This window comes from Streptomyces sp. NBC_00259, assembly GCF_036181745.1.
Taxonomy (GTDB): Bacteria; Actinomycetota; Actinomycetes; order Streptomycetales; family Streptomycetaceae; genus Streptomyces; species Streptomyces pratisoli.
The window spans coordinates 341,974-397,449 of sequence record NZ_CP108080.1; the positions used below are offsets into that span (position 1 = coordinate 341,974).

At 72.8% G+C, this 55,476-nt stretch carries 54 protein-coding genes, 3 pseudogenes and 1 riboswitch (2 of these 58 cut by a window edge); of the genes and pseudogenes, 33 read left to right on the forward strand and 24 right to left on the reverse strand.

The features are described 5' to 3' along the window. The 3 genes in view from OG766_RS01645 to OG766_RS01655 are tightly spaced (each overlapping or abutting the next) and all read right to left on the reverse strand, a layout consistent with a single transcriptional unit that may run on beyond the window. Positions 1-1,139: the 5' portion of an FAD-dependent oxidoreductase gene (locus tag OG766_RS01645; protein WP_328724355.1), read on the reverse strand. The gene continues 697 nt to the left of window position 1, outside the view; the window shows 1,139 of its 1,836 coding nt (coding positions 1-1,139); its start codon is at positions 1,137-1,139; its stop codon lies beyond the left edge, outside the window. After that, complete coding sequence (locus OG766_RS01650) at positions 1,136-2,635, reverse strand: hypothetical protein (protein WP_328724356.1); 1,500 nt, start codon at positions 2,633-2,635, stop codon at positions 1,136-1,138. Before OG766_RS01650 ends, OG766_RS01645 begins: the two co-directional genes overlap by 4 nt. Further along, complete coding sequence (locus tag OG766_RS01655) at positions 2,632-3,318, reverse strand: FadR/GntR family transcriptional regulator (RefSeq protein ID WP_266377366.1); 687 nt, start codon at positions 3,316-3,318, stop codon at positions 2,632-2,634. Before OG766_RS01655 ends, OG766_RS01650 begins: the two co-directional genes overlap by 4 nt. A gap of 123 nt (positions 3,319-3,441) precedes the next feature. Here OG766_RS01655 and OG766_RS01660 point away from each other — a divergent pair, with 123 nt between their 5' ends. The 13 genes from OG766_RS01660 to OG766_RS01720 all read left to right on the forward strand — a co-directional run bounded on the left by OG766_RS01660 (position 3,442) and on the right by OG766_RS01720 (position 15,613). After that, positions 3,442-4,323 carry an alpha/beta fold hydrolase gene (locus OG766_RS01660; RefSeq protein ID WP_328724357.1) on the forward strand — a complete coding sequence of 294 codons (882 nt, stop codon included), beginning with the start codon at positions 3,442-3,444 and terminating at the stop codon, positions 4,321-4,323. Positions 4,324-4,453: 130 nt separating this feature from the next. Next, a complete protein-coding gene (locus OG766_RS01665; protein WP_266377361.1) occupies positions 4,454-5,551 on the forward strand; it encodes a baeRF3 domain-containing protein in 1,098 nt (365 codons plus the stop codon). A 61-nt stretch (positions 5,552-5,612) separates the two neighbouring features. After that, entirely contained in the window at positions 5,613-6,239 is a 627-nt protein-coding gene (locus tag OG766_RS01670) for a hypothetical protein (RefSeq protein WP_266377359.1), read from the forward strand. Between the two features lie 177 nt (positions 6,240-6,416). Continuing rightward, on the forward strand, positions 6,417-7,871 hold the full coding sequence (locus OG766_RS01675; RefSeq protein ID WP_328724358.1) for an MFS transporter: 1,455 nt from the start codon (positions 6,417-6,419) through the stop codon (positions 7,869-7,871). 102 nt (positions 7,872-7,973) lie between these two features. Next, positions 7,974-8,966: a dihydroxyacetone kinase subunit DhaK gene (gene dhaK / locus OG766_RS01680; RefSeq protein ID WP_328724359.1), complete on the forward strand. Its 993-nt coding sequence runs from the start codon at positions 7,974-7,976 to the stop codon at positions 8,964-8,966. Positions 8,967-8,989: 23 nt separating this feature from the next. Further along, positions 8,990-9,586: a dihydroxyacetone kinase subunit DhaL gene (gene dhaL / locus OG766_RS01685; protein ID WP_266377349.1), complete on the forward strand. Its 597-nt coding sequence runs from the start codon at positions 8,990-8,992 to the stop codon at positions 9,584-9,586. Further along, complete coding sequence (locus OG766_RS01690; protein WP_266377346.1) at positions 9,583-9,993, forward strand: PTS-dependent dihydroxyacetone kinase phosphotransferase subunit DhaM; 411 nt, start codon at positions 9,583-9,585, stop codon at positions 9,991-9,993. Before dhaL ends, OG766_RS01690 begins: the two co-directional genes overlap by 4 nt. A gap of 17 nt (positions 9,994-10,010) precedes the next feature. Further along, positions 10,011-10,230: riboswitch (cobalamin riboswitch) on the forward strand. 29 nt (positions 10,231-10,259) lie between these two features. After that, the gene (locus tag OG766_RS01695) at positions 10,260-10,952 is read left to right on the forward strand and encodes an energy-coupling factor ABC transporter permease (protein WP_266377344.1); all 693 of its coding nucleotides are present in this window, start codon (positions 10,260-10,262) and stop codon (positions 10,950-10,952) included. Beyond that, positions 10,949-11,314, forward strand: a complete 366-nt coding sequence (locus OG766_RS01700) for an energy-coupling factor ABC transporter substrate-binding protein (RefSeq protein ID WP_266377340.1) — start codon at positions 10,949-10,951, stop codon at positions 11,312-11,314. Before OG766_RS01695 ends, OG766_RS01700 begins: the two co-directional genes overlap by 4 nt. A 6-nt stretch (positions 11,315-11,320) precedes the next feature. Beyond that, the gene (gene cbiQ, locus OG766_RS01705; protein WP_266377337.1) at positions 11,321-12,070 is read left to right on the forward strand and encodes a cobalt ECF transporter T component CbiQ; all 750 of its coding nucleotides are present in this window, start codon (positions 11,321-11,323) and stop codon (positions 12,068-12,070) included. Then, positions 12,067-12,903: an energy-coupling factor ABC transporter ATP-binding protein gene (locus tag OG766_RS01710; RefSeq protein ID WP_266377334.1), complete on the forward strand. Its 837-nt coding sequence runs from the start codon at positions 12,067-12,069 to the stop codon at positions 12,901-12,903. The genes cbiQ and OG766_RS01710 overlap by 4 nt, the downstream gene beginning before the upstream one ends. 98 nt (positions 12,904-13,001) lie before the next feature. After that, positions 13,002-15,035, forward strand: a complete 2,034-nt coding sequence (locus OG766_RS01715) for an NADPH-dependent 2,4-dienoyl-CoA reductase (RefSeq protein WP_328724360.1) — start codon at positions 13,002-13,004, stop codon at positions 15,033-15,035. Positions 15,036-15,064: 29 nt separating this feature from the next. Next, on the forward strand, positions 15,065-15,613 hold the full coding sequence (locus OG766_RS01720) for a PadR family transcriptional regulator (protein WP_266377328.1): 549 nt from the start codon (positions 15,065-15,067) through the stop codon (positions 15,611-15,613). Positions 15,614-15,652: 39 nt separating this feature from the next. Here OG766_RS01720 and OG766_RS01725 read toward each other — a convergent pair whose 3' ends face one another. The 4 genes from OG766_RS01725 to OG766_RS01740 all read right to left on the reverse strand — a co-directional run bounded on the left by OG766_RS01725 (position 15,653) and on the right by OG766_RS01740 (position 19,823). After that, positions 15,653-16,096, reverse strand: a complete 444-nt coding sequence (locus tag OG766_RS01725) for a hypothetical protein (protein WP_266377325.1) — start codon at positions 16,094-16,096, stop codon at positions 15,653-15,655. Between the two features lie 60 nt (positions 16,097-16,156). Further along, the gene (locus OG766_RS01730) at positions 16,157-17,041 is read right to left on the reverse strand and encodes an ABC transporter substrate-binding protein (RefSeq protein WP_328724361.1); all 885 of its coding nucleotides are present in this window, start codon (positions 17,039-17,041) and stop codon (positions 16,157-16,159) included. Between the two features lie 168 nt (positions 17,042-17,209). Then, complete coding sequence (locus tag OG766_RS01735) at positions 17,210-18,733, reverse strand: amino acid permease (RefSeq protein WP_266377319.1); 1,524 nt, start codon at positions 18,731-18,733, stop codon at positions 17,210-17,212. Positions 18,734-18,827: 94 nt separating this feature from the next. Then, positions 18,828-19,823: a hypothetical protein gene (locus OG766_RS01740; protein ID WP_328724362.1), complete on the reverse strand. Its 996-nt coding sequence runs from the start codon at positions 19,821-19,823 to the stop codon at positions 18,828-18,830. Between the two features lie 394 nt (positions 19,824-20,217). On the opposite strand from OG766_RS01740, the gene OG766_RS01745 reads away from it, so the two are divergent. The 6 genes and pseudogenes from OG766_RS01745 (at position 20,218) to OG766_RS01770 (ending at position 26,475) form a co-directional block, all read left to right on the forward strand. Then, a complete protein-coding gene (locus tag OG766_RS01745; protein WP_328724363.1) occupies positions 20,218-21,711 on the forward strand; it encodes an FGGY family carbohydrate kinase in 1,494 nt (497 codons plus the stop codon). After that, positions 21,708-23,105, forward strand: a complete 1,398-nt coding sequence (locus OG766_RS01750) for an FAD-dependent oxidoreductase (protein ID WP_328724364.1) — start codon at positions 21,708-21,710, stop codon at positions 23,103-23,105. The genes OG766_RS01745 and OG766_RS01750 overlap by 4 nt, the downstream gene beginning before the upstream one ends. Then, positions 23,102-24,325 (forward strand): NAD(P)/FAD-dependent oxidoreductase, encoded by a 1,224-nt coding sequence (locus OG766_RS01755; RefSeq protein WP_328724365.1) that lies wholly within the window; start codon positions 23,102-23,104, stop codon positions 24,323-24,325. The genes OG766_RS01750 and OG766_RS01755 overlap by 4 nt, the downstream gene beginning before the upstream one ends. Before the next feature lie 208 nt (positions 24,326-24,533). Then, positions 24,534-24,952 (forward strand): annotated as a pseudogene (locus tag OG766_RS01760) (nuclear transport factor 2 family protein). Further along, positions 24,949-25,800, forward strand: a complete 852-nt coding sequence (locus OG766_RS01765; protein ID WP_328724366.1) for an NmrA family NAD(P)-binding protein — start codon at positions 24,949-24,951, stop codon at positions 25,798-25,800. Before OG766_RS01760 ends, OG766_RS01765 begins: the two are co-directional and overlap by 4 nt. 66 nt (positions 25,801-25,866) lie before the next feature. Next, complete coding sequence (locus OG766_RS01770; protein WP_266377295.1) at positions 25,867-26,475, forward strand: TetR/AcrR family transcriptional regulator; 609 nt, start codon at positions 25,867-25,869, stop codon at positions 26,473-26,475. Positions 26,476-26,494: 19 nt separating this feature from the next. Here the strand turns inward: OG766_RS01770 and OG766_RS01775 are convergent, their stop codons facing one another. After that, positions 26,495-27,886 carry an NADP-dependent succinic semialdehyde dehydrogenase gene (locus OG766_RS01775; RefSeq protein ID WP_266377291.1) on the reverse strand — a complete coding sequence of 464 codons (1,392 nt, stop codon included), beginning with the start codon at positions 27,884-27,886 and terminating at the stop codon, positions 26,495-26,497. A gap of 182 nt (positions 27,887-28,068) precedes the next feature. Here OG766_RS01775 and OG766_RS01780 point away from each other — a divergent pair, with 182 nt between their 5' ends. The 7 genes from OG766_RS01780 (at position 28,069) to OG766_RS01810 (ending at position 32,633) form a co-directional block, all read left to right on the forward strand. After that, positions 28,069-28,815, forward strand: coding sequence for a hypothetical protein (locus tag OG766_RS01780; protein ID WP_266377289.1), 747 nt, complete (start codon positions 28,069-28,071; stop codon positions 28,813-28,815). 124 nt (positions 28,816-28,939) lie between these two features. Next, positions 28,940-29,413: an NUDIX domain-containing protein gene (locus tag OG766_RS01785; RefSeq protein WP_266377286.1), complete on the forward strand. Its 474-nt coding sequence runs from the start codon at positions 28,940-28,942 to the stop codon at positions 29,411-29,413. Between the two features lie 36 nt (positions 29,414-29,449). Then, the gene (locus tag OG766_RS01790) at positions 29,450-30,127 is read left to right on the forward strand and encodes a glycoside hydrolase family 75 protein (RefSeq protein ID WP_266377284.1); all 678 of its coding nucleotides are present in this window, start codon (positions 29,450-29,452) and stop codon (positions 30,125-30,127) included. Positions 30,128-30,139: 12 nt separating this feature from the next. Beyond that, complete coding sequence (locus OG766_RS01795; protein WP_328724367.1) at positions 30,140-31,183, forward strand: PHP domain-containing protein; 1,044 nt, start codon at positions 30,140-30,142, stop codon at positions 31,181-31,183. A gap of 68 nt (positions 31,184-31,251) precedes the next feature. After that, a complete protein-coding gene (locus OG766_RS01800; protein ID WP_266377278.1) occupies positions 31,252-31,674 on the forward strand; it encodes a hypothetical protein in 423 nt (140 codons plus the stop codon). 93 nt (positions 31,675-31,767) lie between these two features. After that, positions 31,768-32,112 carry an ArsR/SmtB family transcription factor gene (locus OG766_RS01805; protein WP_266377275.1) on the forward strand — a complete coding sequence of 115 codons (345 nt, stop codon included), beginning with the start codon at positions 31,768-31,770 and terminating at the stop codon, positions 32,110-32,112. After that, the gene (locus OG766_RS01810) at positions 32,109-32,633 is read left to right on the forward strand and encodes an SRPBCC family protein (protein ID WP_266377272.1); all 525 of its coding nucleotides are present in this window, start codon (positions 32,109-32,111) and stop codon (positions 32,631-32,633) included. Before OG766_RS01805 ends, OG766_RS01810 begins: the two co-directional genes overlap by 4 nt. A 46-nt stretch (positions 32,634-32,679) precedes the next feature. Here OG766_RS01810 and OG766_RS01815 read toward each other — a convergent pair whose 3' ends face one another. The 6 genes from OG766_RS01815 to OG766_RS01840 are packed head-to-tail and all read right to left on the reverse strand — an operon-like array spanning position 32,680 to position 38,085. After that, on the reverse strand, positions 32,680-33,885 hold the full coding sequence (locus OG766_RS01815) for a cytochrome P450 family protein (protein ID WP_266378384.1): 1,206 nt from the start codon (positions 33,883-33,885) through the stop codon (positions 32,680-32,682). 26 nt (positions 33,886-33,911) lie between these two features. Further along, on the reverse strand, positions 33,912-35,246 hold the full coding sequence (locus tag OG766_RS01820) for a cytochrome P450 (protein ID WP_328724368.1): 1,335 nt from the start codon (positions 35,244-35,246) through the stop codon (positions 33,912-33,914). Further along, on the reverse strand, positions 35,243-35,923 hold the full coding sequence (locus OG766_RS01825) for a GTP-binding protein (protein ID WP_328724369.1): 681 nt from the start codon (positions 35,921-35,923) through the stop codon (positions 35,243-35,245). The genes OG766_RS01820 and OG766_RS01825 overlap by 4 nt, the downstream gene beginning before the upstream one ends. Further along, positions 35,901-36,263, reverse strand: a complete 363-nt coding sequence (locus tag OG766_RS01830) for a DUF742 domain-containing protein (RefSeq protein ID WP_328724370.1) — start codon at positions 36,261-36,263, stop codon at positions 35,901-35,903. Before OG766_RS01830 ends, OG766_RS01825 begins: the two co-directional genes overlap by 23 nt. Continuing rightward, a complete protein-coding gene (locus tag OG766_RS01835; protein WP_328724371.1) occupies positions 36,260-36,706 on the reverse strand; it encodes a roadblock/LC7 domain-containing protein in 447 nt (148 codons plus the stop codon). The genes OG766_RS01830 and OG766_RS01835 overlap by 4 nt, the downstream gene beginning before the upstream one ends. Continuing rightward, on the reverse strand, positions 36,703-38,085 hold the full coding sequence (locus tag OG766_RS01840) for an ATP-binding protein (protein ID WP_266378383.1): 1,383 nt from the start codon (positions 38,083-38,085) through the stop codon (positions 36,703-36,705). Before OG766_RS01840 ends, OG766_RS01835 begins: the two co-directional genes overlap by 4 nt. A gap of 263 nt (positions 38,086-38,348) precedes the next feature. Here OG766_RS01840 and OG766_RS01845 point away from each other — a divergent pair, with 263 nt between their 5' ends. Both OG766_RS01845 and secD read left to right on the forward strand, forming a co-directional pair. Next, a complete protein-coding gene (locus OG766_RS01845; protein WP_328724372.1) occupies positions 38,349-38,807 on the forward strand; it encodes a hypothetical protein in 459 nt (152 codons plus the stop codon). Positions 38,808-38,837: 30 nt separating this feature from the next. Then, positions 38,838-41,038: pseudogene (gene secD, locus OG766_RS01850) on the forward strand (protein translocase subunit SecD). Positions 41,039-41,202: 164 nt separating this feature from the next. Here secD and OG766_RS01855 read toward each other — a convergent pair. The 4 genes and pseudogenes from OG766_RS01855 to OG766_RS01865 form a co-directional block, all read right to left on the reverse strand. Then, a complete protein-coding gene (locus OG766_RS01855; protein WP_328724373.1) occupies positions 41,203-41,967 on the reverse strand; it encodes a hypothetical protein in 765 nt (254 codons plus the stop codon). A 194-nt stretch (positions 41,968-42,161) separates the two neighbouring features. Continuing rightward, positions 42,162-42,463, reverse strand: a pseudogene (locus OG766_RS36665) (GTP-binding protein); the annotation flags it as partial. A 48-nt stretch (positions 42,464-42,511) separates the two neighbouring features. Next, positions 42,512-43,387, reverse strand: coding sequence for a class II fructose-bisphosphate aldolase (locus tag OG766_RS01860; RefSeq protein ID WP_266377243.1), 876 nt, complete (start codon positions 43,385-43,387; stop codon positions 42,512-42,514). 3 nt (positions 43,388-43,390) lie between these two features. Then, entirely contained in the window at positions 43,391-44,275 is an 885-nt protein-coding gene (locus OG766_RS01865) for an SIS domain-containing protein (RefSeq protein ID WP_328724374.1), read from the reverse strand. Between the two features lie 129 nt (positions 44,276-44,404). On the opposite strand from OG766_RS01865, the gene OG766_RS01870 reads away from it, so the two are divergent. Continuing rightward, a complete protein-coding gene (locus OG766_RS01870; RefSeq protein ID WP_266377237.1) occupies positions 44,405-45,184 on the forward strand; it encodes a DeoR/GlpR family DNA-binding transcription regulator in 780 nt (259 codons plus the stop codon). A gap of 117 nt (positions 45,185-45,301) precedes the next feature. After that, positions 45,302-45,664, forward strand: a complete 363-nt coding sequence (locus tag OG766_RS01875) for a DUF952 domain-containing protein (protein WP_266377234.1) — start codon at positions 45,302-45,304, stop codon at positions 45,662-45,664. 34 nt (positions 45,665-45,698) lie between these two features. On the opposite strand, the gene OG766_RS01880 is transcribed toward OG766_RS01875, so the two are convergent. Continuing rightward, a complete protein-coding gene (locus tag OG766_RS01880) occupies positions 45,699-46,691 on the reverse strand; it encodes an MASE1 domain-containing protein (protein ID WP_443045592.1) in 993 nt (330 codons plus the stop codon). Between the two features lie 93 nt (positions 46,692-46,784). After that, positions 46,785-47,630 carry a PP2C family protein-serine/threonine phosphatase gene (locus OG766_RS01885; protein WP_328724375.1) on the reverse strand — a complete coding sequence of 282 codons (846 nt, stop codon included), beginning with the start codon at positions 47,628-47,630 and terminating at the stop codon, positions 46,785-46,787. A 154-nt stretch (positions 47,631-47,784) separates the two neighbouring features. Between OG766_RS01885 and OG766_RS01890 the strand changes: the two genes are divergently transcribed. Together OG766_RS01890 and OG766_RS01895 are read left to right on the forward strand one after the other, a co-directional pair. Next, positions 47,785-48,213: a nuclear transport factor 2 family protein gene (locus tag OG766_RS01890; RefSeq protein ID WP_328724376.1), complete on the forward strand. Its 429-nt coding sequence runs from the start codon at positions 47,785-47,787 to the stop codon at positions 48,211-48,213. A gap of 78 nt (positions 48,214-48,291) precedes the next feature. After that, positions 48,292-49,188 (forward strand): NAD(P)-dependent oxidoreductase, encoded by an 897-nt coding sequence (locus tag OG766_RS01895; protein ID WP_266377226.1) that lies wholly within the window; start codon positions 48,292-48,294, stop codon positions 49,186-49,188. A 106-nt stretch (positions 49,189-49,294) separates the two neighbouring features. Here the strand turns inward: OG766_RS01895 and OG766_RS01900 are convergent, their stop codons facing one another. Continuing rightward, positions 49,295-50,182, reverse strand: a complete 888-nt coding sequence (locus OG766_RS01900; protein ID WP_328724377.1) for a YhjD/YihY/BrkB family envelope integrity protein — start codon at positions 50,180-50,182, stop codon at positions 49,295-49,297. A 195-nt stretch (positions 50,183-50,377) separates the two neighbouring features. Between OG766_RS01900 and OG766_RS01905 the strand changes: the two genes are divergently transcribed. After that, positions 50,378-53,116, forward strand: a complete 2,739-nt coding sequence (locus OG766_RS01905; RefSeq protein WP_328727412.1) for a SpoIIE family protein phosphatase — start codon at positions 50,378-50,380, stop codon at positions 53,114-53,116. Positions 53,117-53,138: 22 nt separating this feature from the next. Here the strand turns inward: OG766_RS01905 and OG766_RS01910 are convergent, their stop codons facing one another. The 3 genes from OG766_RS01910 to hypE form a co-directional block, all read right to left on the reverse strand. Continuing rightward, on the reverse strand, positions 53,139-53,384 hold the full coding sequence (locus tag OG766_RS01910) for a DUF6296 family protein (protein WP_266377221.1): 246 nt from the start codon (positions 53,382-53,384) through the stop codon (positions 53,139-53,141). A gap of 122 nt (positions 53,385-53,506) precedes the next feature. Beyond that, positions 53,507-54,796, reverse strand: a complete 1,290-nt coding sequence (locus tag OG766_RS01915) for an ATP-binding protein (protein ID WP_328724378.1) — start codon at positions 54,794-54,796, stop codon at positions 53,507-53,509. Positions 54,797-55,024: 228 nt separating this feature from the next. Continuing rightward, a protein-coding gene (hypE, locus tag OG766_RS01920; RefSeq protein WP_328724379.1) for a hydrogenase expression/formation protein HypE crosses the window boundary here: on the reverse strand, positions 55,025-55,476 show its final stretch. 628 nt of this gene lie beyond the right edge of the window; 452 of the gene's 1,080 nt are visible here — the last part of the coding sequence; its start codon lies off the right edge, out of view — the gene reads right to left on this strand; it ends in the stop codon at positions 55,025-55,027.

Genomic DNA, 55,476 nt, shown 5'->3' on the forward strand with positions numbered 1-55,476 from the left:
GAGCGGCGCAGCAGCGGAGGCGACTGCAGGGCGCCCGCGGCGACGACGACGAGCGGGGCGAGGATCTCGAACTCGCCGCCGTCCTCGCGTCGTACGCGTACGCCGGCCGCGCGCGGCCCTCCGGGCCGGTCCCCGTCCACGAGGATCCGCCGCACCTCGGCTCCGGTGACGATCCGGGCGCCCGCGGCACAGGCGTCGGGCAGCACGGACAGCTGCACGCTCTGCTTGGCCCCGGTCGGGCAGCCGACGACGCACTGGCAGGAGCCCTTGCAGCCGGGCGCGTTGCGCCGCAGCGGCGCCGCCTCCCAGCCGAGCCGTTCGGCGCCGTCGAGCGCGATCCGGCCGTTGTTGCCGAGGACGTCCAGGGGCTGGGTGGCGACCTTCAGCGTGCGCTCGGTCTCGTCGAGGTACGGTCCCAGGCGTTCGGCGAGGTGGAACCCGAACTCCTTGGTCCAGCGCGCGAGGACATGCTCCGGGGTGCGGTAGCACGTACCCGAGTTGACGACGGTGGTGCCGCCGACGGCGCGGCCGACGGGCAGCAGCAGCGGCGGACGGCCGAGGGCGACGGTGGCTCCGCCGTCCCGGTACAGGTCGGCGAACCGGTCGAGCGGGGTGCGCCGGCCGAACGACGCCGTGGAGTGGTGCTGCCCTTCCTCGAGGACGACGACGGTGAGCCCGGCGCGGGCCAGGGTCCGCGCCGCCATGGAACCGCCCGCGCCGGAGCCGATGACCACGGCGTCGGCGGTGGAGCGGTCCGGCCAGCTGTCGGCGGGTGTGCAGTCGAGCGGGGGGTCCTCGCGCGTCAACGGCGGTACGGACAGGCCCTGCTGGAGCATCCGTTCCGTCCCGGCGGCGAGCAGGACGGGCACTTTGAGCACATCGAGCAGCGGGAGGAGCGCGGGCCGCGCGCCGAGTGAGCCGAGGACGGACTCCCGCTCGGCGGGCGTGAGGGCGGCGAGCCCCCGGCCGGTGCGGGCGAGAGCGTACGCGTCGAGGGCGCGGGCCGCGGACCGCACCCCGGTCCTGGCGGGGCGCGGCATCGAGGCGAGGACGGTTTCGAGCCGTGCGGGCACCCGGGCCGGCCAGCCGTCGGTACCGTCGTCGGCGATGAGGGACGCCACGAAGCCGGTGAGGTTCATCGGGTGCCCACTTCCGCGTGTGCCGTTCCGTTCAGCGTCCACTCGGCCTCGGTACGCCAGCCGCCGAACCACCACCGCTCCAGCAGCACATGCGCATCGGCGCGTTCGCTGTTGCGGCAGACCGCGGGTGAGCCGTCCGGGTCGGTGTAGTCGAGCGCGAGGGTGCGGTCCTCGGGCTGTGTGACGTCGACGCGGATACGGCGCAGCCCGGCGCGTCCGGTCACGGTCCAGGTGGGCAGGCCGATCGCGGCACGGAACCGTCCGGGTCCCGCCCAGCCGACGGCGGTGCGCTCGGCGCGCCGGGGCCAGGTACGGCCGCCCCGGCGCAGCCGCAGGAAGACCAGGGGCGGAAGCCTGCGCAGCCCGGGCCGCATGGAGACCGCGGCGACGATCTCCAGCACGTCGCCGCCGCCCAGGTCGGCGTGCAGCCAGGCCCAGCGCCGGGCGTTGCCGTGACCGTAGATGCGGGCGGAGGCACCGGGCGCCGAGGCGAGTGTCAGCGTCGTGTCGTCGTACGAGAACGACCCGCCGTAGGTGGCCCGTGCGGCGGGCAGGATCTGGGCGGCGGGGAGCAGGGGGCGGCGCCAGGACCAGCGGGGGAAGGTGAACAGCGGCGCGTCGGCGGCCTGTTCGGCGAGGTCCCAGCGCAGCGTTCCGGCGGCGCCGGTCAGCCGGCCGGGGACGGCGGCGACGCCGTCGGCGGTGAAGCCCGCTTCGCCGGGGGTCCACTTGCCGGGTCCGAAGCGGGCGTGGCGGACCGGCGCGTCCTTCGGGAACACCGCGGCCCAGCCGTGTGCGTACGGCTCGGACCCGTCGGCGGGCGCGGTGAGTTCGTGGTGGAGCCACAGGCCGGTGCCGGTGGCCGGGTCGGTGATGGTCGTGTACCAGACCTCGGTACGTCCCGGCTCGCCGTTCCAGCGGGGTGCCATCAGTGGCGCCGCGTGCTCGTGGCGCGGGAAGCGGAAACTCGCGAGGAAGGGCAGGAGCCCGGTGGTCACGGGGAAGCGCAGCGTTCCCCTGCCGGCCTCCGTGCCGTCCTCGTACAGCGTGAACGGGAGCACGGTCATCGAGGCGACCGGCCTGCGCGGGGTGACGGACTTCCAGCCGTCGAGGGTGAAGCGGCGGCCGCCGGCCGTGAACGAGATCCGGTAGCGGATGCGCCGCCGCGCGAGCGGGGATATCTCCAACTCGCCGTCCGTGTGCGTGTCGTCGGCCCATCCTTCGATACGGATCCGGCCGGTGGCCCGCGCCTCGGTCGTGCCGAGGAGCCGCATGACGCGGTCCGCCGTCACCCGCAGGTCGAGGCGGACCCGGCGGGTGCGGTCCTCGCCGTCGAGCCGGACGGTGCCGAGCATGGTCTCGCCGAACGAGGTGCCGCGCGTGCTCGCGCCCTCGCGTGTACCCGCGCCTGCCTCTGCGCTGTCGCCTGTGCCTGCGTTCGCACCCGCGTCTGCGCCCGTACCGGTGCCCGCGCCTGTGCCTGTGCCTGTGCTCATGCGAGACCCTCCAGCATGATCCGCTCGGTCGCCGTCAGATATGCCTCCGCCGCCCGCCGGGCGGCTCCTTCGTCACCCGCGGCCACCGCCGCCACCACCGGCTCCAGCCGTCCGTACGCGGCCTCGGGGTCCGTGAAGGGCCCGACGAGCGCGGCGCGCACCGGCAGATAGGCGTTGAAGAGGGTGTTGGTCAGCAGTCCGTAGACACGGTTGCCGGTGGCGCGGGCGAGCGCCCGGTGCACCTCGATGTCGGCGAGCTGCACGGCGTCCCCGCCGTCGGCCGCCCGCACCTCGGCCAGCAGCACGCCCAGTTCGGCCCGCTGTTCCGCGGTGGCGCGGACCGCGGCCCGTTCGGCGATCAACGCGCCGACGCTGCGCCGCACTTCGAAGATCTCGCCGATCCAGTCCGGGCTGTGCCGTACGAGCATGGGCAGCAGGTCGGCGCCGCCGAGCCGTGCGTAGTCACGGACACGGGTGCCCACTCCGTGCCGGGTCTCCAGGAGCCCGGCCTGGACGAGGCGGCCGAAGGCGTGCTTGAGGGTGGTGCGGGTGACGCCGTACCCGTCGGCGAGTTGGCGCTCCGGCGGCAGATAGCTGCCGGCCGGGTGGCGGCCGGTGAGGATGTCCTCGCGCAGCCGCCCCTCCAGGACGTCGACGATGGTCTCGCGGGGCAGTGCCTCCACGCCGTTCCTCCCAGTGGCTCAGTGGATGAGCCACTCAACCAACGGGAGTCGACCGCGTCAAGGGGCACGGCCGCGGGATGACAGGATCTTGTACCGATGGACCGGTTTCACGAGGAGCGACACATGACCACACCTCCGGCCGAGCTGGAACTCGCCGTCGACGGCGGGGCGTTGCGCGTCCTGCGTTTCGGCGAGGGGCCGCGCACCGCCGTCGCGGCCCACGGAATCACCGCGTCCGGCATGTCGTTCCGCGCCCTCGCCCGCCATCTGCCGCCCGACTGGTCGCTGTTCGCCCTTGATCTGCGGGGCCGGGGCGGCAGCGCGGCCGCCCCCGGTCCGTACGGCTTCGACACCCACGCGGCCGACCTGTGCGCGGTGGCCGAGCGGTGGGGCGGCGGCGCGCGCGTCGCCCTCGCCGGTCACTCCATGGGCGCGTGCGTCGCCCTGCGCGCCGCGGCCCGCCGTCCCGAGCTTTTCGACCGGCTGCTCCTGATCGACGGCGGCCTGCCCGTTCCGGCCGCACCGGACGCCGACCCCGACGCACTCCTGGACGCGTCGCTGGGACCGATCCTGGCCAGGCTGTCGCGGACGTTCGACAGCGACGAGGCGTACGTGAGCCAGTTCCGCGCCCATCCCGCGCTCGGCCCGGACTGGAACGACGACATCGAGGCGTACGTCCGCTACGACATCACCGGCCCCGAGGGCGCCCGCCGCTCCCGCGCCCAGGAGGGCCCTGTCCGCCGGGACGGACGGGAGCTGCTGGCCTCGGCGGCGGCGCTCGCCGAGGACCTGGCCGGGCTGTCCGTACCCACGAAGGTGCTGTACGCGCCCCGCGGGACGACCGGCACGGAACCGGGGGTGCTCGACGCCGGCCTCGTCGCACACTGGACCTCCCGGACATCGCTCCTGACCGCCGAGGCGATCCCGGAGTGCAATCACTTCACGCTCCTGATGAGCGGCACGCCCGCGAAGACGGTCGCCGACCGCCTCGTGTCGATGGCGTGAGGCGCCGGCTCCGGGCAGCGGTGGCGGCGCCCCGTCCTGGTGCCCCATCAAGGAATCGGACTTATGGTGCATAGAGTTGGTTATCGGTCGTGGCACTCCCGTGCACGTCCGCTCGGAAAGGGTGGTCCCGATGCACCCAGCTCTCCGCTCCGACGATCTGGCACGGCTGCGACGGCAGCGCCCCTATCCGGCGGTGTCGGTCCTGATGCCCACGCATCGCCGGGATCCGGGCAGCGCCCAGGACCCTGTCCGGCTGCGCAATCTGATGGCCGAGGCGAAGGAGCAACTGCAGGCCGATCCGGCCGTCACGCGTGAGACGCGGATGGATGTCACCGCCCAGCTCGACCAGGCACTCGCCGAGATCGATCTCGTGCACGCCGAGGACGGACTGGTGGTGTTCGCGGCGCCGGGAGAGCATGAGGTGTGGATGCTGGGCCGGAGCGTGCCCGAGCGTGTGGTGCTCTCGGACACGTACCTCACCCGCAACCTCGTCTCGGCGCAGGCCGCGGAGCGCCCCTTTTGGGTCCTGGCGGTCTCGTCCGACCACGTCACGCTGTGGAGCGGCGCTGCGGAGCGCGTCACCGAGGCGCACACCGGGTCCTTCCCGATGACCCGGGTCAGCGAGAACTTCGACGCCGAGCGCCTGGAGCGGATCGGTGATGTGCCCAGCACCTTCACGGACGAGGCGACGCGCCAGTTCCTGAGGGAGGCGGACACCGCGGTCGGCGCCGTGCTCAGGAACGATCCACGGCCCCTGTACGTGACGGGTGAGGCGGCCGCTCTGTCGCTCATCGACGACGCAGGCACCGTGGTCAGGGCAACGGCCACGCATGTCACCCAGGGCGGGCTGGCCGCCGGTCCCGGCGACGCCGTGTGGCAGGCGGTACGGCCGTTCGTCGAGGCCCGGGCGGAGAAGGACGTCGCAGGCGTCCTCGAAGAGCTCGACAAAGCCCGTGGCAGGCGCGCCTTCGCCGCAGGGGTCGACGAGATCCACCAGAACGTGGAGTCGGGCCGGGTCGCACTGCTCGCCGTGGAGGAGAACTACCGCGAGACCGTACGCGACTCGGGTGGCCATCTCCTGCCGGCCGACCCCGGCGATCTGGACGCCCTCGACGACATCGTCGACGAGATCGTCGAGAAGTCACTCGACACAGGCGCTCAGGTGCGCTTCGTCCCCGACGGGACGCTCACCGGCATGGGCGGCATCGCGAGCACGTTGCGCTACTGACGCGGGCGCCTCGCGCTTCTGAGGGGCGGACCGGACCCCAGCAGTGAAAGGACGGGCACACATGTCTGCGTGCCGGAAGAACCTCTCCCTCGGGCGGCAGTTGGCGGCGGCCGTGCTGACGCTGGTCGTGACGGCATCGGGCGCGGCCGCACTGGTCTCGTGCAGCACCGAGGGTGGCGATTCGGGGACCAGTTCACCGTTCAGCCCCCGGCCCACCCCGCCCGACACGGCGTCCTTCACCGGCACGGCGGCCTCGGCGCTGGCCTCGCTCGAGGCGTCGGCCCGCGCCCGGGCCTCCGCCGCGGCCTCGTCCGCGTCGGCCGCCGCCTCCTCGTTCGAGGCCCGGGTCTCCGACGAGGCGTCACAGGCCGCCAAGGATGCCGAGGCGCGGCTGAAGAACCTGCAGGGCGGTGGCAACGCCCGGTCCGACGTGGCCCTCACGGGGCGGCCGACGGCCGACACCGGCGGCCTGCAGGTCGTCGTCGTCAGCATCACCAACCGCACGGACGCACAGGCTTCCTACGCGGTGCAGGTCGACTTCAAGGACTCCTCCGGGAAGGTCGTGGAGAGCCGGATCGTCGGAGCGAAGGACCTCGCACCCGGTGAGCAGGCTCAGCCCCTGGCCATCAGCCGCAAGCCGGCCGACACCACGCTGACCCCGACGGTCGCCAAGGCGCAGCGGTACTGACCCGGGGTTCGCGGGTGGCGCCCGGGTGGCCCGGGTCCCGTGCCAGCGTGGCACGTTGATCCACCGCATCCGGTGGCCTTCACTCGTACCGGCCGTGCGCCGCAGTCCCGCGGGAGCATCCTGCGGGTCGTCGCAGACCGTTCTCGACCGCTCTGGGGGTCGTCCACTGTGCCCGAGGTGATCAACCGATCCCCCGGCGGATCGCGCTCGCTCGGCGCTGCACTCGACAGCGCACCGATCTCACGTCTGCACCGGAGGTTCTGGCTGCTGGCCGGACTGGGCATCATGCTCGACGGCTTCGACTTCTTCATCATCGGGGTCGCCAACCCCCTGATCTCGAAGGAGTTCGACGGGAGCCCGGCCGAACAGGGACTGCTGTCGGCCGCGGCGATCGTGGGGGCCGCCCTCGGCGCCGCTCTGCTGGGGCCGCTCGGCGACCGCATCGGCCGCAGTCGGATCTTCCGGATCGACCTGTGGATGTTCGTCGTCTTCTCGGTGCTGTGCGCCTGCGCGTGGGACATCTGGTCCCTGATCGCCTTCCGGCTGCTGCTCGGGGTGGCGGTCGGGCTGGACTATCCCATCGCGGCCAGCTATCTCGCCGAGATCCTGCCGTCCCGCAACCGCGGACGCTGGCTGGTGGGCGCGTTCAGCCTGCAGGCCGCCGGCATCCTCCTCGGAGCCGTGGCCGGTGTGGTGATCCTCCTCGTCCTGCCCGACCTGGACTCCTGGCGCCTCATGCTCGGGTTCGGTGCGCTGCCCGCCCTGCTGATCATCGCGCTGCGGCGCAACATGCCCGAGAGCCCGCGCTGGCTCGCCCGCAACGGCCATGAGCGCGAGGCCCGCGAGGTCGCGGAGGTGCTGACCGGGCAGCCGGTCCACATCGCGGAGACGGACCGGGAGCGCGACGCGCCACCGCCGGAGGGGCTGAGGGCCTTCGTCCAGCCCCAGTTGTTCTCGCGTCGTCTGGCGCGGCGCACCGTCTTCACGTCCGTGCCCTGGTTCCTGATGGACATCGCGACCTACGGCGTGGGCATCTTCACCCCCACACTGCTGGCCGGCCTGGCTCTCGGCGGCGCGAACGCCACGTTCATCGCGGACGACATCGCGTCCACCGAGGGCACGGCCGCCCTGGATGTCTTCCTCGTGGTCGGGTTCGTACTGGCGATCGTCCTGGTCGACCGGGTGGGACGGGTTCCCCTCCAGCTCGCCGGATTCGCGATGATGACGTGCGCGCTCTGTCTCCTCGCCGTGTCGGGTCAGCTCACCGGTGGCTCCGGGTCACACCTCGTCCTGGTCTTCACCGGCTTCGCCCTGTTCAACATCTTCATGAACATGGGCCCGAACGCCACGACGTTCGCCCTGCCCGCCGAGGTCTTCCCCGCCGAAGTGCGGGCCGGGGGTCATGGCTTCGCGGCCGGCTGCGGGAAGCTCGGTGCCGCGCTGGGCACGTTCCTCTTCCCCGTACTGCTGGCGGACATCGGAGCGAGCGCGCTCCTGTACGGGATCGCGGCGACCAGCGCGCTGGCCTTCGTGGTCACTCTGCTCTTCCGTATCGAACCGGCGGGCCGGTCGCTCGAAGAGCTCTCCGGCCGGGAAGCCTCCGCCGTCGCCCCCCGCGTGGCGCCGCCGTAGCCGATACTGGCAGGGCCAGGGCGTACGGCACGGTGCCGGCACGGTCCGACCTGAGAAGACACCGTCCACAGTGATCGTCACCAGTCTCATCAGGAGGTTCCCATGAGGATGCTCATCAATGTCCCCGAGACGGTCGTCGCGGACGCGTTGCGCGGGATGGCCGCGGCGCATCCCGACCTGAGGGTGGACGTCGAGAACAGGGTCGTGGTGCGGGCGGACGCGCCGGTCGCCGGCAAGGTGGCGCTGGTGTCGGGCGGCGGCTCCGGGCACGAGCCCCTGCACGGCGGCTTCGTCGGGCCCGGGATGCTCTCGGCGGCATGCCCCGGCGAGATCTTCACCTCGCCCGTGCCGGATCAGATGGCGAGGGCGGCGGCCGCCGTGGACAGCGGGGCGGGGGTGCTGTTCATCGTCAAGAACTACACCGGCGACGTGCTGAACTTCGACATGGCCCAGGAGCTCGCCGAGGACGAGGGCGTCCAGATCGCCAAGGTGCTGGTCAACGACGATGTGGCGGTCACGGACAGTCTGTACACGGCGGGCAGGCGCGGGACGGGCGCGACGCTGTTCGTCGAGAAGATCGCGGGTGCGGCGGCCGAGGAGGGCGCACCGCTGGAACAGGTCGAGGCCGTCGCCCGCCGGGCCAACGAGCGCTCGCGGAGCTTCGGTGTGGCGCTCAGCGCGGTCACGACGCCGGCCAAGGGCTCGCCCACGTTCGACCTGCCGTCCGGCGAGCTGGAGTTGGGGATCGGCATCCATGGCGAGCCGGGCCGTGAGCGACGGCCGATGATGACCTCGCGGGAGATCGCGGACTTCGCGGTGGACGCCGTCCTGGAGGACCTGCAGCCGTCCAGTCCGGTGCTGGCGCTGGTGAACGGGATGGGAGCGACACCGCTGCTGGAGCTGTACGGGTTCACCGCGGAGGTGCACCGGGTGCTGGCCGAGCGCGGCGTGCCGGTGGCGCGGACCCTGGTCGGGAACTACGTCACCTCGCTCGACATGGCCGGCTGCTCGGTGACGCTGTGCGAGGCGGACGAGGAACTGCTGCGGCTGTGGGACGCCCCCGTGTCGACGCCCGGACTGCGCTGGGGCCGCTGACCATGGGAAACGAAGGAGACATTGTGCTCGACACGGACTTCTTCCGCCGCTGGATGACGGCCGCCGCCGACGCCGTGGGCCGGGAGGCCGGCCGGCTGACCGAACTCGACTCCGCGATCGGGGACGCCGACCACGGCATCAACATGCAGCGCGGTTTCACCGCGGTGACGGCCGCTCTGGAGAAGGACGCGCCGGACACCCCGGGCGCCGTACTGACGCTGTCCGGACGGCAGTTGATCTCGACGGTCGGCGGGGCCTCGGGCCCTCTGTACGGGACGCTGCTGCGGCGGGCCGGCAAGGCCCTGGGCGACGATCCCGAGGTGTCCCCGGCGCAGCTCGGCGAAGCCCTGCGGGCCGGGATCGCCGCCGTGGCCCAGCTCGGCGGCGCCAAGGCCGGGGACAAGACGATGCTGGACGCGCTGGAGCCGGCGGCCGCGGCGCTGGACGAGTCGTTCGCGGCCGCCCGGGCGGCCGCCGAGGAGGGCGCGCTCGCGACCGTGCCGATGCTGGCGCGCAAGGGCAGGGCGAGCTATCTGGGCGAGCGCAGCATCGGGCACCAGGACCCGGGGGCGACGTCCTCCGCGCTGCTGATCGCGGCGCTCGAGGAGGTGGCGCGGTGAGTGCGGCGGGTCAGGTCGGCATCGTCCTCGTGTCGCACAGCGCTCAGCTCGCCGTGTCCGTCGCCGAACTCGCGCGGGGCCTCGCCGGGGGCGCCGCTTCGGTGCCTCTCGCGCCCGCGGGCGGGCTGCCGGACGGAGGGCTCGGCACCAGCTCGGAGCTGATCGCCGCCGCGGCGCGGGAGGTCGACCGGGGCGCGGGCGTGGCCGTACTGGCCGATCTCGGCAGCGCCGTGCTGACGGTGAAGTCGCTGCTGGCCGAGGGCGGCGAACTGCCGGAGGGGACCCGGCTCGTGGACGCGCCGTTCGTCGAGGGCGCGGTCGCCGCGGTGGTCACCGCGGCGGCGGGCGGCGCTCTGGACGAAGTGGAGGCGGCGGCCGAGGAAGCGTACTCGTACCACAAGGTGTGACGGCGCGCATCCGTGCGCGGCTTGTGATGTACCTGGTCAAAGCACTAATGTCGCACCGCCTTGGTGAACGGGAAACCGGTGCGGTACCGGTGCGGCCCTCGCCACTGTGATCGGGAAGTCCGGCTCCATCCGCAAGGAAGCCACTGGACCGCCGCGGGAGACCGCGGCGTCCGGGAAGGCGGAGCCCGGGCGGATTGACCCGTCAGCCAGGAGACCGGCCAAGGCGCGTTGTCCATCCACGAGGTGTTGGAGAGGGTCTCCCGACCATGCACATAGCCGAGGGGTATCTGCCCCCGTTGCACGCGGCCGCCTGGGGCGCCGCGTCCGCCCCCTTCGTCGTCCACGGCGTCCGGGCGCTCACCCGTGAGGTCAAGGCCCATCCCGAGTCGACGCTGCTGCTCGGCGCCTCCGGGGCCTTCACCTTCGTCCTTTCCGCGCTGAAGATCCCGTCCGTGACCGGGAGTTGCTCCCATCCGACCGGTACGGGACTCGGCGCCATCCTGTTCAGACCACCCATCATGGCGGTACTGGGCACGATCACCCTGCTGTTCCAGTCGCTGCTGCTGGCCCACGGCGGGCTCACCACGCTCGGCGCCAACGCCTTCTCCATGGCGATCGTCGGGCCCTGGGCCGGGTACGCGGTGTACCGGCTGCTGCGGCGGTTCGAACTGCCGCTGATGGTGAGCGTGTTCTTCGGCGCGTTCGTCGCGGATCTGTCCACGTACTGCGTCACCAGTGTGCAACTGGCGCTGGCGTTCCCCGACCCGGGCAGCGGCTTCGCCGGCGCACTCGCCAAGTTCGGCGGCATCTTCGCGATCACCCAGATCCCGCTGGCGGTCAGCGAGGGCCTGCTCACCGTGCTGGTGATGCGTCTCCTCGTCCAGTCGAGCAAGGGTGAGCTGACCCGGCTCGGTGTGCTGCTCCAGGGTGGGAACAAGAAGGAGGCCGCGGTCCGATGAGCCGTAACGCGAAGATCAACACGCTGCTGCTGGTGATCGTGGCCGCGCTGGCCGTGTTCCCGCTCGTGCTGGGACTGGGCGACCACAAGGAGGAGCCCTTCGCCGGCGCGGACGCCGAGGCGGAGACGGCGATCACCGAGATCGCGCCGGACTACGAGCCGTGGTTCTCCCCGTTGTACGAGCCCCCGTCCGGCGAGGTCGAATCGGCGCTGTTCGCCCTGCAGGCGGCGCTCGGCGCGGGGGTCCTGGCCTACTACTTCGGGCTGCGCAAGGGCCGCCGTCAGGGCGAGGCCCGTGCCGCGGCGGCCGCTCCCGGGGACGCGTCGCGGGCAGCCGTCCCCTCCGACGGTCCCGCTGCCTGATCACCGATGCTGCCGATCGACGCGGCGGCGCACAGCAGTCGCTGGCGCCGCCGCCACCCCTGCGAGAAGGCGGCGCTGGGACTCGGGCTGACGGTCTGTGCGATCTCACTGCCGCCGTGGCCGGGTGCCGTGCTGGTCGCCGCCGCCGCGCTCGCGGTGCTGCTCGGCCCGGCAGGGGTGGCGCCGCGGCAGCTGTGGCGGGCGTGGCGTGTTCCGCTGGGTTTCTGCGTGACGGGTGCGGTGCCGCTGCTGTTCGCCGTCGGCGGCCCGGACGGCTTCGTGGCGTTCGCGCCGGGCGGCCCGGTGCACGCGGGCGAACTGCTGCTGCGGACGTCGGCCGCCTCGCTCGGCGTGCTGCTGTTCGCGTTCACCACTCCCGTCTCCGACGTCCTGCCACGACTGGTACGGGCGGGTGTTCCGGCGCCGGTGGTCGATGTCGCGCTCGTCATGTACCGCATCAGCTTCCTGCTGCTGGACGGGGTCCACCGGATCCGTGAGGCGCAGGCCGCCAGGCTCGGGCACACCTCCCGGGCGGCCACGTGGCGTTCCCTCGCCGGGCTCGGCGCCACCGCCTTCGTGCGGGCCTTCGACCGGGCCCAGCGGCTCCACACGGGCCTGGCCGGGCGCGGTTACGACGGGACGCTGCGCGTGCTGGTGCCGCAGGCGACGGTGTCCGCGCGCTTCCTGGCGGCCACCGCCGGGCTGCTGGCCGGGATCGTCGCCCTCACCTTCGTCCTGGAAAGGTCCGTCCTGTGAACACATCGCCCGTGGTGGAGCTGGCCGGCGCGGGATTCGCGTACGCGGAGGGCCCGCCGGTGCTCAGGGGCGTCGACTTCGCCGTGGCCGCCGGCCGGTCGCTGGCGCTGCTCGGCCGCAACGGCAGCGGCAAGACGACCCTGATGCGGCTGCTCAGCGGCGGGCTGCGGTGCGCCGAGGGCCGGCTGCTGCTGGACGGCGAGCCGGTGACGTACGACCGCAAGGGGCTGACCCGGCTCAGGACGACCGTGCAGCTGGTCGTGCAGGACCCGGACGATCAGCTGTTCGCCGCGTCGGTCGGGCAGGACGTGTCGTTCGGGCCGATGAACCTGGGCCTGCCGGAGCAGGAGGTACGGGCGCGGGTCGCCGAGGCGCTGGAGGCGCTGGACATCGCCGCGCTGGAGGACCGGCCGACGCATCTCCTCTCCTACGGGCAGCGCAAGCGGGCGGCGATCGCGGGTGCCGTGGCGATGCGGCCCCGGGTGCTGGTCCTGGACGAGCCGACCGCGGGGCTCGATCCGCACGGCCAGGAGCGCCTCCTGGCGGTGCTCGGACGGCTCAGGGAGGGCGGTACGACCGTGGTGATGGCCACGCACGACGTGGATCTGGCACTGCGGTGGGCCGACGACGCCGCCGTGCTGTCCCCCTCGGGGCTGCGGACGGGGCCGGTCGCCGGGCTGCTGGCCGACGGGGAGCTGCTGGACGCGGCGCGGCTGCGGCGGCCGTGGGCGATGGCGGCGGCGGAGGTGCTGCGTGCGCACGGGCTGCTGGCCGCGGACGCCCCGGGGCCGCGGACGGCGGAGGAGCTGGGCCGCTGGGCGGTGCCGGCGTAGCGCATCTCACCCCGGCCTCGTTGTGCAACTTGTTGCACAACGAGGGGTCCGGCGTCTACAAAGGGGGTCGACGCCCGTTGCGCGAGGAGGAACCCCCGATGACCCCGACCCCCACCCCGGGCCCGTACCCGCATCTGCTGAGCCCGCTCGACCTCGGGTTCACCACGCTCCCGAACCGGGTGCTGATGGGATCGATGCACATCGGCCTGGAAGAGGCGGAGAACGGCTTCGAGCGCATGGCGGCCTTCTACGCCGCCCGTGCGCGCGGGGGCGTCGGCCTGATCGTGACCGGCGGGATCTCCCCCAACGACGCGGGACGGCCGTACGACGGCGGCGCCAAGCTCACCACCGAGGCGGAGGCCGCGCAGCACCGCACGGTGACCGCGGCCGTGCACGAGGCGGGCGGCCGGATCGCCATGCAGATCCTGCACTTCGGCCGGTACGCGTACCACCCGCAGCTCGTCGCGCCCAGCGCGCTCCAGGCGCCGATCAGCCCGTTCGTGCCGAACGCCCTCACCGACGAGGAGGTCGAGCAGACGGTCGAGGACTACGTACGGGCCGCGGAGCTGGCGAAGTCCGCGGGCTACGACGGCGTCGAGATCATGGGCTCCGAGGGCTATCTCATCAACGAGTTCATCGCCGGCGCCACCAACCGCCGCGACGACCGCTGGGGCGGCTCGTACGAGAACCGGACCCGCTTCCCGCGCGAGATCGTCCGCCGCACCCGCGAGCGCCTCGGCGAGGACTTCATCATCATCTACCGCCTCTCGATGCTCGACCTGGTGCCCGGCGGCTCGTCGTTCGACGAGGTCGTCGCGCTCGCCAAGGAGATCGAGGCGGCCGGCGCGACGATCATCAACACCGGCATCGGCTGGCACGAGGCGCGCATCCCGACGATCGCGACCTCGGTGCCGCGAGGGGCGTACACCTGGGTGACGCGCAAGCTGATGGGGGCGGTCTCGGTGCCGCTCGTCACCAGCAACCGGATCAACACCCCCGAGGTGGCCGAGCAACTGCTCGCCGAGGGCCGCGCGGACATGGTGTCGATGGCACGGCCCTTCCTCGCCGACCCGGAGTTCGTCGCGAAGGCCCGCGAGGACCGCGCCGACGCGATCAACACGTGCATCGGCTGCAACCAGGCCTGCCTCGACCACACCTTCAGCGGGAAGATCACCTCCTGCCTGGTCAATCCGCGCGCCTGCCACGAGACCGAGCTGGTCCTCTCCCCCACCCGGAGGAAGAAGCGCCTGGCCGTCGTCGGGGCCGGGCCGGCCGGTCTCGCCTTCTCGGTGTCGGCGGCGGAACGCGGGCACGAGGTGACGCTCTTCGACGCCGCCGAGGAGATCGGCGGGCAGCTGAACATCGCCAAGCGGGTGCCGGGCAAGGAGGAGTTCGAGGAGACGCTCCGCTACTTCCGCACGCAGCTCCGGCTGCGCGGAGTGGAGGTGCGGCTGGGGACCCACGTCACGTCCGGGCTGCTGACCGGCTACGACGAGATCGTCGTCGCCACCGGCGTCACCCCCCGTACTCCCGCGATCGAGGGCGTCGGCCACCCGAGCGTCGTCAGCTACCTCGATGTGCTGCGTGACGGCGCGGAGGTCGGTGAGCGCGTGGCCGTCGTCGGCGCCGGCGGAATCGGCTTCGACGTCGCGGAGTTCCTCACCGACGGCGGCGAGGGCGCGAGCCTCGACCCGGAGACGTACTTCCGGCAGTGGGGCGTCGACACGGGCTACGCGACGCCCGGCGGGCTGCGTGCGCCGGAGCGGCCGAAGCCGCCGCGTCAGGTGCATCTGCTGCAGCGCAAGACGTCCAAGGTCGGCGCGGGCCTCGGCAAGACCACCGGCTGGATCCACCGCACGGAGCTCAGGCACCGGGGCGTCACGATGGTCGCCGGGGCGACGTACGACCGGATCGACGACGAGGGCCTGCACCTCACGGTCGACGGCGCCTCGACGACGCTCGCCGTGGACACGGTGGTGCTCTGCGCGGGCCAGGAGCCGAGGCGTGACCTGTACGACGAGCTGAGCGCGGCGGGGCACACGGTCCATCTGATCGGCGGCGCCGATGTGGCGGCGGAACTCGACGCCAAGCGCGCCATCGACCAGGGCACGCGGCTGGCGGCGGCGATCTAGGGCCCCGCGCCCCTGCCTAGGATGCGGTCATGTCACTCCCGCACGCGATCCTCACCGCCCTGCTCGAGAAGCCGTCGTCAGGGCTGGAGCTGACCCGGCGCTTCGACAGGTCGATCGGCTACTTCTGGTCCGCCACGCATCAGCAGATCTACCGGGAGCTGGGGAAACTGGAGGAGGCGGGGCACATCCGGGCCCTGCCCTCCGACCGGCCCGCCCGGGGCCAGAAGAAGGAGTACGAGGTCCTGCCCGCGGGCCGTGCGGAGCTGACCGCGTGGGTGGGCAGGACCGAGGACCCGAAGCCGATCCGCGACGCCCTGCTGCTGCGGATGCGGGCGGCGGCCGTCGTGGGCACGGAGGGGCTGGAGGCGGAGCTGCGCCGCCATCTCGCCCTGCACGAAGGCCAGTTGGCCGAGTACGAGGACATCGAGAAGCGCCACTTCCCGCCTGAGCGGGACACGGTCGAGGACCGGCTCCGTCATGTGGTGCTGCGGGGCGGGATCGATCTGGAGCGGTTCTGGATCGAGTGGGTCAGGGCCGCGCTGCGGGAACTGGCGGCCCTGCCCACGACTCCCCGGTAGAGCCGGGCCCCGCGGTCCGGCGACCGGTCGCCGGAGGGCTCAGGAACGCGCGGGCCGCCTGCCGGGCACCGGGCGCAGGGCGATGAGGCACCAGGCGCCGGCGGCCGTCAGCGCGACGGCCGCCAACGTCCCCAGCAGCGGCGCTTCGGGCCGCCAGCCCAGCGACACTCGCGTCCCGAGACACGTGAGCCCGAAGGCGACGGCCCCCGGAGCGTAGACCGGCACCCTGGCGGCGGCCGCCCGCAGCGCGGTGGCCGCCAGCAGACCGACCACGGTCCATGCGGCCAGATAGGGCAGCAAGGGGCCGGGGGCGATCACGGGCAGACCGTATTCGTCGGGGCCGATCCGGGACAGCGCGGAGAACCAGCCGAACCCGACTCCGAGGGCGGTGACACCCACCACCCACAGCGCATGCCGCCAGAGCGGGCCGGTCAGGACCTCTCCCTCCGATTCGTCCAGGTCGTCGCCTGCGGAGGGTCCCATGTCTTCGATCACGACCGGGAGGACGCCGCCGTGGCATCGGGGGTTGCCTGCCGGAGCCGGTCAGCCGCCGGCCGCCTCCACGGCGTCGGCGACCTGGTCGAAGAACCGGGCGTGGGCGCCGTCGCTGCAGGGGGCTTCGGGGTTCCAGGGGACGATGTGGGCACCGGAAGCGGCGGCCTGCCAGGACGCGTTGGCGCGAAGGGCGTCGAGAGGGTGGGCGTTGGCGCGTACGTCGACGAGGAGGACGTCGGCGGAGAGTTCCGCGATGCCGGACCAGTCGGCGGTGAACCAGTTGGCGCTCGGACCGCCCTGCGGGGACACCAGGTCGAGGCCGAACGCGGTGAGTTCGCGCAGGTCGGGCCAGGACGGCGGCTTGGCCAGATAGGCGCTGTCGGCGGACGCGGGCGACAGGGCCAGCAGGGCCGGGCGGCGGACGGCGGCCCCTCGGGCCAGGGCCCGGAGCCGGTTGACGGCACGGGCGAGGGCGATGGCGCCCGCGGTGTCCTGGGCGGCGCCCAGGGCCCGCGCCAGGGCGGCGAACCGTGCCCGGACGTCGGCGAGGGACTGGCCCTGGCCGACGTCGAGCACGACCAGGGGCACCCGCTCCTCGACGTGCTTCGCGGCCTCGGGGTCGATCCCGTACACCTGCCCGCCGCCGTAGGTGACCGCGACCACGAGGTCGGGCGCGCCACGGAGCAGCGCTTCGGCGTCGAGCGCGGCGCCGGAGCCCAGGTAGTCGATGCCGTCGAGCGGCAGCGATCCGGCCTTGACGGGGTCCGGCCCGTCACCGTCGTGGTTCGAGCCGAACAGTCCGGCGGATCGAATGCCGTGCTCCCAGAGGGTCGCTCCGGCCTGTATGTAGGTGACGACCTTCTCCGGCCGCCGGTCGGACGTCGCCAAGTGGCCCCGGTCGTCGAGGAATTGCCAGTTCGTCTGCCGCTCCATGATCGCGCGCTCCTGCCCCTCGCCTGCGACTCGCTGCCTGTGTTCCTGCCCACGGATCACACGGAACGAACGGGGGAACGAACCGGGGCGAGCGGGGGGACGAACGGGCCCGGGTACGCGCCGTTCGACGCGTACCCGGGCCCGCCGCTGTCGCGCCGGGGAGCGGGCTCAGACGATGCCCTCGGCGATCTCCGCCTGCTCGCGGTCGTTCCCGTACGCGGACGGCGTGCTGTACGAGCGCCGGGCGACGTACCACCACACGCTGGCCAGGGCGAGGACGACGACCAGGGCGATGGAGGCGTAGTTCATGGAGTTCACCGTGAGCGGCGAGGACTGCGGCAGACAGAACAGCACCGTGACCACGGCCACCCAGGACACCGCGATCCAGCCGATCGGCCGGCTCCAGCGACCGAGGTGCCACGGCCCCGGCTGGAAGCGGTCCCCGGCGCGCAGCCGCAGATAGATGGGTATCGCGTACGCGGGGGTGATGCCGATGACGTTGATGGCGGTCACGGCCCCGTAGGCGGTCGCCGAGTACAGCGACGGCAGCGCGAGCAGAGCGGCCACGCCGACCGAGAGCCACACCGCGGGGACGGGCGTCTGGGTGCCGCTGCTGACCTTGCGCCACAGGGCGGATCCCGGCAGCGCGTTGTCGCGGCTGAAGGCGAACACCATCCGGCTGGCGGCCGCCACCTCGGCGTTGCCGCAGAACAGCTGGGCGACGATCACGACGAGGAGCAGCGCCGAGGCACCCGCGGAGCCGAGCGCGTCCAGCAGGATCTGGGCGGGTGGCACTCCGGTCGCGCTCTGCTGGGTGCCGGCGTAGTCCTGGATGGCGAAGGTCAGTCCGGCGAGCAGGACGAAGCCGGCGATCCAGGAGACCCAGATGGCGCGGACGATGCCCTTGGCGGCGGAGACGGAGGCGTTGGAGGTCTCCTCGGACAGATGGGCGGAGGCGTCGTACCCGGAGAACGTGTACTGCGCGAGCAGCAGGCCGATGGCCGCCACGTAGAACGGGTTGGCCCAGCCGGTGTCGTTGACGAACTCGGTGAACACGAACGAGGGCGACTGGTGGCGGTCGGGCACGATCGCGAGGGCGCCGACGATCACGGCGACACCGGTGAGGTGCCACCACACGCTGATGGAGTTGAGGACGCTGACGAGGCGTACCCCGAACAGGTTGAGCGTCGCGTGCAGCAGCAGGATGCACAGGAAGATGACGAACGTCGACCCGGGGGTGGGGTCGAAGCCCCACTGGAGGTTGAGGAAGGCGCCGGTGAACAGGGCCGCGCCGTAGTCGATTCCGGCGATGGCGCCCAGCAGCCCGAGCAGGTTGAGCCAGCCCGTGTACCAGCCCCAGCGTCGTCCGCCGAGCCGGTCGGCCATGTAGTACAGGGCTCCGGAGGTGGGGTAGGCGCTGGTGACCTCGGCGAGGGCGAGACCCACGCAGAGGACGAACAGCCCGACGCCCGCCCAGCCCCACATCATCACGGCCGGGCCGCCGGTGTTCAGCCCGAATCCGTAGAGGGTCATGCAGCCGGACAGGATGGATATGACGGAGAAGCTGATGGCGAAGTTGCCGAAGCCTCCCATCCGGCGCGCGAGGACGGGCTGGTAGCCGAGCTCGCGCAGCCGCTGTTCCTCATCCCTGGGCGGAGCCTGGTCCTTGGCGGACCACGCTGTACGGGACATGGACGGACCTCCGGGGGAAGAGAGTTGGACACATCAGGGGGACGGGAAGGGGCGTGCCGACAGGCGGGGGGAGCCGTCGGGGGTCGGTCGGGGGTCATCTGCCGGGGGCGTCGCGCGCCGCCGTGAGGCACCGCCCGCGCGCCCGCAGGAACAGCTCCTCGGTGGCTGCCTTGTCGTTCTGGTCCGCGGTGCGGTAGGTCCAGGGAACGGTGGTGTAGTACGGTCCCAGCGCCTCGAAGACCCGCCCGGCCTCCTCGAAGTGCAGGGCCCCCCACAGGGCGTGGGCGAGATGGCTGAGGTCGAGGAGCGAGCTGGTGGCGGGCCGGGCGTGGTCGAACCAGCCGTGCAGCGCCCGTACGGAGTCGCGGATGGCGTCCTCGGCGACCCAGTGCAGGTCCAGCGCCCGGCGGTGGCCCTGTTCCCTGCGGTAGCGCTCCACCCGTGCGTACAGCGGCAGGGCGTGCAGCGGTGAGCCGGGGGCGGCGGTGGAGGCCGCCCATTGCACGAAGTTCACGGCCTCCGACAGGGCGCCCGAGCGGCGCACATAGAGGAACTGCAGCATCCGGTGGTAGGCCTCGCGGTTGCCGGGGTCGCGCTTGTCGGCCTCGCCCAGCAGCCCCCACGGGCCCGGCGGCAGCATCGGCCCGGGCGGGGGCACCCGGTGCTCCTCCATGAACTGCTGGTCGTCGAGCTGCGCGAGGGCGAGCAGGCACACCCAGGGCACCGGATCGTCCGGCGCCATACGGGCGGTCCCGCCGCACGCGTCCCAGGCCTCGTGCCACAGGTCCCGGGTCCTGTGGTGGCCCTCGCGGTGCGCGCGCACGGCCCGTTCGACGGCGACCCGGGCATGCATCACGGCAGCGGCGACGCTGTGCGGTTCCTCCGCACGCCAGGCCTTGACGACGTCCGAGCCGGCCGCGACCGCCGCGAGGACCTGGGTCCGCTGGGTCCACAGCGACCGGTCGCGGGTGTCGGCGAGGAGATCCCGCATCGACACCCAGCGCCCCGTCCGCAGGTCCTGGAGCGCGCCGCGCAGCGCGTTGTCGTGGCCTGCTGGATGGTAGACGGGGCGGAAGTGGTCATGGGCCATCAGCCCTCCCCGGCACGGTCGTCGGCGGCCGTGACGGAGCTGAGGACCGTACGTGGCACCGTACGTAATCCGGAGCGGGCATGCGTCGTCATGGGTCCTCCAGGACGGTGGGGGCGAAGGCGGCACGTCCGGCCGCCGAGGCGTCCTGCTGTTGATCGACGATCAGTGTAGGGGTGGTCGCACTCCGTGGGATCACGTTCTCGGATCTTGCACAACTCTTCGACCACAGCAGCAAACTGACTGGTCATCAGCTACTTTCGCCGTACGCCTTGCGGACCGTGGCCGGGTCCCCGGTCCGGCCTTGACGAGGGCCGGAGGCTCGGCCAGGCTTGCCGTCGGTGATCACGGTCGTGGCTTCCCGCGACCGTACCGGGACATACCGAAGAGACGGGACATGGTGTCTGCCGACCCTCGTGCCAACGCCTCGGTGCTCGCCGTGGACCAGGGCACCTCGGGCACCAAGGCACTCGTCGTCTGCCCCGAGCGGGGTGTGATCGGCACCGGCTCGGCGGTCGTACGGCCTCGCTACGGCGCGGGCGGGGTCGTCGAGGCCGATCCGGGCGAGCTGCTGTCGTCGGTCCTCGACGCGGGCCGTCAGGCGCTCGCCGAGGCCGGGGAGCCGGTCGCGGCGGTGGGTCTGGCCAACCAGGGCGAGACGGTGCTCGCCTGGGACCCGGGCACCGGTGAGCCGCTGACCGACGCCATCGTGTGGCAGGACCGGCGGGCCGCTTCCGTGTGCGCCGGGGTGAGCGCGGACGAGGCGGAGGAACTGCGCGGTCTCACGGGCCTGCCGCTCGACCCGTACTTCGCCGCGCCGAAGATGGCCTGGATCCGGCGCGGCCGGACCCGCGAGGGCGTCGTCACCACCAGCGACGCATGGCTGATACACCGGCTGACCGGTGAGTTCGTCACGGACGCGTCGACGGCGGGCCGCACCCAGCTGCTCGACCTCGACCGCGTCGCATGGTCGCCTCGCGCACTGGAGATCTTCGGACTTGACGCCGAACGGCTGCCGCGCGTCGTGGACGCGGCGGGACCCGTCGGCACGACCACGGCCTTCGGACCCGCGCTGCCGCTCACCGGACTGCTCGTGGACCAGCAGGCCGCCCTGCTGGTCCAGCGCGTCACCGAGCCGGGGACGGCCAAGTGCACCTACGGCACGGGGGCGTTCCTGCTGGCCCAGACGGGTGCCCGGCCACGGCGCGGGAGTTCGGGCCTGGTCAGCTGTGTGGCGTGGCGGCTCGCCGGTCGGACCAGCTACTGCCTCGACGGGCAGGTGTACACGGCCGCGTCCGCGGTCCGCTGGCTCACCGGTCTCGGTGTGATCTCCGGGGCGGCGGACCTCGATCCCGTCGGCTCGTCGGTGCCGGACTCCGGGGGCGTCACGTTCGTACCGGCGCTCGCGGGACTGGCGGCGCCGTGGTGGCGGGCGGATCTGCGCGGGTCGCTGACGGGGCTCGGCCTGGACACCACCGCCGGACATCTGGTGCGGGCGCTGTGCGAGGGAATCGCCGCGCAGGTCGTCTCGCTCGCCGATGCCGTGGCCGCCGATCTGGGTGCTCCGCTGTCGTCGCTGCGCGTGGACGGCGGGCTGACGCGGTCGGCACTGCTGATGCAGACCCAGGCGGATCTGCTGCAACGGCCGGTCGAGGTCTCGGCGTTGCCCGACGCGACCGCCCTGGGGGTGGGGGCGGTGGCGCGGCTGGGCCTCGATCCCGGTCTGGGCGTCGAGGCGGTGGTACCGGCATGGAAACCGGCCGCCGTGTACGAGCCCCGCATCCCGGCCGGGCGGGCGCGGGAGCGGCTGGCCGCGTTCCGCGCGGCGGTGGACACCCTCACCGCGCAGCGGCCGGACACTCCCCCGCTGCCCGCGCAGGACGCCTCGTGACCGTCACGACGGCCGGCCCGCCGGACGACGACGTCCTCGACGTCGTGGTCGTCGGTGCCGGTGTCGTCGGCACCGCCATCGCCCGCGAGCTGGCCCGCTACCGGCTGCGCACCGCCCTCGTGGAGGCGTCGGCGGACGTCGGCGACGGCACGTCGAAGGCCAACACGGCGATCCTGCACACGGGTTTCGACGCCGTCCCCGGATCGCTGGAGTCCGCTCTGGTCCGGGACGGCGGCCGGCGGCTCGCCGCCTACGCCGCGGAGACCGGTACCCCCGTGGAACCGCTCGGGGCCCTGCTCGTCGCCTGGGACGAGGAGCAGTCCGCCGCGCTCCCGGGCCTGGCGGAGAAGGCGAAGCGCAACGGCTACGACGAAGCCTCGACCATCGGCGCCGGGGAGCTGCGGGCCCGCGAGCCACACCTCGGCCCGGGAGCCCTCGGCGCACTCCACGTCCCCGGGGAGAGCATCGTCTGCCCGTGGACGACGACCCTCGCGTACGCGACCCAGGCCGTGCGCTCCGGTGTCACGCTGCATCTCAACTGCCCGGTGACCGGCGTCGGTTCCGTGGACGGACGGCATGTGATCAGCACCGGCCGGGGGCCGCTGCGCGCCCGCTACCTGGTGAACGCGGCCGGGCTGTACGCGGACGAGATCGACCGGATGCTCGGCCATGACACCTTCACCGTCACCCCCAGGCGCGGCCAGCTCATCGTCTTCGACAAGTTCGCCCGCGGCCTGGTCCGCCACATCCTGCTGCCGGTGCCGACGGCCCTCGGCAAGGGCGTGCTGGTCGCGCCGACCGTGTACGGGAACGTGCTGCTCGGGCCGACCGCCGAGGACCTCGACGACAGGACGGCGACCGGTTCGACGGCCGAAGGTCTCGCCCTGCTGCGGGAGAAGGGCCGCCGCATCGTGCCGGAGCTGCTCGACGAGGAGGTCACCGCCGTGTACGCGGGGCTGCGCGCCGCGACGGGCCAGGAGGACTACCGCATCCACAGCCGGCCAGGACAGCGGTACGTCACGGTCGGCGGGATCCGCTCGACCGGGCTGACCGCGTCCATGGCGATCGCCGCGCATGTGGTGGAACTGCTCGTCGACGCCGGACTCACTCCCGGCCCGCCGCGCACGCTCGCACCCGTCCGCATGCCCAACATCGGCGAGGCGTTCCCCCGGCCGTACCGGGACGCCGAACTGATCGCCACCGACCCGGAGTACGGCACGATCGTGTGCCACTGCGAGCGGGTGACGCGCGGCGAGATCCGGGACGCGCTGGCCGCCGACATCCCGCCCGCCACGCTGGACGGTCTGCGGCGGCGGACGCGTGCCCGGGGCGGTCGCTGCCAGGGCTTCTCGTGCGGGGCCGCGGTGCGCGAGCTGTTCGGGGCCCGCCGGTGAACCGGCGCACGGTCGACGTCCTCGTCGTCGGCGCGGGTCCGGCCGGGCTCGCCGTCGCCACCGCGCTGGCCGGGACCGGCGCCGGTTCGGTCGAGGTCCTCGAACGGGAGCAGGAGACGGGCGGCGTGCCCCGCCACTGTGACCGGGGCGGCTTCGGACTTCGGGACCTGCGGCGCCCGATGAGCGGGCCCACGTACGCCCGGCACCGGACCGCGGCGGCCCTGCGCGCCGGGGCGGTGCTGCGCACCGGAGTCATGGTCACCGGGTGGGCCGGTCCGCTGACCGTGGAGACGACGAGCCGGACGGGACTGGAGCAGTTGTCGGCGCGGGCCGTGGTCCTGGCGACCGGTGCGCGCGAACGGCCGCGCAGCGCCCGGCTGGTACCGGGCGACCGGCCCGCCGGGGTCTACACGACGGGCGAGTTGCAGCAGGCCGTCCATCTGTACGGGCAGCGCGTCGGCGAGCGGGCGCTGATCGTCGGCGCCGGTCCCGTGGCCCGTGCGACCGTCGGCACGCTGCGGCGGGCCGGCGTCGAGCCCGTCGCCCTGGTGACGGAGGAGCCGGGCCTCCTGCCGCGTCCGGGGCTGCGGCGTCCCGTACCCGTGCTCACGGGCACGGCCGTGACGGCACTGCACGGGCGGGGACGGCTCACCGGGGTGGCGCTGCGCCGCCACGACGGCGGCACCGCGGTCGTCGCCTGCGACACGGTCGTCTTCACCGGCGACTGGATCCCCGAGCACGAGTTGGCGAGGACTGCCGGGATCGCGCTGGACGCGGGCACCCGCGGCCCGGCCGTCGACGCCTCGTTCCGCACCGCGCGCCCGGGGGTGTTCGCCGTGGGCAACGTCCTGCACGGCGTGGAGACCGCGGGCGCCGCGGCGCTGGAGGGCCGCCGTGCGGCCGTGCGGGTACGGCGCTTCCTCGACGACGGCCGGTGGCCGGAGGTACGGGTGCCGCTCGTGACCGAGGGCGCGCTGCGCTGGGCGGCCCCGAACCTCTTCGCTCCGGGTGACGCGGGGACCCGGCTGCTGCTGCGCGCGGAGCGGCGGATCGTACGACCGGTACTGACCGTCACCCAGGACGGCCGACTGCTGCACCGCGAGCGGCTGCTGCGTACGGCGGGTCCGGAGCGTTCGCTGGTGGTGCCGGCGCGCTGGGCCGGCCGCGTGGACGGCGACGGCGGCGCGGTGCGGATCTGCCTCGGACAGGGCTACGGCTGAGGCTGGGGCTAGGGCCAGGGCCAGGGCCAGGGCCAGGCTAGGGCTACGGCCTTCTCGGGATGGGAGGCGGCCACACCGCCTCCACCCCCGCACCATCTCCCTCCCGGACGTGGGCCACGGCCACGCCCTCGTTTTCAAAACGGACCAGCAGTCCGTATGATGCTTCCATCCGGACCACCGGTCCGCTTCACCATGGATGTGATCACACATGCCCCTGCCCCCCGCGGAGCTCTACCGCCACGGACTGCGGCTGCTGCTGGAGAGGACATCCCCGCCTGGGTCGAACTGTGGGACGAGGACGGCGTCCTCGAGTTCCCCTTCGCCCCGGCGGGCTGGCCCCGGCGCCTGGAGGGCAAGCAGGCCGTCGCGGACTACATGCGCCACTACCCCGACCACATCGACCTCCACGACTTCCCCCATGTGGAGATCCACCAGACCACCACGCCCGAGACCGTCGTGGTCGAGATGCGCGGGGTCGGCCGCATGGTCGAGACCGGCCGCCCCTTCGACATGACCTACATCGCCGTGGTCACGGTCAAGAACGGGCGCATCACCTCCTACCGCGACTACTGGAACCCCCTCGCCGTCCAGGAGGCGGGCGCCGACTTCGCAGGAGCGACCCGATGAACACGCCCGCCACCACCCTCGTCATCGGCGCGACCGGCACCACCGGCCGCCGCGTCGCCGCCGGGCTGAGCGCCAAGGGTCTGCGCGTCAAGGCAGCCGGCCGGCGCGCCACCCCGGTCGACGGCGCGCAGGCCGTCCGCTTCGACTGGTACGAGCCCGCGACGTTCGGCGAGGCCCTCGACGGGGTCGACCGCGTCTACCTCGTCCCGCCCATCGGATCCTCCGACCCCGCCGAGGTCATGCTGCCCTTCCTCCGCCGGGCCCGCGCCACCGGCGTCCGGCGTGCGGTGCTGCTCAGCTCCTCGGCGATGCCCGCCGGAGGACCGGTCGTGGGCCAGGTCCACCAGGCCCTGCCCGGACTGTTCGACGAGTGGGCGGTGCTGCGGCCCTCCTGGTTCATGCAGAACTTCACCGGCCCGCATCACCATGGGCGCACCATCCGCGAGGACGGCGTCATCCTGACGGCCACCGGAAAGGGCCGCGTCGGGTTCGTCGACGCCGAGGACATCGCCGCCGTCGCCGTTCACGCACTGGCCGACGACCGGGCTCCCGACACCGATCTGATCCTCACCGGGCCCGAGGCGCTGAGCTACGAGGACGTGGCCGGGATCATCACCGATGTCACCGGCCGGCCCGTGGTCCACCGGCATCTGACGTTCGAGCAGCTGCGCGACCGCTTGGCGGCCGGGATACCGCTGGAGTTCGCCACCATGCTGGCCGGCATGGACCGCGCCATCGCCGATGGCGCAGAGGACCGCACGTCGGACACGGTCGAGCGCATCACCGGCCGTCCTCCGCGGAGTTTCCGCGCGCTCATGGAAGCGGAGATGTCGCGAGGCGGCACCTGATGGCGGCGCCCGTACCCGACCGGCTCGACGACGCGATCCGACCCGTCAGCACACCGAGGAGGACCCGTGGCCCAGCGACCTGAGCGCGCGGACGCCGTACGCAACCGAGAGGCCGTCCTCGCCGCCGCCGACACCCTGTTCGCCGCCAGCACCAGTCCCCAGAGCGTGTCGATGGACGACATCGCCGCGGCGGCCGGTGTGGGCAAGGGCACGCTGTTCCGCCGCTTCGGCGACCGTGCGGGCCTGATCAGGGCGTTGCTCGCGGCCCGGCTCGAACCCCTGCAGCGGGCCGTGCAGGAGGCGATGGGCACGGAAGGGTCCCCCGCGCCGCCGCGGCAGCTGGTGAGGGACCTGCTCGACGCCTCACTGCGCTTCAAGATCGAGAACCGTCATCTGATGTCGGCGGCCGAGGACGCCGGGCTCGGCAACCCGTACCACGCCGGGCACTACGGCTGGTGGCACGAGACGCTTCGAGAGGCCCTGCGCCAGGTGCCCGGCGTCCCCGACGCGGACTTCGCCGCCCACGCGCTGCTGGCCGCCATCCGCGCCGACCTCGTGGTGCATCTGATCGACGATCAGGGGACCGCGCCCGAGCACCTGCGGGCCACGCTCGCGGCCTACGTCGACACCGTCCTCGGCGACAGCTCCGGCGCGGCCCCGCCGAAGCGGCATTGACCCGGCGGCGACGACGCGGTCAGGCGGCGGTCCAGACGGTCGTGGTGTTGCAGAACTCCTTGATGCCGTGCCCGGACAGTTCGCGGCCGTAGCCCGACCGCTTCACGCCCCCGAAGGGCATCGCCGGGTGTGAGGCGGTCATGCCGTTGAAGAAGACACCGCCCGCCTCGATGTCCCGGACGAACCGCTCCATCTCGCCCTCGTCGCGGGTCCAGACGTTCGAACTCAGGCCGAAGGGGCTGTCGTTGGCGACGGAGACGGCCTCCTCGAGGTCCGCCACGCGGTAGACGGTCGCGACCGGGCCGAAGGCCTCCTCCTGGTGGATGCGCATCTCGGGGGTGATCCCGGTGAGTACGGTCGGGAGGTAGAACCAGCCGTGCGGCTGATCCCCGGGGCGTCCGGCACCGCACATCGCGCGCGCGCCGAGCCGTACGGCGTCGTCGACGAGTTCCTCCAGATCGGTGCGGCCCTGCTCGGTGGCGAGCGGTCCGACGTCGGTGGACCTCTCCAGCGGGTCGCCGACGGTGAGCGCCTCCATCCGGGCGGCGAACCGCTCGGTGAAGGTGTCGTAGACGTCCTCGTGGACGATGAACCGCTTGGCCGCGATGCAGGACTGACCGTTGTTCTGGACCCGCGCGGTGACCGCGGTCCGTGCGGCCTTGTCGACGTCGGCCGACGGCATCACCACGTACGGATCGCTGCCGCCGAGTTCCAGCACGGTCTTCTTGACCTCGTCCCCGGCGATCGAGGCGACCGACCGGCCGGCGGGCTCGCTTCCGGTGAGCGTCGCGGCGGCGACCCGGGGATCGCGCAGCACGCCCTCGACCGCGCCCGAGCCGATCAGGAGGGTCTGGAAGCAGCCGTCGGGGAAGCCTGCCCGGTGGAAGAGATCCCCCAGGTAGAGGGCGGTCTGCGGGACGTTGGAGGCGTGCTTCAGCAGTCCGGTGTTGCCGGCCATCAGCGCCGGCGCCGCGAACCGGACGACCTGCCAGAGCGGGAAGTTCCACGGCATCACGGCGAGGACCACGCCCAGGGGGCGGTAGTGGACCCGCGCCCTCGCGGCGCCCGAGTCCAACACGTCGTCCTCCGCGGGGTACTCGTCGGCGAGGAGCCGCTCGGCGTGATCGGCGTACCAGCGCATCGCCTTGACGCACTTCGCCGCCTCGGCCTCGGCCGCCGCGAGGGGTTTGCCCATCTCGCAGGTCATGGTGCGGGCGATGTCGTCGTGGTCCTCCTCGAGCAGCGCGGCCGCCCGTTTGAGGAGCCGGGAGCGCTCGGCGAACGAGGTCGTGCGGAACGTACGGAACGCCGCGTGGGCGGCGGCCAGCCGCTCCTCGATCACCTCGGGGCCGATCGCTTCGAAGGTCTTGAGCGTCTCGCCGGTCGCGGGGTTCACACTGGCGATGGGCATGGCTGTGTCCTCCTTCGGCCGCGCACTTACGACCCTGCCGCGCGCCGCGCGGAGCCGCAACGCGGCAGCCGGGGCAGCTGCCGCCGCACGGCGTTCACCCGAACGGGCAGCGGGTGACCGCGCGGCGTACGCTCGGGAGAGATGGATCACCCGGCTTCGATCCGTTCGCCCGGGGAGACGACGTGACGCGACATCGCCACAGCACACGGGGACCGGCCATCCTGACGGCGCTCGCCATGGCCGCGCTCGCGGCCGGCGGCGGCACCGCGTACGCCGACGACGACATCGAGACGCTCACCGCGCGGCAGATCTCCGAGAAGGCCCGCGAGGCCCTGCTCGGCGCCACATCGGTGCACATCACCAGCAAGGGCGACCTCGGCCGGCCCGGCGCGCCCGACGAGCTGGATCTCACCCTGGACCGCGCGGGGAACTGCGCCGGCTCGGTGAGCATGGGCGAGTCGGGATCCGTGGAGGTCATCAAGCGCGGCACAACGGTCTGGCTGAAGCCGGACGCGGCGTTCTGGAAGAACCACGTTCCCGGTGCGGGAGAGGCCGCCGAGGCGATCGTCGGGGACCGCTACGTACGCGGCTCGACCGAGGACAGCATGCTCAAGGGCATGGCCGAGGTGTGCGACCTCGACACGTTCGTGAACCGGCTCACCGGCGCCCCCGAGAGCGACGTCGTCCTCACCAAGGGCAAGAAGGCGGAGATCAACGACGTCGACGCCATCCCGCTGACGGGCGAGCGGTCGGGCAGGACGATCACGCTGTACGTCGCGACCGAGGGCAAGCCCTATCCGGTGCGCCTGGTCGTGAAGGGCGCCGGTGCGGCCGAGGCGACCGTCGACTTCTCGGCGTACGACACTCCGGTCCCGGCCGGAACTCCCCCGGCCGACGAGAGCATCGACCTGTCCACTCTGATGGGTTAGCCGCGACCCCGAGGGCCTGTCGGCCGGTCACACCTGGGTGGGCCGAGCCTCGGCCCGCCGCGCACCTGCCCGCGGGACCGCGGTGCGTTGGCGGCGCCGCACGGTGCCCAGCAGACTCGGCGCCATGTCGGGCAAGCGAAGCGCGGGCCTCCTTCTCTTCCGGGGCATGGATCCGGATGTCGAGGTGCTGATCGGGCACATGGGCGGCCCGTACTGGGCCGCCAAGGACGAGGGCGCGTGGTCGATCCCCAAGGGCGAGCACGGCCCTGAGGAACAGCCGGAGGCCGCCGCGCGCCGGGAGTTCGAGGAGGAGCTCGGACTGCCGGCGCCGGACGGGGACCGGATTCCGCTCGGTGAGAGCCGCCAGTCGGGCGGCAAGACCGTCACGGTCTGGGCGGTCGAGGGCGACCTCGACGCCCGGGCGGTGGTGCCCGGCACTTTCACGATGGAGTGGCCGCCACGGTCCGGCGTGCTGAGTGAGTTCCCGGAGATCGACCGGGTCGGCTGGTTCTCCCTGGAGCGCGCGGCGGAGCTGCTCGTCCCGGGCCAGCGGATCTTTCTGGACCGGCTCGGCCACCACATACGCGGCGACCGCTGACAGCGGTCGCCGCTCCTGAACCGGAGGAAACACCCCGTGCCCCCTTACCTCAAGGCCGTCGCCGTCTGCGGCGCGGCGCTGCTCACCGCGACCGCTCTCCCCGCCACCACCTCCCGTGCGTACGCCGAGGGTTCGGTGACGGCCCGGGAACTACTGGCAGAGGTCAGTAGCTGCTCACGAATATCCGACGGCTTCTACCAGACCGACGCGGACGAGGACGAGTCCGTCGCGGTGTGCGGGACCAGGGAGGCCGTGTTCTGGAAAGCGGACATGGACATCGACTGCGACGGCTGGCCGAGCGAGGAGTGCAACAGCGACACGGATCCCTACTTCCAGCCCGAGACCGCGTACGCGGACTCCGTGGGAGATCCGCTCGACTCCGCCGAGCTGCCCTTCATCGTCGTCCCGGCGGCGAGTTCGCTCTGGGACTACAACGAGTCCGGCATACGCGGCGGCAGCGTCGCGGCCGTCATCTACCGCAACCGGGTGATGTACGGGGTGGTCGGGGACGCCGGACCGAGCGAACTGATCGGCGAGGCGTCGTACGCCATGGCCGACGCGCTGGGCATCGATCCCGATCCACACGAAGGAGGCGCCAGTTCGGGCGTCACCTACATCGTGTTCCGTGACTCCAAGGCCTCCCCCATCGAGTCCCATCGCGCGGCCTCCACGATCGGCGACAGGCTGGCGCGGAAGTTCGTCGGCCGCTCGTGACGGACCCCTGCCATGGACCCCGTGGAAGCACTGGACCGGATCGCCTTCCTGCTGGAGCGTTCCGGGGCTCCCACCTACCGGGTACGGGCGTTCCGTACGGCATCGGCGGCCGTCGCCGCGCTGGGTGAGCGCGAGACCGGGGAGCGGGCCGAGGCCGGTTCGCTGGAGTCGGTGCGGGGCCTCGGGCCGAAGACCGCGCAGGTCGTGCGGGAGGCGCTGGCGGACGAGGTGCCCGGGTATCTGCTGCGGCTGGAGGACGAGTCGGACGGCGGGCCGGCCGAGGGCGAGACGGGAACGCGGTTGCGCGCGGCACTGCGCGGCGACTGTCATCTGCACTCGGACTGGTCGGACGGCGGCAGCCCCATCGAGGCGATGGGGCGTGCCGCCGCCGGCCTCGGCCACGCGTGGGCCGTGCTCACCGATCACTCCCCCAGGCTCACGGTCGCGCGGGGGCTGAGCGCGGAGCGGCTGCGCGAGCAGCTGGACGTGGTGGCGGAACTGAACCGGACCTGGGCGCCGTTCCGGCTGCTCACCGGCATCGAGTGCGACATCCTGCCGGACGGCTCGCTCGACCAGGAACCGGAGCTGCTGGACCGGCTCGATCTGGTGGTCGCCTCCGTGCACTCCAAGCTCCGGATGGAGGCGCGGCCGATGACCCGGCGCATGGTGGCCGCCGTGACGAATCCGCTGGTCGATGTCCTGGGGCACTGCACAGGGCGGCTGTTGACGGGGCGTGACGGGGCCCGGGGCCGCCCCGAGTCGGAGTTCGACGCGGAGCAGGTGTTCGCGGCGTGTGCCGAGACCGGCACGGCCGTGGAGATCAACAGCCGGCCGGACCGTCTGGATCCGCCGCGGCGGCTGCTGCGCGCGGCGGTCGAGGCGGGCACCCTGTTCGCCGTCGACTCGGACGCCCACGCCCCGGGCCAGCTGGACTGGCTGATCAACGGCTGTGTCCGGGCGGAGGAGTGCGGCGTGCCTCCCTCCCGGGTCGTCAACACATGGAGTGCGGACGCTCTGCTGCGCTGGACGCGGACCCGGGAGCTGCCGGAGGGCTGAGCGAGGTGCGGGCCGCGGCGGCCCGGGGCTCTGCCCGTGCTGTGCGGACCGTGAGGTGCGACCTTGGAGTGGGACGCCCCGCAGAGGAGAGGACGGCGATCACCGTGACCGTGACGGACCGGCACGAGGAAGTATCGGTGCAGCTCAGCGGCGCACCGGAGGACGCGGACGCCGTCTTCGGCGCGCTGGTCGCGGCGTACCCCTGCGACCGGGACGCCGAGGAGCACCCGCATCTGGTGGACCAGAGCGGCCACCCGACGATCTGGTCGGCCACTTACGACGTGGCACCCGCCGAGACGGCGGCGCCGGTGGCGGCCACGGCGCTCGGCGCGCCTGTGGCGGCCGAGCTGTCCGGGTCGTACGCGGCGGTGGACCGGCTCGCCCAGGCACTCAGCAGCGGTTTCGCGGTGGAGGAGGAACACGCGGTGTCGGGGGACGGCGAGAAGCAGCTGCGGGTGCGGCTGGCCTCGTCGCCGGCAGCGAACGGCTGACGCGGCCGTCGAACGGGGCCGCACACGTGGGTGTCGCCGAGGCTCCCTTGCATGCCTTGACAGGCATATAACCAGTGACGCATATTCGATGGCATGACGGACGCCATCTGGTCGGCCCTGGTGGATCCGCACCGGCGGGCCGTGCTCGATCTGCTGCGCGAGGGCGACCGTGCGGTGGGCGAGCTGGTCGAGCTGCTCGGCCAGTCCCAGCCGAACGTGTCCAAGCATCTGCGGGTGCTGCGCGAGGCCGGGCTCGTCCGGGTGCGCAGACAGGCACAGCAGCGCATCTACGCGATCGAGCCCGGCCCGATCGCGGAGCTCGACGCCTGGCTCGCGCCGTACCGGCGTCTGTGGAACGACCGTCTCGACGCACTGGGCCGCTACCTCGACGACGAAGACGGTGTCGGTGCAGCAGCACACGCAGAGGAGCCATCATGAACCGCGGAACCTTCATCGACTTCGAGGGCCGCCCCGCCGTCCGCTTCGAACGCAGCTATCCGCACCCCGTGGAGCGGGTCTGGGCCGCCGTCTCCGAGCCGGAAGGGCTCGCCCACTGGTTCCCGTCGAAGGTCCGGATCGAACCGCACGAGGGCGGGAAGATCGAGTTCTCGGAGGACCCCAACCTGCCGGCGACGACGGGCACGGTGCTGGTCTTCGAGCCGCCGCACCGGCTCGCCTTCACCTGGGAGGGCGACGAGATCCACCTGGAGGTGACGGCCGAGGGCGAGGGCTGCCGGCTGGCCCTCACCAATGTCCTGGCCGCGCGGAACACCGCGGCCCGCAACGCCGCGGGCTGGAGCGTGTGTCTCACCGAGCTGGACCGGCATCTGGCGGGCGCCCGGTCCGAGGGCCCGCACAGCGAGTCGGCCGAACCGTGGAAGCCGTACTACGACGCCTATGTCTCGGAGGGCATGCCCTCGGGCGCGGAGATTCCCGGCGCGCCCTCGCAGGAGTCCTGAGCGCCGGGCGGCGCGGCCCGGCGCTCAGGACCGGCTCGTGCGGGCCCTACGGCACCGGCCGTACGGGCAGCTCCTGGACGCTGTTCCCGACGAAACTGGCGTGGCGCGTGAGCTCAGGCTCCGTGACGGCGAGGTCCAGCTCCGGGAAGCGGGTGAACAGCTGCTCCAGGGCGATGGTCGCCTCCATCCGGGCCAGCGGCGCGCCCAGGCAGTAGTGCGGCCCGTGGCCGAGCGAGAGATGGCGGGTCGCGGACTCGCGGGTGATGTCGAAGCGGTCGGCGTCCGGGCCGTGCGCGGCCTTGTCGCGCCCCGCGGCGGAGTATCCGGCGAGGACCGGAGTGCCCTTGGGGACGACCGTCCCGTCGAGGGTGAGGTCCCGCGTCGGGTAGCGGAAGGGGAAGTAGCTGACCGGGCTGTCCCAGCGCAGCGTCTCCTCGACCACGTCGGACCAGCTCGCCTTGGCCGAGCGGACCAGCGCCAACTGGTCGCGGTGCGCGCACAGCGCACGGACGGCATTCGTGATCAGGTTCAGCGTGGTCTCGTGGCCGGCGATGATCATCAGCAGCAGTGTGCCGATCAGCTCCTGCGGGCTGAGCCGGTCGCCGCCCTCCTCACGGGCGGCGATCAGCGCGCTCGTGAGATCGTCGCCGGGGTCCTTCATCCGGGCGGCCGCGACGGTGCTGAGCACCTCCACCAGTTCCCTGTTGGCGGCCATCGCCTCCTTCGGGCCGATGTCGGTGGCGACGACCTGGTTCGACAGATGGTGCAGCCGCTCGTGGTACTCGGCGTCCACGCCGAGCAGTTCGCAGATGACGCCCATCGGCAGCGGCATCGCGAAGTGCCGGCGCAGATCGGCGACGCCACCGCCGTCCGTGGCAGCACGGCCGAGTCCGTCCAGCAGTTCGGCGGTCACCGTCTCGATCCGGGGCCGCAGCTCGGCCACCCGGCGCGCGGTGAACGCCTTGCTCACCAGCGAGCGCAGCCGCCGGTGGTCGTCGCCGTCGGCGGTGGTCATGCCCTGTACGGTCGCGAACGTCTTCAGCGGCCATCCGTCGGCTATCCGGCCCTCGCGCAGCGCGGTGAAGTGCCCGGCGCCCTTGGCGACATCGGGGTGGGCGAGGAACTCCTTGAGCGCGTCGTGTCCGAGCACGGCCATGCCCGCCACGTCACCGGGCAGGACGACCGGGGTGACCGCGCCCCGGGCGAGCAGGCGGGCGTTGTCCGCGTGCGGGCAGCCGCCGGCCGGGTCCATCCGGTGCGGGGTGGTGGGTGAGGTGCTCAACGGGGCTCTCCTGTCTGTGGCGCTGCGTGGGTGGGACGGTCTGCGCGGTCCGGCCGTGGGTGCCGCTGCGCGAGGGGCAGCTGGGAGTCCGTGAACCGCACGGGCAGCGCGGCGAGCCCCTTGCTCCACGGGGAGGAGATCCAGGCCAGCTCCGACTCCTCGACGGCCAGCTCCAGATCGGGCAGCCGGTGGCGGATGGTGTCCACCGCGGTACGCGTGATCAGCCGGGCCGGGTCCTGGGCGGGGCAGGTGTGCGGTCCCGCCCCGAACGCGAGATGGGAGCGGTTGCCGGCGACAGGACTGCCGCCCGGGGGCAGCACCGACGGGTCGGCGTTGGCCGCGGCGAGTCCGAGGACGAGCATGTCCCCGGCCTTGATGGACTGGCCGCCGAAGGTCAGGTCGCGGGTCGCGTACCGGGCGGGGAAGTTCTGCGTGGGCGGGAAGCGCCACAGCACCAGGTCGAGGGCGTCGTCGACGCTGAGATGACCGCCCGTCAGCGAGGAGCGGAACGCCGGGTCGCACAGCAGGATGCGCAGGGTCGTGGCGATCCAGTTCACGGTGGTCTGGTTGCCCGCGACGAACATCACCACCAGGTTGTGCAGCACCTCCTCGTCGGTGAGCCGGGCCGGGTGGTGCAGCAGCGCGGACGTGACGTCGTCACCGGGTCTGGACCGCTTCTCGTCGATCAGCGCCAGCAGGATCGCGTTCATCCGCCGGCTCGCGTTGGCCGAGTCCGCGTTGGCGACGACCATGCCGGCGATGGCGTGGACCAGTCGCTGGCCGGTCCGGTCGTCGAGGCCGAGGAGCCCGGTGATGACCTGCATGGGCAGCTTGCGCGCGTAGTGCGGTACGAGGTCGGCCTCACGGCGGTCGGCGAACGACGCGATCAGCCGCTCGGCCGCCACCCGTACGCCGCGCCGCAGTTCGTGCCCGTTGATACCGGCGAGCGCGTCGGAGACGGCGGCCCGCATCCGGCGGTGCTGCTGGCCGTCGGCGAACAGCAGCGCGGGCCGCCAGCCGACGAACGGCAGGATCGGCGAGTCCGCGGGCACCCGTCCTTCGCGCAGCAGGCTCCAGTGGCGCGGATCGTGGGAGAAGTCCTGCTCCTCGCGGGTGAGCCGGAGCAGCTCACGGTGGCCGAGGACGAGCCAGGCCGTGATGCCGGGGGCGACGGTGACGGGGGCCACCGGGCCGTGGGTGCGGCGGAGTTCCTCGTACAGGCCGGGCATCGCGTCGCCGTCGAGGTGCGGCCCGTACAGCGCGGTGGCGGCGGGGCGGCGTGCGCCGAAGCCGTCGGCCGGGGGCGGCGAGTAGCCGTGCGGGGTGGTCATGAGGACTCCGTGGCGGCGTCGATGAGATGGCGTACGAGAGCGATCAGGGCCCGGACCGAGGAGTGGGCGTCGCGGGCGTCGCAGGCGACCAGCGGGGTGTTCGGCAGCAGGTCGAGCGCCGTGCGCAGGTCGTCCTCGGTGTGCTGCGGGCTGCCGGGGAACACGTTGACCGCGACGGCGAACGGAAGATCGAGGTCCTCCAGGTTGCCGAGGGCCCCGAACGAGGCGGCCAGGTCGCGGGTGTCGATGAGCGCGAGCGCGCCGAGCGCGCCCTTGGCCAGGTCCCGCCAGGCGGGCAGGAACCGCTGCTGACCCGGGGTGCCGAACAGGTAGAGCACCAGTTCGTCGTCGATCGTGATCCGGCCGAAGTCGAGGGCGACGGTGGTGGTCGTCTTGGCGCGCTCCCCGCCGGTGTCGACGCGGGCGCCGGCCCGGGTCATCATCGCCTCGGTGGACAGCGGACGGATCTCCGAGACGGTCCCGATGAGCGTCGTCTTGCCGACGCCGAGCGGGCCCACGACGAGGATCTTCGCCGCGCCGGCGACGCTCGACGTCAGGTACTTGCCCGCCTGCGCGGCCCCCGGCTCCGCCGCGGACGCCGGGGCTCCCACGGACGCCGGCGGGGCCGCCGGCGCGGCATCCGGGGCCCGGTCGTCAGAGACGGCTTTCGAGGCCATGGAGGACCTTTCTCAGCATGGTCACATCGGCGCGTTCGGCCGGGGGGACGGGCGGGCGGGTCACGATCAGGCCCCAGTCGATGAGATCGGCGAGCAGCACCTGGACCACCGAGGGCGGCTGGCCCAGGTACGCGGCCACCTCGGCGACCGACAGCAGGCCCTGACAGTGCGTCAGGATCATCAGGTGCTCGGGCAGGAGGGACTCCGGTGCGGCGGTGTCCGCGGCCATCACCAGGGTCTCCCAGGACAGCGGCGCGGCCCCGGTGCACGCCCGGCCGCCGGTGATCACGTACGGACGTACCGCGCGGGTGGTGGCCCGTCCGTCCGCGCGGTCCGTCATGAGGACGGACTCGCCGGTTCCCGCGGCTGGGTGCTCAGATGGGCGCCGATCTTCGCCACCAGCACCTGCATCTGCTGGGCGACGAGGCCGACGTCGGCCTCGGTGTCGGTGGCGACGGCGAGATGCGCCCCGGCGCCGGCATGGGTGAACAGCACGAAGCCGTGCTCCGACTCCAGCATCAGCTGGCGCACCCCGGCACCGCCGCCGAACAGCAGCGCGGCGGTGGACCGTCCCGTCATGGTCATCGCGGCGCACGCGGCGGAGAGCGACTCGGCCTCGGGCACGCCGAGCCGGGTGACGGGCCCGGTGAGGTTCTCGGCGGAGTCGTGGCCGAGCCGCAGACCGTCCTCGGACACCACGACGGCGTGTCTGACACCCGGGATCTCGGTCAGCGGGCGCAGCATCCAGCCCAGGTCGGGCAGCCTCGTTATGGCTCCGGTCACGACCGGCCTCCCTCGTGATCGGTGTCGTCGGGCATGGGGGTGGTGGGCTCCAGGGCCGCGCGGCCGCGCCGCGAGCCGGAGACGACGCTGGCGATCGACGCGCGGGCGGCCTCCGGGGTCCAGCTGCCGTCGGGGGGCGCGGGCCGCGGTGCGCGGAGGGTCCGCTCCACGGCCGCTTCGCGGGCGCCGCGCCGGTTGCGGCGCCGCGGCAGTTCGCCCGGCCCCGGGGCCGGGACGCCGCCCGGCACCGGCCCGGCGGCATCGGGCGCGGGGAGGTCCGGCGCGGGATCCGCGGGGCGGGCCGTCGTCCGGGGCGGCTCGTACGGTGCGGGCTGCGGGGCCGCCGCGGGTTCCCGGCGCGGCGCGCTCAGCCGGGACAGCGGCTCGGTGAGCAGCCGGTGGGGTACGAAGGTGACGGCGCGGGTTCCGCCGTACGCCGAGGCGCCCGTCAGCTCGACGTTGAAGCCGAGTTCACGGGACCAGCGGCCGACGCAGGCCAGACCCAGACGGGGCACCGCGCCGAGTCTGGTCAGGTCCAGATCGTCGCGGAGCTGGGCGGTCGCCTGGTGCAGGACGTCCGCAGGCATGCCGAGGCCCGCGTCGTCGATCTCGACGACCGCCCCGGCGCCCACCTCCCGTACCGTCACGACGACCTGGGTGCTGGACGGTGAGAACACCGTGGCGTTCTCCAGGAGTTCGGCGACGGCGTGCATCAGGCCCTCGACGGCGGGCGGTACGACGTAGAGCGTCTGGCCGCCGTGCACCTCGACCCGGCCGAACTCGACGATGCGCGACTGGGCGCCGCGCACACAGTCGTACAGCGACACCGGACGCGTCTCCCGGCGCGCCGGCCAGATGCCGCACATCACGAGCAGCGTCTGGGCCTTGCGGGTCATCTGCGCGGCCGCGTGGTCGGCCTTCATCACCTCGGCCATCAGCCGGGGGTTCTCGATCGAGCGCTCGACCTTGTCCAGAACTTGCTGTTGGACCGTGGCCATCGCGTGCATGGTGCGGGCGACGGATTCGAACGCGGACTGCACGGAGTCGCGCAGGGCGCGCTCCCTGCGCACGGCCTCGTCCGAGCCGAGCGCGGTGACGACCGCGGCCAGGGCCCGCGCGAACTCGGCTCCGGTGTCGGCCTCCGTGGCGACCGGTCCGGGAACGCCGTCCAGCCGCTGACCGGTCCGGGTCCGCTCGGCGATGGCCGGGACGCGGACGGCGGCGAGATGCTCGATCTCGGCGCCGCGGGCCGCTGCCACCTGCGCCGCCCTCGCCCGCTCGAGCCGCTCGGAGGTCAGCGTGCGGCGCAGGGATAACGCCCAGATCAGCAGCGACAGCGCGACGATCGCGCCGCCGCCCGCACTCAGCAGGGCGCCCATGACACGTTGCTTCGGGATACGGCGACCACGGAGAACGAGCCCCTTCCAGACCACGCACGGGCTCCCCGGGCTATCGGGGGCATCCAGATCTTACGGTCAATCGGCCATGACCGAACGCCGGTTGTGCAACTACCGTCACTTTCCGCCAACGTGAGCGGGTGACGTGAATGGCTTTCGGTGCCGGTTTGTCGCATAGTGTGAGCGCGGCTCCGCCTCGCCCTCCGCGAGTGCGACGGCAACCGGGCGATCAGAGGTGCGGATCGATGCGTGCGCGGCGTGCGTCAGCGGTTCCCGCCGCCCTGCTCCTCGTCCTGCTCGCCCTGTTCGGCGGCGGTGCCTTCACCGCGCAGGCGCCCGTCGTGGGCGCGGCCCCGCCGGTGTCCGTGAGCGCGCCGGACGCCGCCGCGCCCTCGCGGCACCTCACGCGACACCTCACGCGGCTCCTGCGCGCCGACGGCACCCGGACACGGCAGGACGGGCCGGGCCGCACCACGGCCGAACAGCCGCACTCCGCCCGGCCGTTGCTCCTCCCGCCGGGATCCGGAGCAGTCGCCCCGCCCCTGCCGCACCTGCCCGTCCCGTGGCACGGGGCGCCGCGGGCACTCCCGGCGCACGACACCGCCCGTACGGCGGCCCCCCTGGCACTGCCGTACGTCCGCGGCCCTCCGGGGACGGCCGGTATCCGGTCCCGTCCCACATCACCGCCGGTACGCCCTTCCTGAGGGCGCACGGCGCCCTCACGGAGGAAACCCATGACCCGCACCACCGTGGTGCGGGCAGTGCTGGCTGCGCTCGTACTGCTCGCATCCGTCGTCATCGCACTCACCCAGTCCCCCAGACTCGGCCTGGATCTCCAGGGCGGCACCCGCATGGTGCTCCAGGCCCGTGACTCCGCGTCCGCCGAGGCGGACGCGGACACCACCGACCGCACCATCGAGGTACTGCGCCACCGCATCGACGCGCTCGGCGTCTCGGAGCCGACCCTCACCCGCTCCGGCGAGAACCGCATCGTGGTCGAACTGCCCGATGTCCAGGACCCCCGCAAGGCGTCCGAGGTCCTGGGCCGCACCGCCCAGCTGAGCTTCCACGCCGTCGAGGAGCCCGCCCCCGAACGCGGAGAAGGACAGCGGGTGCTGCCCGACGAACAGGGCCGGCCGGTCCGGCTCGGCGCGGCCGAACTGTCGGGCGCGGGGGTCGAGGACGCCGTGGCCGCCTTCGACGCCCAGCAGGGAACGGGCTGGCACGTCGCCCTGGACTTCCACCGGGACGCCGCGCGCGACTGGGCACGGCTGACCGGCCAGGCCGCCTGCCACCCGGCGCAGGACGACCGCCGCCGCGTGGCGATCGTCCTGGACGACAAGGTGATCTCCTCCCCGCAGGTGGACCCTTCCGTCGGCTGCCGTTCCGGAATCGCGTCCGGCTCCACACGGATCACCGGCGCCTTCGGCGCCACGGAGGCCAAGGAACTCGCCCTGCTGATCAAGGGCGGGGCGCTTCCGGTACCGGTCGACACCATGGAACAGCGGACCGTGGGCCCGACGCTCGGCACGGAGGCGATCAGCGCCGGGGCCCGGGCCGCCGCGATCGGTGCGGCCCTCACCGCCCTGTTCATCACCTTCGTCTACCGGCTCTTCGGCGCACTGGCGGCGATCGCGCTCGCGGCGTACGGGGTCATCTCGTACGCCGCGCTGGTGGTCCTCGGTGTCACCCTGACGCTGCCCGGACTGGCCGGTTTCGTCCTCGCGATCGGCATGGCCGTGGATGCCGACGTGCTGGCCTTCGAACGGGCCAGGGAGGAGTACGCGAACGGTGCGCGCCGCTCCCTGCGCAGCGCGGTGACGGCCGGCTTCCGCAACGCGTGGAGCGCGGTCGCCGACTCCAACGCCACCACGCTGCTCGCGGCCGGGCTGTTGTTCCTTCTCGGCTCCGGTCCGGTGAAGGGCTTCGGCATCACCCTCGCGATCGGCGTCGTCGTCTCGATGTTCTCCGCCCTGGTCATCGCGCGGGCCCTGACCGACGTCGCCGCCCGGATCCGCTTCGTCTCCGACTACCGGGACGTCAACGGCGTGGGCCGACCGGGACGCGTGAGGACCTTCCTGATCCGGCGCCGGCCGCGGCTATTGCGCGCTCCCAGGCGCTGGCTCGCGGTGTCGGCGGCGCTCGTCGCGGTCGCCGTCCTCGGCATCGTCGTGCGCGGGGTGAACCTCGGGGTGGAGTTCACCGGAGGCCGGCTCGTCGAGTACGCCACGGCCCGGCCGGTGGACGTCGGCACGGCCCGTGACGCGATCGCGGACGCCGGATTCGCCCATGCCGAGGTGACCACGGCGGCGGCGAGACGACGAAGGTCCGCGACGAACTGATCGGCCCCAGTCTGGGCGACGAACTGCGGCGCAACGCCCTGCTCGCGCTGGCCGTCGCGGTGGCCGCCCAACTGGTCTATCTGGCGGCCCGGTTTCGCTGGACGTTCGCGGTGGGGTGCGTCGGCGCGCTCGTGCACGACGTGATCATCGTGATCGGCGCCTTTGCGTGGCTGGGTCGGCCGGTCGACGGCATCTTCCTCGCCGCGCTGCTGACGGTCATCGGCTACTCGGTGAACGACTCGGTGGTCGTGTTCGACCGGATCAGGGAGCTCCGGCGCAAGGGCCGGGGGGCCGCGCTGCCCGCTCTCGCGAACACGGCGGTCCTGCAGACCGTTCCCCGAACGGTCAACACGGGGATGGGCGCGCTGTTCATCCTCGGCGCACTGGCCGTGCTGGGCAGGGACTCACTGGGCGGCTTCGCGCTCGCGCTGCTCATCGGCATCTTCGTGGGCACGTACTCGTCGGTGCTGACGGCGGTCCCCGCGGCGCTGGTCCTCGAAGGCCGGTGGGCGGCGCCCACCGCCGCGGCGGACAGACGCTCGCGTCCCGCGTCGAGGCGCCGTGACCCGAGCGACAACGGGGCGCGCGTCTGACCCGGGAGCCGCTCCGCCGGTGCCGGTTCCGTGCCCACTTCGGGCAGGAGCCGGCACCGGTCCCCGGCCGGGACGCGGCACCTCTGCCGACGCGTTCCGGTGCGGTCCGCCCACGCCGGCCGTGGACCGGTCGGGCGCCGGGCGGAACTCCGCGGCCTGCCGGGTCAGGACATCCCGGCCGCCTCGATCGCCTTCGCGAGCTTGGAGGTCTGACGCCCGTGGAGATCGTTCGGCAGGTCGGCCTTCTTCGGGTCCAACAGGTTGAGCGTGAAGAACACGGCCACGTTCCGGCCCTGCCGCATGGCCGTGACCTGCATGGGCATCGCCGAGCCCTGCGCCGTTCCGGTCATCCTCCAGGCCACCGACTCGTCGCCGCCCTCGGGGGCCTTCTCCTCCTTCACGGCCACGTACTTCACGGTGGACCCGCCGCTGTTCCCGGTGGTCGAGAAGCCGGCGCCGCAGGTGGCGAGCGCCTTGCGGACGTCCGCGACCGTCCGCCGGGCGTCGTCGCCCTCGTACGAGAACAGGCTGACGGTCACGGTCAGGCCGGGATTGCCGGTGGACACGAAGGACCGGCTCGCGAAGTCGACGGCCTCGGGGGTACGGGCCGTGCCGGACGCGGTCATGTCGGCGAGCGGGCGGCACTCCTCCCGGTCGGCCTGCGGCCGCAGCTCCGAGGGGCTGATCTCCTGGGCCTGGTAGGAGCGCAGTTCGGACTGGGTGACGAGCGCTTTCCTGATCGTGTCGCCGCGGAGCACGGCCAGGCCGGCGGCGGCCTTCTGCGGGCCGGCGAGGGGTTTGCCGGAGGGCGAGGACGAGCCCTGTCCGTCGGAGGAGCCGGTGCAGCCGGTCAGCAGCGCGGCGGTCGCGGCACCCACGAGGGCGAGCGCGCCGCTGCGCCGCAGGGCCGGGAGCGAGATGTGGGGCATGGGGATCCTGTCGGTCGGTACGGCGGCGGGCGGCTCGCGACTCCCGGCTCCTGGTGTGCCGGGCGCCCGTACCATCAAGCGCACTCCGCCGCCCGCGGATGACGAGTGGCGAGGAAAGTGTGGCGCGCGTCACGCCGCGAAACCGGTAGGGGCCGTGCGGGGTTGGGCCGTTCCGGTGGCCGTGCGGGCGGGATTCACCGGACCCGCCGTACGACGTGCAGGAGGTACTCCTTGCGGTCGAGCGGACTGTGGTCCGTGCGCGGCCGGGCCGGAGGCGTGCCGGTGACCGGGGCGTACCGGTCGAAGGCGCACTCCAGTACCGACTCGCCCCGCGTCGGTCCGGCAGCCGCTGCTCCAGTCGGTGCACGCGGTCGGCCGGGATCTCGCCCTCCAGCGTGCACGAGGTGCCCCGCGGCACGGTGGTCCGCGGCACCGCACGGTGCCGGGCCGGCAGGGAGAGCACCGGTGCGCATGACCGGCTTCTCTGCAGTGGCTGTTGCCGGCAGTGCAGCAGACGGCCGGATCGGGGGCAACCGAGTTTGCGCTACCCGGCCGTGGGCACCGGCTCCCCCGCCCGCAGGACGCCGATCAGCGAGGTGACCGTCTCGGCCATGGCGCGCCGCCCGACCGAGAGGTACTTGCGGGAGTCCACCGCGTCGGCGTTCGCGGCCAGATACTCACGGATGGCGCCGGTCATGGCGAGGTTGAGCGCGGTGCCGATGTTGACCTTCGCGATCCCGCCCGACACGGCCGCCGACAGTTCTCCGTCCGGTACGCCCGAGGAGCCGTGCAGCACCAGGGGCACGTCCAGCGCCCCGGCCAGCCGGGCCAGCAGCTCATGGTCGAGCGAGGCCGTGCGGGCCGTCATCGCGTGGCTGCTGCCGATGGCGACGGCGAGCGCGTCCACGCCGGACTCCTCGACGAACGTCCGGGCCTCCCCCGGTTCGGTACGGGCCCCGGGGGCGTGCGCGTCGCGCGGCGGAGCGCCGTCCTTGCCGCCGACCTCGCCCAGTTCGGCCTCGATCCAGAGGCCGTTGGCGTGCGCCCAGTCGGCGGCGGACCGGGTCGAGGCGAGGTTCTCCGCGTACGACAGGTGCGCGGCGTCGTACATCACGGAACTGAACCCGGCGTCGGCGGCCTGCCGCAGCAGTTGCCCGCTGGTGACGTGGTCCAGGTGGAGCGCGACGGGCACCGCGGCCTCCTCGGCCGCCGCCACGGCGGCCCTGGCGAGCGGACGCACCCGGTTGTAGCGGTACTTCACCGCGTTCTCGCTGATCTGGAGGACGACGGGCGAACCCGCGGTCTCCGCCCCGGCGATGACGGCCTCGGCGTGCTCCAGCGTGATGATGTTGAAGGCGGCCACGGCGCGGCGTTCCGCGGCGGCCTCGGCGACCAGCGTTCCGGTCTCGGCGAGCGGCATCGGTCAGGCTCCGGAAAGGATGACGGAACGGGTGAGGTGGCGCGGGCTGTCCGGGTCCAGTCCGCGCGCCTCGGCGACGGCGACGGCGAGGCGCTGGGCGCGTACCAGCTCGGCGAGCGGGTCGAGTCCGCCGGCGACCCACATCCCGCCGGTGGCGTGCACCTCGTCGGCCAGCCCGGCGGGGGCGTCCCCGATCATCCAGGTGGCGGTGCCGCGCGTGGTGACGCTGATCGGTCCGTGCCGGTACTCCATGGCCGGGTACGCCTCGGCCCAGGAGGACGACGACTCCCGCACCTTGAGCGCCGCCTCGCTGGCGAGGCCGACGGTCCAGCCGCGGCCGAGGAAGGTGAACTGCGAGCAGCCGGCGAGCCATTCGGGGAGCGGCTCCGCCAGCGCGTCACGGGCGTCGTCCACGACCGCGTCGGAGTGCAGTCCCGCGTGCGCACGCAGCAGGGTGAGGGCGGTGGTCGCGAACCGGGTCTGGACCACGGACCTCTCGTCGGCGAAGTCGAGGACGACCGTCTCGTCGGCGACGGTCATCACGGGCGTGGCGGGGTCGGCGGTGATCGCGGTCGTACGGGTCCGTCCACGCAGCCGGGCGAGGAGTTCGAGCACCTCGGTGGTGGTGCCGGAACGGGTGAGGGCGACGACCCGGTCATAGGTGCGGCCGAGGGGGAACTCGGAGGCGGCGAAGGCGTCCGACTCGCCCTGGCCCGCTCCTTCGCGCAGCGCAGCCGCCGCCTGACTCATGAACAGGGACGTCCCGCAGCCGACGAAGGCCACCCGCTCGCCCGCAGCCGGAAGCCCCCCGACCTGGCTCGCGGCGAGCTCCGCGGCCCGGTTCCAACACTCGGGCTGGCTCGCCAGCTCGTTCGCGACATGGCTCATGTCCGCGCTCCACCTTTCAACGTGTGTGCATCTTTTTGCAAGATAGCGCGAGCTTTCAAGCATCTTCAAGCATTGCGGCGAGTGACGTGCGATAAAGTCACGACGAACGTTCGAGGAAGGGAGCGCCGGATGTCACGCGACGCCCGCTGGAAGGCACTGCTGGAGCTACTGGTCGAGCAGGGCAGGCTGGACGTCGAGGAGGCAGCGGCGGCACTGGACGTCTCGGCCGCGACCATCCGGCGCGACTTCGACCAGCTCGCCGAGCAGCAGATGCTCGTACGCACCCGTGGCGGCGCCGTCGTGCACGGAGTCTCGTACGAACTCCCCCTGCGCTACAAGACATCGCGGCACGCGGAGGAGAAGCACCGCATCAGCGCGGCGGTCGCCAAACTCATCTCGCCCGGGGAGGTGGTCGGCTTCACCGGTGGCACCACGACCACCGAGGTCGCCCGGGCGCTGGCGGCGCGCCCCGATCTGGCCACGGGCTCCCCGGCGCTCACGATCGTCACCAACGCCCTCAACATCGCCAACGAGCTGGCGATCCGCCCCCAGTTCAAGATCGTCGTCACGGGCGGGGTGGCACGCCCCCAGTCGTACGAGCTCATCGGCCCGCTCGCCGACGGGGTGCTCAGCCAGATCACCCTGGACGTCGCGGTCCTCGGGGTGAACGCGTTCGACGTGGTCCACGGCGCCGCCGCCCATGACGAGGACGAGGCCGCGATCAACCGGTTGCTGTGCGAGCGTGCGCAGCGGGTGGTCGTCGCCGCGGACTCCACCAAGCTGGGCGCCCGCGCCTTCGCCCGCATCTGTGCCACGGAGGAGGTCGACACCCTGGTCACGGACGCCGCCGTGACCGAGGAGACCGCCGCCCGCTTCACGGAGGCGGGTGTGACGGTGGTCCGGGCGTAAGGGCACGACCCTGGTCCGGGCGTGACCCTCGGCCGGTGCGGCGGTCGTCCGGGCCTGGGCATCGGCCGGATGCGAGCGCTGTCCCGCAACAGCCGTCGGCAGGGCTATAACTGACCCATGATCATGCACGTGGTAGCGCTCGACGACTGGCTCGCCATCCCGGAACGGGCATACGCCCCCGCGTCCCTTTCCGCGGAGGGTTTCGTCCACTGCTCACCCGACGAAGCCACCACCCTCGCGGTCGTCGACGCCTACTACCGTGACGTGCCCGGCCCGTTGATGGCCCTGCTGATCGACGAGACGAAGCTCCTCGCCCCGGTCCGCCTCGAACCCGCGGGCTCGGCACCGCCACCGGGCGTCGCACCCGGCACCCTCTTCCCGCATGTCTACGGGCCGATCGACCGCACGGCGGTCGAGGGCATGGTGGAGATCCAGCGCGACGGGACCGGCCGGGCGGTGGGCTTCACCCCCTGGGCCTGACGGGCGGCGGGGCGTACGGACCGCCTCCTCCGGGTCAGATGCCCTTGTCCTGGGGTGGCGGCCAGCGGCGGGCCGCATCGCTGCCGGGGACGAGACGGTCCACCACCTCGGCCAGCTCGCTGCACGCCAGCTCGATCTTGTGGCGGACGGTGTACTGCTCGGTGACGATCGCGGAGAGCAGCAGTCCGGTCAGGGCCGCGGAACCGTTGAGGGCCTGCAGCGTACTCATGATCGCGAGAAGGCTCTGTCCGGAGAACGGCCCCGTCACATCGGTGGCGGCCGAGATCGCCACGACCGACACGATCAGGACGCAGGGCGCGGCCCCGATCAGCTGGAAGCGCAGCGCCGCCCACATCAGCAGCGGGAACACCAGGAACAGCAGCGTGAGCGCGGTGTGGGTGACGGCGATGGTGACGGCGGCGACGCTGACGAGCAGGAAGCCGGCCTCCACCCACCGGGCGGGACGCATGCCCTCGGGCCACCGGACCGTGCGGCAGACCAGCAGCAGGGGGGTCACGACCAGGACACCCATGGCGTCCCCGGCCCACCATGCCGACCAGATCTGCCAGAAGTCGTCGGTCGGGAGCACGCCGGCGAGCACGAGCACACCGGCCCCGACGGTCGCGCTGATCAGCATCCCGGCCAGTGCCCCGATGAACACGAGCGCGAGGCCGTCACGCAGCCGGTCGAGCTGGGTGCGGAAACCGACCCGCCGGAGCATCAGATACGCGCAGACCGGGGCGAGGGTGTTCCCGGCGAGGACGCCGAGGGAGTAGGTCTCGAACGGGCTGATGACCAGGATGAGCAGGAAGGTGCCGAGGGCGATCCCCGGCCAGACCCGGAGCCCGAACCAGAGCAGACAGGTCAGGGCGATGCCCGTGGGCGGCCAGAGCGGGGTGACGACCGCGCCTCCGACGTCCACCTGCAGCGTGAGCCCGACACGTCCCGCCACGAAGTAGACGGCGGCGACGGCGAGCATCAGGAGGACGACTGCGCCGCTACGGCGGATTTCCTGGATACGGGCCACAGCAGCCATCTCACAACGCCGCCGCGCCCCGCACCCGCATGACACGCGCCGCCGGGCCCGAGGGCACCGGTGCGCCGGAGGGACCGCCGGTGGCTACCCCGCCCCGCCCTCGGGCCCGGCCGGCGCCGCGTCATGGCAGAGCACCAGCACCGCGGCGTCGTCCGTGTGGCCGGTGAACTCGGCCGCCTTCATGACCTCGGCGGCCAGGACGTCGGCATCGGCGCCGGTTCCGGCCGCCACCACCCGGGTCACCCGCGCGAGGCCCGCCTCGATCGGCACGGCGGGCCCTTCGATCACCCCGTCCGTCAGCAGCACGAAGGCACCGCCCTGGGTCAGTCGGCGCGTGGTCACCGGGTACGCCTCGCCCGGCTCGATGCCGAGCGGCAGCCCGCCGGGGTCCTGCGCGGCCTCGCACCAGCCGTCGGCCGTGCCCCAGACGGCCGGGACATGACCGGCCCGGGCGCTCTCCAGCACCCACGTCGTCGGGTCGAAGCGGAGGAAGGTGCAGGTCGCGAAGAGGTCCCGGCCGACCGACACCAGCAGGTCGTTGGCCCGTCCGAGCACCTCGCCCGGGTCGGTCGCCGCCAGCGCCACGGCACGCAGGCCTATGCGTATCTGCCCCATGAAGGCCGCGGCCTCGACGTCATGGCCCTGTACGTCGCCGATGGAGAACCCCAGCGAACCGTCGGGCATCACGAAGCCGTCGTACCAGTCGCCGCCTATGTCGAGTCCGTCGCGGGCGGGGGCGTACCTGGCCGCGGTCCGCAGCCCTGGCAGGGACGGCAGTGTCTCCGGAAGCATCTCGCGCTGAAGGGCCTCGGCCAGATCGACGCGGGCGCGCTGCTCCTCGGCGCCCTGTCGCGCCTGTGCGGTGAGCAGCCCGAGGGTCGTCAAGAGGTCGTCGGCGCTCGCCGACCGCGGAAGACGACGCGGCGTCATGGACCTCTCCGGAGTGCATCCGTTCCTGCGCCCTGCGGAAACCTGCGGAAACCGTCGTTCATTTTACTTCCGGTGCGGTACGACCGCTTGATGAACAGCTCCATAGTCAACAAAATGACTAGACACATTGTTGAGCAGTGAGTGAGGAGCCGTGATGGAGACCGCAGACCGTTTCAAGGCCGCCGTGGAGAAGCGCGACCTCGGCGCGCTGGACGACCTGTTCACCGAGGACGTACGCCTCTACAGCCCGGTCAAGTTCACGCCCTTCGAGGGCAGGGTGATGGTCCTGGGGCTGTTCGGCGTACTGCTGCGCACGTTCGAGGGGTTCCACTACATCGGGAGGTTCGACGGCACGGCCGAGACCAGCGCGGACGGCGCCGAGGCCCCCTCGGAGATCCTGATGTTCCGGGCCGAGGTGCAGGGCAAGCAGATCCACGGCATCGACATGCTGCAGTTCGACGACGCGGGCAGGATCAAGGAGTTCACGGTGATGGTCCGCCCGCAGTCGGCGGTGCACGCGCTGGGCGAGGCGGTCCTCGCGGGCCTGGTCGCCGACGGGCTCGTACCGGAGCAGCAGCCATAGGATCACCCCCGGGGATCTCCTCACGGAGATCCCCGCTTCGGGGGGCTTCGGGGGGACAGAGCCCGGGAGGCGACGCAGGTGACCGCACCGACAGCTGACAACACGAAGGCCCGTCCCACGGTGGCCCTGCTGGGCACCGGGATCATGGGCGCGGGCATGGCGCGCTCCCTGCTCCGCGCGGGCCTGCCCGTCCGGGTCTGGAACCGCACCCGGGAGAAGGCGGAGGCTCTGGTGGCGGACGGGGCGTACGGCGCCGCGTCGCCCGCCGAGGCGGTCGACGGTGCGGATGTGGTGCTGACCATGCTCAACGACGGGCCCCGGGTGCTCGCCGTGATGCGTGAGGCGGCGGACGCTCTCGCGGCCGGAACGGTATGGGCCCAGTCCGCCACGGTCGGCGACGCCGCGACGGCGGAGCTGGCCGGCTTCGCGCGCGAGCGGTCCCTCACGTTCGTGGACGCGCCGGTGCTCGGCAGCCGACAGCCGGCCGAGCAGGGCGAACTGCTCGTCCTGGCGGCGGGCCCGGCCTCCGCACGGGACGTCCTCGCCCCGGTGTTCGACGCCGTGGGACGGCGGACTCTCTGGGTGGGGGACGACGGTGCCACCGCGGCGGCGAGCCGGCTGAAGCTGGTGCTGAACGGCTGGGTCTCGGCACTCAACCACGCCGCGGCCGAGGCGATGAGCCTGGCCCGCGGGCTGGACGTCGACCCGCAGGCGTTCCTCGACGCCGTGGCGGGCGGGGTGCTGGACAACGGCTATCTGCGCGTCAAGGCCGCGGCGATCCTGGCCGACGACTTCTCCCCCAGCTTCAGCGTCACCAACGCGCTCAAGGACGGCCGGCTGATCGTCGAGGCCGGTGAACGCGCCGGGGTGCGGCTGGACCTCGCACAGGCCGGCGTGGCGCGCTTCGAACGGGTGGAGCGCGACGGGCGAGGCGGGGACGACATGGCCGCGTCCTACTTCGCGTCGTTCGACTGACGATCCGGCCGACGATCCGGCTGACGAGCGGGCTGCCGAGTCGGCTGACGACCGACGATCCGGCTGACGAGCCGTCCGTGTCCACCTCGTCCGGCAGGCGGCCGCTTCACGCCTGCGGCGCCTGCGGCGGGGGTTCGTACAGTTCACCGGTGAGCCTGCGCCGTACCTCGTACTCGTGGAAGAGCCGCCCCACCAGCGCCCCTCCGTAGACGACGAAACCCACCCCGACCAGCCAGGACTGAAGGACCAGCACGGTCCCGATCGACCCGTACGTCACGGCGTTCGTCGCGATCAGGGGCGAGAACACGAACTGGGAGAAGACCCGAAGCCCGAGCAGCCCGACCGCCGTCGCCACGGCGCCGGGGACCAGCGCGCGCCAGCGGAGCCGGCCGCACAGCAGCAGCCACTGCGACCACCAGAAGAAGACGAAGGTGCCCAGCAGGTCGACGGCGGGAACCAGCACCCTCTCCAGCGTGGAGGCCTCCGCCGGGGTAGGCGTGTTGACGAAGAGCAGCAGCGCGACCACCAGTACCGCGAGCCAGACGACGTGCCGCCACATCGTGTGCCACCGCGCCGTCGGCAGGTCCCACACACGCTCGTAGCCGGTCTGCACGGCGGATCCGAACGTCACCCCGAACGCGGCCAGCGCGGCGAGACCGAACGCCGTGGTCCTCTGCAGCGCCTCCCCCGGCCGGCCGAAGAGGTCCGCGACCTCCTCCTGCGACACCTGCGACGACACACCGAGCCCCTGCACCAGCCACTTGGCGAAGCCCTGGCCACTCGCCGGGTCGGCCGCGGCGACGACGACCAGCAGCGGTACGAGAGTGAGGAAGCAGAGCGCCGCGAACCCCATGGCACGGTGCAGCAGCTCCATCTCGCGCCCACGGTTCCAGGCGAGCCCGGCCACCGAGGTCATCAACCGACCGTAGAGCCGTGCGAACCAGTGACCGCGGCGCGCCCGGTCGTGGTCCGGCTCGCCGAATCTGAAGGGCATGTGCCCTCGCCTACCCGGAAGCGCGACGTGAACAGTCCGGTGTGCCCCCGAACGGGTGTCGCGTGCGAACCGCTCCCGTCCGGGCCGGGTTCCACGTGGCTCCACCCGGTCGTTGACCGGTCGCCCCTTGGGGCGGGCCAGTGTTAGAACTGGGACATGATCGGACGTCCCCGCCGGTCCTGGCTGACGGCGGTCATGCCGTCCAGCCGCCCGCGCTCGCGCGATCAGCGCGAGCGCCCGGGGTGGCGTCGTCGTCTGCAGTCGGCACTCAGCGTGCACAGCCTCGCCACCCAGGTGTTCCTCCTGCAGGCGATCGTGGTGATCCTGCTCGTCATCGCCGCGGCGGTCGCCCTGGTCCTGCAGGCGAAGTACGACAGCTACGAGGACGCCCACAACCGCTCCCTCGCCGCGGCAGAGACCTTCGCGCACGCGCCCGGCACCGCCGCGGCCCTCGAGTCCTCCGATCCGACCGCCGTCCTGCAGCCAGCCACCGAGAAGGCCCAGCGCGGCGCCGGGGTCGACTTCATCTCCGTACTGGGCAAGGACGGGATCCGCTACACCGACCCGGAGCCGCAGCTGATCGGACAGCGCGTGGAGGGCGACGTCTCGCGGGCGGCCGCGGGAAAGTCTTTCACCGAGACGTTCGAGGGCGAGCCGCACAACGCGGTACGGGCCGTCGTCCCCGTGCTCGACTCCGGCAGACGCGTCGTCGGCCTCGTCAGCGCCGGCATCCAGGTCGCGAACGTCGGCGATCTGCTGGACCGGCAACTGCCGGTCCTGCTGACCTCGGCCGCCGGCGCGCTGGTGCTCGCCACCGGCGGGGCGGCGCTGGTCAGCCGGCGGCTGCGGCGGCAGACCCACGGGCTCGACCCGGCCGAGATGACCCGGATGTACGAGCACCACGACGCCGTTCTGCACGCGGTGCGCGAGGGCGTCCTGATCGTCGGCGGCGACGGCCGGCTGCTGCTCGCCAACGACGAGGCGCGGCGGCTGCTCGATCTGCCCGCCGACGCGGACCGCCGGCCTGTGACCGAGCTGCACCTCGGCCCGAGCTTCACCCGGCTGCTGGTGTCGGGCAAGGAGGTCTCCGACGAGGTGTTCCTCTCCGGGGACCGGCTGCTGGCCGTCAACACGCGGCCCACGGCCCCGTACGGCGGAGTGACCGGCCTGGTGGCGAGCCTTCGCGACACCACCGAGCTGCGGGCCCTGTCGGGACGGGCCGAGGTGGCCCGGGAGCGTCTGACACTCCTGTACGAGGCCGGGGTGCGGATCGGTACGACGCTGGACGTGCGCAGGACGGCGAGGGAGCTCGCGGAGGTGGCCGTCCCGCGGTTCGCCGACTTCGTCACCGTGGAACTGCTCGATCCCGTGCTGCGTGGTGACGAACCCACGGGTGTGCTCAGCGAGATGCGGCGCACCGCGCTCAGCGGCATCCGGGAGGACCATCCCCTCCAGCCGGTCGGCGATCTCATCCCGATCAACGTCACCCCGATGACGACGGCGCTCGACAACGGCCGGGCGCTGATCGAACCGGATCTCGCCACGTCCGGGACCTGGGGGATCGAGGACCCGGAAGGGGCCAGGCAGGCGCTGGCGTACGGCATCAGCTCGCTGATCACCGTGCCGCTCCAGGCCCGTGGCGTCGTGCTCGGCCTGGTCAACTTCTGGCGGTCGGCGGACGCCCCGCGCTTCGACGAGGAGGACACCTCGTTCGCCGAGGAGCTCGCGGCCCGGGCGGCGGTGGCGATCGACAACGCACGACGGTTCACGCGGGAGCACGCGATGGCGGTGACGCTGCAGCGGAGTCTGCTCCCCCGGGATCTGCCCGAGCAGGACGCGCTCGACGTGGCCTGGCGGTATCTGCCCGCGCAGGCGGGAGTGGGCGGCGACTGGTTCGACGTGATCCCGCTGCCGGGGCTGCGGGTCGCGCTGGTCGTCGGGGACGTCGTCGGGCACGGGATGCACGCCGCGGCCACGATGGGCCGGCTGCGGACGGCCATCCTCAACTTCTCCTCGCTCGACCTGCCGCCCGCCGATCTCCTCGCCCACCTCGACGACCTGGTGCTGCGCATCGACGCGGACCAGGCGCCCGGGTCGGAGGTCGACCGGACGACGGTGACCGGCGCGACCTGTCTGTACGCGATCTACGACTCGGTCAGCGGACGCTGCACCCTCGCCCATGCCGGGCACCTCGCGCCCGCGTTCGTCGACCCCTGGAACGGGGTGACGTTTCCGGAGCTGCCCGTGTCGCCGCCGCTCGGCGTCGGCGGCCATCCGTTCGAGGAGACCGAGGTGGATCTGGCCGAGGGCAGCCGGCTCGTGCTCTTCACCGACGGGCTGGTCGAGGACCGGCACCGGGACGTCGACGAGGGACTGGCGCTGCTGAGCAGCGCGATCGCACCGGCCGGGCTGACGCCCGAGGAGACCTGTCTCGCCGTGACGGACGCGATGCTGCCCGGCCAGCCCACCGACGACATCGCGCTCCTCGTCGCCCGCACCCGGCGCCTCGACCGGTACAGGTCCGCGGTGTGGGACGTACCGCTCGACGTGTCGGCCGTGTCCCGGGTCCGGGCCGAGGCGGGGCGGCGGCTCGAGGAATGGGGACTGGAGGAGTCCGTCTTCGTCACCGAACTCGTGCTGAGCGAACTGGTGACCAACGCGATCCGCTACGGCGCCGACCCCGTGCAGGTGCGGCTGTTGTACGGCCGCACACTCTTCTGCGAGGTCTCCGACGGCAGCAGCACCTCACCGCACCTCCGCCGCGCCGCCGCGACGGACGAGGGCGGCCGCGGCCTCTTCCTCGTCGCGCAGTTCTCCCAGCGCTGGGGCACACGCTATGTGAGCCCAGGCAAGATCATCTGGGCGGAGATCGCCCTGGGCGCGGAGCTCCCGGAGGCCTCCGTGACGATGTTCGACGACGAACTGGCCTGGTGAGCCGCCCGTCCGCCGGTTGCGGCTAGGGCTGGACCACGGGTCTGACCTCGACACCGGAGGCGGGCTGCTGGTGGCCGCCGCTGGCGATCATGCGGACCTCGCCGCGGTCGCTGATCTCCGCCTGGACGATGCCGGTGTCATCGGCGTAGATCGGATGCCCGCCCGGTCCCTTGCGGTCGGTGCGGTGCACCACGACGGCGTCCTCGCCGTCGGGCACCGACGCGGCCCCACCTGTGAAGACCAGTTCGAACGCTTCGTCCCGACCCATGAGGCCCTCCTTCGCGGCGATCCGCGCATCGCATCCGGCGACAGCCCTGAATGGCCATTATGCGACTTTTATCCGAATCGCGATCGATGAGTGGGGGCCCGGCCGCCGAGCGGGGCGGACGCTCAGAACCGCGCGTGAGCCGTGATGTCCTCGTCGAACCGGTCGATCATCGCGGGCGTCACGCTCGGCCGGCACTGGGCGATCGCCGCGAGATGGTCCTCGGTGCTCGCGCCGGGCACCCGCCGCCTGTCCGCGCCGCCCGCGATCCCCTCCAGATCCCGCTCGAACGCGGCCTGCGCGGCGATCCGGGCCGCGTGCTCGATGTCGGCCGGGGTGAACAGCTCGCTCGCGGCCACCAGCTCCGGCACGTCGACATCGGCCCGCCCGTCCGTGTAGCGGGACCAGATCGCCGAGCGCGCCGCCGGATCCGGCGTACCGATCGGGATCACGTAGTCGAACCGTCCGGGCCGCAGGAACGCGGGGTCGAGCGACCGTATCGAGTTGGTGGCACACACGAGCAGCCGCTCGTCGCCCTCACGGAAGCGGGGAATCAGCTTGAGCAGTTCGTTCGTGACCCCGTGCATCCCGCCGGGCTGCGCGGGCTCGGCACGCACCGGGGCGATCTCCTCGGCCTCGTCGATGAAGACGAGGACCCGCTCCAGCTCCGCGATCCGGGCGAAGGCGCTCCGCAGCGCCGCCGCCGGATTGCCCTCGTCGGCGAGGCGGGACGGCAGCAGCTCGACGAAGGGCCAGCCGAGCCGGGACGCGATGCCCCGGGCGAACGTCGTCTTCCCCGTCCCGGGCGGACCGAACAGCGCGATGGCCCGCGGTGGCCGGACGCCGTGCCGCGCGGCCCGCTCGGGCTGCGCCAGCGGCAGCACGACACGCCGCTCGATCAGGTCCTTCTCGGTCTCCATCCCGGCCACCTTCGCCCACAGGTCGCCCGGCAGGAACCGTCCGCCGAGGTCCTCCAGCAGACTGGCCGCCGGGCCGTGGACCGGCTCGGCCTTCTCGAAGTAGGCGACGGCCGGCCGGCGTGTGTAGCCCGCGTTCAGCAGCCCCTCGCCGAGCAGTTCCTCCTCGGGCAGCACGTACGCGATACGGCCCACCCGCGCGGCGACGAGCCGCCGCTCCAGCTCCACCAGCAGGGCACTGGCCACACCCCGCCCCCGCCAGGCGGAGGCGATGGCGATCCGCATGACCCAAGCCCGCTCACCGGCCACGGTCGCGAGCGCCGCGCCGATGGGGACTCCCTGGTGGACGGCGACGACGGCGGGCTGCCGGGAAGTAAGCGCACCGATGCACTCGGCGAGGGAGAAGACGGACTCCTGGCCGAGTTCGGCCGTCGTGTCGATCAGGTGGACGACCGCCGCGAGATCGCTCTCGCGGTAGTCGTGGATGAGCCAGTTCACCGGTACCGCCCCTCGTTCCTCGTGCGCGTCGCACCGCTCGCGGCGCTCGCGTCGATCACGTCGTTCCGGTGAGGCTAGGGGCGCCGCCACGACGGGTCCTGCTCCACGGTGGCCAAACCGCGGCGCGGAAACACGACGATCCGTAGGTTGCCAGGGCGTTCGCGGCCGGGACCGCGGCCACCGCCGCCGGCGTGCGAGTCGCCGTCGGCGTGCGGGACCGCCCTGGCCTCAGCAGATGCGCGGCAGTTGCTCCCCGAGCGGCATGTCGACCACGCGGGTGCCGCCGAGCCCCGTGCGGGCCACCACCATTCCGGGGTGCGCCTCCACCGCCTCTCCGATCACCGCGGCCTCGCGGCCCAGCGGATGCGCGCGCATGGCCGCCAGCACGGCGTCGGCGTGCTCGCGCGGGACGAACGCGACGAGCTTGCCCTCGTTCGCGACGTACATCGGGTCGAGGCCGAGCACGGCGCAGGCGTTGGCGACGGCGGCCGGGACGGGGACGGCGCGTTCCTGGACGACGACGCCCGTGCCGGAGGCGGAGGCGATCTCGTTGAGCGCGGCGGCCAGTCCCCCGCGCGTCGGGTCCCGCAGGACGTGCAGATCCTCGGTGACGGCGAGCATCGCCTCCACCAGACCGGCGAGCGGGGCGCAGTCGCTCTCGATCTCCACCCCGAACTCCA

What these genes read in the sequence shown, in the direction of transcription:
- OG766_RS01650 (WP_328724356.1), bottom strand. Translation starts at nt 2,635, where the DNA reads ATGAGCACAGGCACAGGCACAGGCGCGGGCACCGGTACGGGCGCAGAC.
- OG766_RS01660 (WP_328724357.1), top strand. Translation starts at nt 3,442, where the DNA reads ATGACCACACCTCCGGCCGAGCTGGAACTCGCCGTCGACGGCGGGGCG.
- OG766_RS01665 (WP_266377361.1), top strand. Translation starts at nt 4,454, where the DNA reads ATGCACCCAGCTCTCCGCTCCGACGATCTGGCACGGCTGCGACGGCAG.
- OG766_RS01670 (WP_266377359.1), top strand. Translation starts at nt 5,613, where the DNA reads ATGTCTGCGTGCCGGAAGAACCTCTCCCTCGGGCGGCAGTTGGCGGCG.
- dhaK (WP_328724359.1), top strand. Translation starts at nt 7,974, where the DNA reads ATGAGGATGCTCATCAATGTCCCCGAGACGGTCGTCGCGGACGCGTTG.
- OG766_RS01695 (WP_266377344.1), top strand. Translation starts at nt 10,260, where the DNA reads ATGCACATAGCCGAGGGGTATCTGCCCCCGTTGCACGCGGCCGCCTGG.
- OG766_RS01700 (WP_266377340.1), top strand. Translation starts at nt 10,949, where the DNA reads ATGAGCCGTAACGCGAAGATCAACACGCTGCTGCTGGTGATCGTGGCC.
- cbiQ (WP_266377337.1), top strand. Translation starts at nt 11,321, where the DNA reads ATGCTGCCGATCGACGCGGCGGCGCACAGCAGTCGCTGGCGCCGCCGC.
- OG766_RS01715 (WP_328724360.1), top strand. Translation starts at nt 13,002, where the DNA reads ATGACCCCGACCCCCACCCCGGGCCCGTACCCGCATCTGCTGAGCCCG.
- OG766_RS01720 (WP_266377328.1), top strand. Translation starts at nt 15,065, where the DNA reads ATGTCACTCCCGCACGCGATCCTCACCGCCCTGCTCGAGAAGCCGTCG.
- OG766_RS01725 (WP_266377325.1), bottom strand. Translation starts at nt 16,096, where the DNA reads ATGGGACCCTCCGCAGGCGACGACCTGGACGAATCGGAGGGAGAGGTC.
- OG766_RS01730 (WP_328724361.1), bottom strand. Translation starts at nt 17,041, where the DNA reads ATGGAGCGGCAGACGAACTGGCAATTCCTCGACGACCGGGGCCACTTG.
- OG766_RS01735 (WP_266377319.1), bottom strand. Translation starts at nt 18,733, where the DNA reads ATGTCCCGTACAGCGTGGTCCGCCAAGGACCAGGCTCCGCCCAGGGAT.
- OG766_RS01740 (WP_328724362.1), bottom strand. Translation starts at nt 19,823, where the DNA reads ATGGCCCATGACCACTTCCGCCCCGTCTACCATCCAGCAGGCCACGAC.
- OG766_RS01745 (WP_328724363.1), top strand. Translation starts at nt 20,218, where the DNA reads ATGGTGTCTGCCGACCCTCGTGCCAACGCCTCGGTGCTCGCCGTGGAC.
- OG766_RS01765 (WP_328724366.1), top strand. Translation starts at nt 24,949, where the DNA reads ATGAACACGCCCGCCACCACCCTCGTCATCGGCGCGACCGGCACCACC.
- OG766_RS01775 (WP_266377291.1), bottom strand. Translation starts at nt 27,886, where the DNA reads ATGCCCATCGCCAGTGTGAACCCCGCGACCGGCGAGACGCTCAAGACC.
- OG766_RS01785 (WP_266377286.1), top strand. Translation starts at nt 28,940, where the DNA reads ATGTCGGGCAAGCGAAGCGCGGGCCTCCTTCTCTTCCGGGGCATGGAT.
- OG766_RS01795 (WP_328724367.1), top strand. Translation starts at nt 30,140, where the DNA reads ATGGACCCCGTGGAAGCACTGGACCGGATCGCCTTCCTGCTGGAGCGT.
- OG766_RS01805 (WP_266377275.1), top strand. Translation starts at nt 31,768, where the DNA reads ATGACGGACGCCATCTGGTCGGCCCTGGTGGATCCGCACCGGCGGGCC.
- OG766_RS01810 (WP_266377272.1), top strand. Translation starts at nt 32,109, where the DNA reads ATGAACCGCGGAACCTTCATCGACTTCGAGGGCCGCCCCGCCGTCCGC.
- OG766_RS01815 (WP_266378384.1), bottom strand. Translation starts at nt 33,885, where the DNA reads ATGGACCCGGCCGGCGGCTGCCCGCACGCGGACAACGCCCGCCTGCTC.
- OG766_RS01820 (WP_328724368.1), bottom strand. Translation starts at nt 35,246, where the DNA reads ATGACCACCCCGCACGGCTACTCGCCGCCCCCGGCCGACGGCTTCGGC.
- OG766_RS01825 (WP_328724369.1), bottom strand. Translation starts at nt 35,923, where the DNA reads ATGGCCTCGAAAGCCGTCTCTGACGACCGGGCCCCGGATGCCGCGCCG.
- OG766_RS01830 (WP_328724370.1), bottom strand. Translation starts at nt 36,263, where the DNA reads ATGACGGACCGCGCGGACGGACGGGCCACCACCCGCGCGGTACGTCCG.
- OG766_RS01840 (WP_266378383.1), bottom strand. Translation starts at nt 38,085, where the DNA reads ATGGGCGCCCTGCTGAGTGCGGGCGGCGGCGCGATCGTCGCGCTGTCG.
- OG766_RS01845 (WP_328724372.1), top strand. Translation starts at nt 38,349, where the DNA reads ATGCGTGCGCGGCGTGCGTCAGCGGTTCCCGCCGCCCTGCTCCTCGTC.
- OG766_RS01855 (WP_328724373.1), bottom strand. Translation starts at nt 41,967, where the DNA reads ATGCCCCACATCTCGCTCCCGGCCCTGCGGCGCAGCGGCGCGCTCGCC.
- OG766_RS01860 (WP_266377243.1), bottom strand. Translation starts at nt 43,387, where the DNA reads ATGCCGCTCGCCGAGACCGGAACGCTGGTCGCCGAGGCCGCCGCGGAA.
- OG766_RS01865 (WP_328724374.1), bottom strand. Translation starts at nt 44,275, where the DNA reads ATGAGCCATGTCGCGAACGAGCTGGCGAGCCAGCCCGAGTGTTGGAAC.
- OG766_RS01870 (WP_266377237.1), top strand. Translation starts at nt 44,405, where the DNA reads ATGTCACGCGACGCCCGCTGGAAGGCACTGCTGGAGCTACTGGTCGAG.
- OG766_RS01875 (WP_266377234.1), top strand. Translation starts at nt 45,302, where the DNA reads ATGATCATGCACGTGGTAGCGCTCGACGACTGGCTCGCCATCCCGGAA.
- OG766_RS01885 (WP_328724375.1), bottom strand. Translation starts at nt 47,630, where the DNA reads ATGACGCCGCGTCGTCTTCCGCGGTCGGCGAGCGCCGACGACCTCTTG.
- OG766_RS01890 (WP_328724376.1), top strand. Translation starts at nt 47,785, where the DNA reads ATGGAGACCGCAGACCGTTTCAAGGCCGCCGTGGAGAAGCGCGACCTC.
- OG766_RS01900 (WP_328724377.1), bottom strand. Translation starts at nt 50,182, where the DNA reads ATGCCCTTCAGATTCGGCGAGCCGGACCACGACCGGGCGCGCCGCGGT.
- OG766_RS01905 (WP_328727412.1), top strand. Translation starts at nt 50,378, where the DNA reads ATGCCGTCCAGCCGCCCGCGCTCGCGCGATCAGCGCGAGCGCCCGGGG.
- OG766_RS01910 (WP_266377221.1), bottom strand. Translation starts at nt 53,384, where the DNA reads ATGGGTCGGGACGAAGCGTTCGAACTGGTCTTCACAGGTGGGGCCGCG.